A 55,278-nucleotide genomic window follows, 5' to 3' on the forward strand; every position below is an offset into this window, starting at 1 on the left:
CATTCCCGATCTCATTCCGGGCGGCGCGCCGAACAATCCGATGGGTGAGGCGGCGATGACGCTGGCCGGTGGCGAATATGCCATTCACGGCACCAATGCGCCCAATTCGGTCGGCCGCGCGGCCTCTTATGGCTGTTTCCGCATGCATAATGCGGATGTGGTCGACTTGATGAGCCGCGTCAGCGTCGGCACGCGGGTCGTGGTCACGCGCTGACCGCAGGCGCCCGCGGCCAGCGCGGGCGCTCGCTTGTGCGCGTCGTCAGCGCGCGCAGGCCTTGGCGTGTCTCGACGGCGCTCGTCGGTGTCAGCGTCACGCCGGCGATGAAGTCGCGCAGCCGGCCGTGATCGTCGCCACGCGGCGCGAAGTCCGCGACGATCGCGTCGTAGCGCTCGCTCAGCAGTGTCGAGCGCGGGTCGAGATTGGTGCAGAGCAGAAGGCCGGTCGGCGGGGCGTCCAGGAAGATCAGCTTCAGGTCGGGACGGTATCTTTGCAGGATGGCCGCCGTCTTCCATACGTCGCCCGTCCAGTAGGTCCTGAATTTCGGATTCTGCAGCGCCTCGCGACGGGTCCGCGAGGTCATTTCGGCCGTCGGCGGCAGGCAATCATGCAACGCGATGATCGATGAAGCCTCGCAATTCTTCTCGGTATTGATGAAGTCCCGTAGCAGATATTCGTAGTGGTGCATGCCGTCGAGAAAGGCCAGGTCGATCGGGCCGCCGAGAAGCGCGCGGGGATCGTGGCGCCGAAAGAAATCGTCGCTCGTGCACTGGTACATCAGGCAGACCGGCTTGTTGCCGATCACGTCGTGCTTGAGCACGAAATGGGGATCGATCGCGATCGAGGCACAGTGGATGCCTGCCAGCGAAAACCCTTCATTGGTGCCGATTTCGAGATAGCTCTTGGCCTTGCAGAGCTGCGCGATATGGCTCAGCACCTTCAGGTAGAGCACGCCGCCATGAACGATCATTTCGTCCATGACCGGGTCGAAGCGGACACTTGTCATCGATCTGCCTTGGTCATCGGGGCGCCGGACGCCCATGGGGCAACGATGCCCGATGGTACTGAGGGAAGCGAGTGGAACGCCTTGGCGCCGGTGCGCCGGAAGCGGGACGCCTAGCGTTTCGGAAAGACGTAGATGAAGGTCGCCAAGTCCACCTCCGAGGTGGTGTCGGGATCACGGACATATTCCTCGACGAAGGAATCCTCGGCCTGGATCGACCGCTCGTCGAGGAAATTGGTGATCTCGTCGTAGGTCTGTTCCATCGTGTCGTAGCCGCCGAAATGGACGAACCGGTAGGCCTGCCCGGCCGGCGTCGTGCCGGGGCGCGCCGGCAGGTAGCGTTCCGGCGCCTGGCTCAGCGCGACGACCGGCAGGATGGCCTCATAGTCGGCCTGCTCGTCGGTCGAGGACACGAAGCGGATCATCGGCGGACCCGCCGCGACGACCCCCTGGGCCCGGGCGAGGCCGTTCAGCTGCTCCAGGGTCCGGCGGAACGTGCCGTAGAGATCATCCCAGGTGGCGCGCCCCGACAGCACCAGGGCGGGACGGGCGGTGAGCGTGATCTCGTCGCCGAAACCGGCCGATTCGACCGGATCGGCCGGGCGGGTGGGCGGTGTCTGCGCGGTCGCCGGCGGGGTCTCGGGTGCGGGCGTGCCGGGGACCGGCGGCTGCGGCGCGGGGGTCGCGACCGGCGGCGGCGCCGGGACGGCGGGGATGTCCGGGGCGGGCGCCGGCGGATTGGCCGGTTGCGGCGTCGCCTGGGCCTGCGGGGCCGCGGGCGCCGTCTGGGCCAGAAGCGGCGGCGCCGGCACGGACAGGCCGGCAACGAGCATCGCGGACAGGAGCGCTGGCTTCATGGCTTGCTGCCTCTCACATGCTTTCGAATGCCGGCCAGGTGCTTTGCGGCGCGGCCATTTTGGACAGGACGACGATAACCTATATAGAGAACGGAAACGCCTCGGCGTCACTCTCAAAGGCATGCTTTTTAATGCATGACCTTCGCTATTGGATGACGTGCTGTCCCATGAGCCCGCTTGCGCACCAGCCGTTCTGGAAGATGAACGGCGCCGGAAATGAGATCGTGGTCGTCGACCTCAGACGGTCGAGCCATGTGGTGACGGCTGCCGAGGCGCGTGCCATCGCCGGCGGCGACGGCAGCCATTTCGATCAGCTGATGGTGCTGCACGCGCCGCGCATGGCCGGGACCGAGGCTTTCGTCCGGATCTACAATAACGACGGATCGGAAGCCGGTGCCTGCGGCAACGGTACGCGTTGCGTCGCCTGGGTGCTCACCGAGGGCACCGAACGCGACAGCGTCACGGTCGAGACCAAGGCCGGCCTGCTGGCCTGCCGGCGGCTCGCCCGCGAGACGTTCTCGGTCGACATGGGCGAGCCGAAGTTCGGCTGGCGCGACATTCCGCTCGCCGAGGAGTTTCGCGACACCCGCGCCATCGAGCTGCAGATCGGTCCGATCGACGCGCCGGTATTGCACTCGCCCTCGGTCGTGTCGATGGGCAACCCCCACGCGGTGTTCTGGGTCGACGACCCCTATGCCTTCGATCTCGCGAAGATCGGTCCGCTCCTGGAGAACCATCCGATCTTCCCGGATCGGGCCAATATTTCGCTGGCCGCGGTCAAGTCCCCGGATCGGATCGTGCTGCGTGTCTGGGAACGCGGAACCGGCATTACCCGGGCCTGCGGCTCGGCCGCCTGCGCCGTTCTCGTCGCGGCGGCCCGCACCCGGCGCACCGGCCGGTCGGCGACCATCGTGCTGCCGGGCGGCGAGCTGAAGGTCGAATGGCGCGACGACAATCACGTCATCATGACCGGTCCGACCGAGCTCGAACAGACCGGCGCTTTCGATCCCGCCCTGTTCCAGGCGGCCGCCTGAGCCATGGCGGTCGAGGTCGTCACCTTCGGCTGCCGGCTGAACACCTCGGAATCCGAGGTGATGCAGAAGCTCGCCGACGAGGCCGGGCTTGGCGACGCCATCATCGTCAACACCTGTGCGGTGACGGCGGAAGCGACCCGCCAGGCACGCCAGACCATTCGCCGCATGAAGCGTGAGAACCCGACCGCGCGGATCGTGGTGACCGGCTGCGCGGCGCAGACGGAGCCCGCCATGTTCGCCGAAATGGCCGAGGTCGACCGGGTCATCGGCAATGACGAGAAGATGAAGCGGGCGGCCTGGGGCGAGACCCGCCAGGCGCTGGCGCGCGGCCCGGATTTCGGCGTGGCCGCGACCGAAAAGGTGGCGGTCAACGACATCATGGCGGTGCGCGAGCAGGCGCTGCATCTGGTCGACGGCCTGACGGGGCGGTCGCGAGCCTTCGTTCAGGTCCAGAACGGCTGCGACCATCGCTGCACCTTCTGCATCATCCCTTATGGCCGCGGCAATTCGCGGTCGGTGCCGATGGGCGAGGTGGTGACCCAGGTGCGCCGCCTGACCGGGAACGGCTATCGCGAGGTGGTGCTGACGGGCGTCGACATCACCAGCTACGGGCAGGGCCTGCCGGGCGAGCCGAAGCTCGGCGCGCTGGTCAAGGCGATCCTCAGGCATGTGCCGGAGCTCGAGCGGCTGCGCATTTCCTCGATCGATTCGGTCGAGGCCGATGCCGACCTGTTCGATGTGATCGGTGGGGAGGCACGCTTCATGCCGCATCTCCACCTGTCCCTGCAGGCCGGCGACGACATGGTGCTGAAGCGCATGAAGCGCCGCCATTTGCGGGATGATGCCATCGCATTCTGCCAGCAGGTCCGGCGCCTGCGGCCCGATATGGTGTTCGGCGCCGATATCATTGCCGGCTTCCCGACCGAGACCGAGGAGATGTTCGCCCGTTCGCTCGACATCGTCGCGGAATGCGATCTGACCCACCTCCATGTCTTCCCGTTTTCGGCCCGGCCGGGCACGCCGGCCGCCCGCATGCCGCAGGTGCCTCGCGACATCGTGAAGGAGCGGGCGCGCCGCCTTCGCAGTCGCGGCGAGGCGGCGCTGACGGCGCATCTCGACAGCATGGTCGGGCGGCCGTTCCAGGTGCTGACCGAAACCCGCGATCTCGGCCGCACCCAGCATTTCACGCCGGTTCGGTTCAAATCGCCGGTCGAACCCGGCGAGATCGTCGATCTGACGGTCGCGACCCATGACGGGCGAGAGGCGATCGCCGCCTGATCGATGGCCGGCCGAGCGCCCGGAGGTGGGCGGCCCGGTCTTTTCGCGTCGCAATATTTCCTGCCGGCAACCGCGATTTCTGCCTCTTATTTCACATTTACGATCAGTGAAACTTGCCTATCCTCCCGGCCATCAAACAAAGCCAACCCTTGTCCGCGCTGCCTTTCCCGGCGGCGGGCAAGCGGATTGCCATGCGGGTAATTTGAGAATTCGACATCTTGAGCGCGGTGCGTCGCACCGAACGCAGGAGTTTCGTCATGTCGAAATTCGGATATTTCGCCGCCGGCGTCCTGGTCGCGACCCTGGCATTCTGGGGCAAGGTGCTGATCGCCCCGCAAACCTCCGACGCGGCCATGCACAACCAGCCGGCGGCCATCATCATGGCGCCGACGCGGCTGCTTCATGAGCAGGCGCCGCGCGACCTGCCGGTCGTCAAAGGCGACCTGTCCTGATCGGCGCCGGCGGCGCGTTCCCGGCGGGCCGCCGCCCGCGCGACGAAGCGGCACCGATCGCGTGATCAGCGGGTCGCCGCCTCGACCATGGCGGCTGCCCGCGCCTTCACCGCGTCGACGATCCCGGGCAATTCCGGGTCGGTCAGGCGGCCGCCGGATTTCATCACCCGGCCGTCGACGATGACCGTGTCGATATCGGCCGGCGTCGCCTGCAGGACGATGGTACCGACCGGGTCGAGGACCGGCGCCAGGCCGATCGAGCCGGCATCGAACAGCAGGATGTCGGCGCGCTTGCCGGGCGTCAGCGAACCGATGATCCGGTCCATGTTGATCGCCCGCGCCGCGCCGATGGTCAGCGCTTCCAGCATGGCGCGGGCCGACCAGGGTTTCACCTCGGGCGCCTTGCCGCTCTCGCGGAAGGCTGTGGCATTGCGCAGCGCCAGATCGGCTGAATAGGCGGCGCGCATCTGCGACAGCATGCCGCCACCGAAGGCCGAGGGAATGTCGGTGCCGAGGCTGAACCGCAGGGCCGCGTCGCGCGCCCGGCCAATGGCCGAAAAGCCGTGGCCCATATGCATTTCGGCCTCGGGCGTGGAGGCGAGCGATGCCCCCTTGTCGGCGGCGATCTTGTATTCGTCGAGGTCGAGATCATTGGCATGGACGAGCTGGGTGTTGCGGTCGAGGAAGCCCCGCTCGGCCAGTGTCGCCACGACCCGCTTCTTGCGGGCGGCATAGATCGGCGCGCCGCAGTGGAAGGCGGTGAGCACGTCGAGCTCGCGCAGCATGGCGAGATCGGCGAGCGCCGGTTCCAGCGCCATGAAGTCGGGACCGGGCAGGCAGACGCCGAGCCGGACCCGGCCGGTCTCGGCGGCGAGCCTGCCGGCCCTCAGCGTCCTGGCATGTTCGAGCATACGGGCGTGGTTGGGCGTCGAGCCGTCCTGGGGCCGCAGCGGCACCGTGTAGCAGAGCACCGCACGCGCTCCCGAGGCGAAATGGCCCTCGACCGCGGCATCGGCATGGTCGGGCGAGATCACCTCGCGGTTCCAGTCGACGATGGTGGTGGTGCCGGCCGCCATTTCATGCAGGCCGCCGGCGCGCACGCCGAGCGCCACGTCGGCGGGCGTCATGCGGTTCGAGTAACGCAGCACCACGGTGCGGAAATAGTCGCCGAAGGAATGGTCGGCGGAAAGCCCGCGCTGCAGGGTCTGCGGCAGGTGGACATGGCCGTTGACGAAACCCGGACAGGCGATCTTGCCTGAGCCGTCGATGATCAGGGCGTCGGTGGGCGCGGTGATATTCGTGCCGATGGCCCAGATGGCGCCGTTCTCGATCAGGATGTCGCCGCGAACGAGGTCGCCGACGGCCGGGTCCATCGACACGATGGCGGCGCCACGGATCAGGATCGCGTTGCGCTCGCGGATATTCGCGGCTGCCGGCGCCTGGGCTCGGGCGGGCGTGATCAGCGCGCCGGCGGCCGCGGCCGCGCCGGCGACCAGCAGGGAGCGGCGGCCGATGCCGGTCGCGGTGAAGTCTTGGTCCGATGCCATGAGCAGGTCCGATCTCGAGGTCGCAGGGGCAGAGGGCACGGCGGTCGGTCGCCGTGCGACGGCATGTCGTTCGTCCGGGTCGTCGCCGGCCGCCGCGGCTCCGGCTCAGCCGCCGGCGGCCTGACGGACCAACGGGCCGTAGCGCTCGGCGTCGCCGGCGATCTCGGCGTCGAAGGCCTCGGGCGTGGTGGTCGCGAGATTGACGCCCTGCTGTTCGAAGCGGGTCTTGATGTCGGCATCGCCGAGGCCCGCGGCAATGTCACGGGCGATCTGGGCGACCAGCGGTTTCGGCATGCCGGCCGGTCCCATGACGCCGAACCAGGCGTCGTAGGTGAAATCGGCGAGGCCGGCTTCCTTGAAGGTCGGCACGCCGGGCAGCTGCGCCATGCGTGTGTCGCCGGTGACGGCCAGGGCGCGCAACCGGCCGGCCTGGATCAGGTCGCCGCCGACATTGAAGAAGGTGAAGCAGAAGGCGCTGTCGCCACGCAGCACGCTGGTCTGGCTCTCCGGCATGCCGCGGTAAGGCACCAGCTGCATGCGCGTGCCGGTGACCTGGCGGAACACTTCGGCGGCGATGCCGGTCGAGCTGCCGAGACCGGCCGAGCCGTAATTGAGCTGGCCGGGCTTGGCCTTTGCCGCGTCGATCAGGTCCTTCAGCGTGCGGATGTCGCCTTCCGGCGGCGCCACCATGATCGAGGGCATGGAGGCGATCTTGGCGATGCCGCTGAAGTCCTTCACGGGATCGAAGGTGACGTCCTTGTTGACGCTGCGGATCACCGTATGGCCGTTGGAGGTCAGCATCAGCGTCAGGCCATCGGGTGCCGAGCGGGCGACGCCGCCGGTGCCGGCAATGCCGGGCCGGTTCTCGACGATCACCTGCTGGTTCCATTTCTCGCGCAGCTTTTCGGCGAGCGAACGGGCCAGGATATCGGTCATGCTGCCGGCGCTGAACGGAACGATCAGCCGGACCATCTGGTTGGGCACGGCCTGGGCGAACGAAGGCCGGCTGCCGAGGGCAAGGCCGGCTGCGCCGATCAGGGTCAGTCCAAGGGCTTGCCTGCGGTCGAGACGAGACATCGGGGGTTCCTCCGGATCCTGTATTTTGTCATGACATGGCTTTTCTTGGCGTAGCCTTGGCTTGGGCGAGGTCTTGTCGGTCGTCAGTTCTCAGGCACTGGGCGATGTGCTCAGGGCGCCGTCTTGGGCAAGGGCATGGCGAGCAGCACCACGACCGTGCGGTTGGTCAGGTTCTTGAGCGCGCGCTTCTCGTGCGGCGCGATGCGGCAGCTGTCCCATTGCCCGAGGGTGGCGGCGCCGCCCTCGGTCTCGACGGTCAGATCACCCTCGAGGACCACGTAGAATTTCTCTTCCGGCGAGCTCGACAGGTCGATGCTGCCTCCGGGGAGGATCTGCGACACGCCGAGCCACATCATGTCGGCGGGCCCGGCTTCGCGGCCCTGCATGCGCAGCATCCGCATGTCGTTGTGGCCGGGGGCCTGATAGGCTTTCAGATCGGCGAAGCGATTGACATGCATGGCGTTTATCCGTTCGGCAGGAAGATGACGCGATCACGCGCGGCGCTGAGCACCGCGACATAGGCCTCGCGCGCCCGGTCGAGCGGATAGATCGCGCGCTCCTCGATCGGAAACGGCTTCAGCGCGCCGGCGGCAAAACCCGGCACCAGGTCGCGCAGCACCTCGGCGGTGGCGATCGACGACAATGCCAGCGTATCGATGCCGACATAGGTATGGCGGCCGCGATAGAAGGCGAAGATGTCGAAAGGGACGGTCTGCTTCAGCGCCGCGATGAAGATCTGCCGGCCGAGCACCCTGAGCGACCGGGTGCCTGTCTCGTAATAGGGCTCGCCCACCGTGTTGTAGACGATGTCGGCGCCCTTGCCGTCGGTCAGGTCCTTGACGCGGGCGACCACGTCCTCGCTGGCCGAATTGATCACGGTCACCGGCCCGTTGGCATGGCCGGCATAACCCTCGGGCCGGCGCACCACGCCGATCACATGGGCGCCTTGCCAGGTGGCGATCTGGGCCGCGGCCTGGCCGACCTTGCCGTTCAGGCCGAGGATCAGCACGGTCTCGCCGGGCTTCGGCATGCCGGCGCGGCGGAAACCTTCCTGGGCGGTGACGAAGGGCACGCCGATGCCGGCGGCTTCAGCCAGCGTCACCCCGGCCGGCTTGTCGACCAGCGCCGCAGCCTCGACCACCAGGTGGGAGGCGTGGGTGCCGTCGCGGCGGATGCCGAGATCGCCCGACGAGCCGAACACCTGCCTGCCGATCAGATCGGCCGGGCCGTCGACCACCACGCCGGCATAGTCGCGGCCGGGCGTCCGGGGAAACACCGCATAGGGCATCATGCCGATCGCCGCCTTGGCATCGGACGGGTTGACGGCCGCGGCGCGGATCTCGACCAGGACATCCTCGTCGCGCCGGCGCGCGAGCGGCAGCGTCTCGATCGTCGGCACGATGGTCTCGACGCTGTCGGCCTTGGCGTTCAGCCTGAGGCTTCGCGTGACGAGCGCGGCCGTCTTCGTGCCTGTCACGGTCTTGGCCCCGGTCTCGGTTCTCGCATGCATGGCGTGCTCCGGATCAGGCCGCGCGCGACGGCAGGTGGAAAATCTCGCGCGCTTCGTCCGGACCGGCGATCTGGACGCCCAGCTCCTCGACGATGCGCCGGGCCTTCTCGACCATCGCCGCATTGGAGGGCGCGAGCGTTCCGCGGTCGAGATAGACCGCATCCTCGAGGCCGGTGCGGGCATGGCCGCCGGCGAGCACGGATTGCGCCACCATCGGGAAGCTCGACCGCCCCGTGCCGATCACGGTGAACTCGGTATCGGCCGGCAGCAGGTCGCGGGCATAGATCACGGTCTCGGGGCTGGGCTGGAAGCCGTATTTCACGCCCAGCACGAAGGAGGCGATGCAGGGCCCGGAAATCGAGCCGTCCTTGAGGAGGTCGTGCATCAGCGCGATGTCGCCGGAATCGAAGAGCTCGATCTCCGGCTTGACGCCGGCCGCGCGAATGACCTTGGCCATGCGCCGGACATTGCCGGGTGTGTTGATGACGACCTGGCCGCCGGAATTCATGGTGTTGAGGTCGAGCGTGCAGATGTCCGGCTTCAGCGCCGCGATATGCTCGACACGCTTTTCCGGCGCCAGCAGCGTGGTGCCGGGGGCAGCGATCTTCGGATCGTCCTCGGAGGGCACGAACCGGCCGCCCGGCCCGGTGGTGATGTTGAGTATGAGCTTTTGATTGCGGGCGCGGATGCGCGCCACCACGTCCTGGTAATATTCGAGCGCCATGGACGGCCGGCCGGTGCCGGGCTCGCGCACGTGGATATGGGTGACGGCGGCGCCGGCTTCGGCCGCGCCGAGACAGGCATCGGCGATCTCTTCCGGAGTGATCGGAAGATGCGGGGTCTGGTCTGGCGTGGTGAGGTTGCCGGTCACCGCGCAGGTGATGACGACCTTGTTCCGCATCGGGCGCATGAGTGTGTCCTTGAACGATTTCTTGAAGGCTTGGACCGTGGTCTTGAATGTGGAAGCGTCAGGTCACAGGGCCCGGCCGCCGTCGACGATGATCAACGAGCCGGTCGAATAGGTGAGATGGGTGGCGCAGGCGACGATGGCGCGGCCGACGTCATCGGGGGTCGCGACCCGCTTCAAGGGAATGGTCGGGGCGATCTTGGCCAGTTGTTCGGCGCCGCGTCCCGGCACGAAATCGGTATCGACCACGCCCGGCGACACGCTCATCACCCGGATCTCCGGGGCAAGCGCCCGGGCGAGCGACTTGGTCAGGGTGTCCATGCCGGCCTTGACCGCGGCATAGGCGAGGTTGGAGCCGACGCCGTTCAAGGCGGCGATCGACGAAACGTTGACGATGAGGCCGTTGCCGCTCGCCTCGAGCATCCGGCGGAAAGCCCGGATCGCGGCGAACTGGCCGCGCCAGTTGACCTGGAACATCCGGTCTATGAAGGCGTCGTCCAGGGCGTCGAGATCGCCCGACGGCACCGGCTTGGTGAAGCCGGCGGAATTGACCAGGATATCGGCACGGCCGAACTGCTGCTCGACCTGCGCCGCAAGCGCCGTCAACGTCGGCGTATCCTCCACCGTCGCGGTCGCCGCGAGGTGACCGGAGCCCGGCAGACTGGCGACGATGACATCCGCGGCGGCCTTGTCGGAGCGGTAGACGACGACGACCGTCGCGCCCTCGGCCGCCAGCAGATAGGCAGCGGCGGCGCCGATGCCGCCGGATCCGCCGAGCACCACCGCGACCTTGCCCTTCAACGCAGCACCCAGTGTCATCACATCCTCACTTGATCGGCGGAACCGGCAGAACCGCTTCGCCCGGCTCCATCGCGAAAGTATAGCGCAGCGTATAACCTTTGCCGGTCTTTTCGATGCCGCCGACCAGGGCCTTGGTGACGCCGAACACCACGTCGGTTTCCAGATATTGATCGCCCTCGACGAAGATCTGGGTGATCAGGGTCTTGAAGCCGGGCTTGTAGACGAGAAAATGGATATGCGCCGGTCGGAACGGGTGCCGGTTCTGGGCAGCCAGGAGCTTGCCGACCACGCCGTGGGTGGGCACCGGATAGCCGGCAGGCTTCACCGAGTGGAACGAAAAGACGCCGTCGGCGTCGGTCAGGAACTTGCCCCGCAGGTTCATGTCGGCCTGGGTCTCGTCCTGGTTTTCGTACATGCCGACCGGGGATGCCTGCCAGACGTCGACCTCGGCGCCGGCGATCGGCCGGCCTTCGGCATCGACCACGCGGCAGGAGGCGGCGAGTTCTTCGCCGGGCGTTTCCGAGCGGATGATCGAGCCGCCATTCTCCATTCGCGGCGAGTTCATGCGCCAGAACGGCCCGAGCAGCGCGGCCGCGGCCTCGGTATTGCCGGCATTGCCGTTGTTGAGCAGGCAGACCAGGGTGGAAAAGCCGACGGCATCCGAGGCCAGCACGGCCTCGTTATGGGTGTCGTTGGTCAATTGCCCGAGGCCGACGACGAATTCGATGGCCTTTTCCCATTCCGGCTCGGTCAGCCTGACGTCGCGCGCGAAGGCGTGCAGGTGCTTGACCAAGGAGGTCATGATCTCGGCGAGCCGGGGATCGCTCGTGTTGGCCATTGCCGCGAGAACGGCATCGGTCACCTGTTCCTGGCGTTCAATGATCATTTGTCTCTCTCCCCTGGGACAGATTTATTGCAATCGTTTGCAATCGTCAAGATCCGCCATTCCCAGGCGCTTCCGAACCGTTCTCGCCGGCGCTGGCCGGTGAAGCGGCGAAAACCGGCCGGCATTCGCGCTAGGCCGGCGCGTGCCGGTAGCCGGCTTCCGCCATCAGGCGCGTCGCGGATTCAGCCAGGCGCTCGCCGAGCAGCCGGCGCCGGTCGCGGTCGAACAGCAATTGGCCGCCCTGCTTGCGAATGATGCCGTCGACGATGACGGTGTCGACATTGCCGGCATGAGCCTGCTCGACCACGGAGAAGACGGGGTCGTGGACCGGGAAGAGATTGAGGTCGCCGGCGCGCAGCATGATCAGATCGGCCTTGTTGCCGGGCCGGAGCGAGCCGATCCGGTCGGCCATGCCGAGCGCCTTGGCACCGCCGACGGTTGCCCAGCGCAAGGCTTCGCGCGAGCGGATCATCGTCGGGCCCTGGCCGGCGGCCGCCCGGGCGCGGATCCGCGCATTGCGGGCAAACAGCAGCGCCATCTGCATCTCGCGCCACATGTCGCCCGAGACCATCGGCTCGACATCGATGCCGATCGAGGGCAGGCCGCCATGCTCGACCACCTTGGTCAGGGCCGAACCGTGCGGGTAGTCGTGCAGCTCGTTCATATTGGTCGAGGTGATCGAGCAGCCGGCGTCCAGGAGCTTGCCGACCTCGTCGCGGCTCAGGAGATTGCAGTGGACGAGATTGTGGTCCGGCCCGAGCAGGCCCATGGCGGCGAGCCGGTCGTAGCCGTCGGGCACGGCGGCGTCCCGATGGGCCTTGGTGACATGCGACGACGCCATCAGGCCGAGGTCGCGGGCGAGCCTCACATTGTGCAAGGTGGCTTCCCAGTCGGCCCAATGCGGGCCGGCAATGCCGAGCGCCAGGCTGACCGGGCCGTCATGGGCGAAGCGGCTGTGCTGCAACGCCAGCACCCGGTCGCGCGGATGCAGCCGGCGCTGCGGCAGCTTGCCGGGAGCGGCCGGCTCGCGCAGGCCGTCGCCGTGGACGAAGACGGCGCGGATGCCGGAGTCCACGAGGCCGTCGACCGAGCGTTCGGCCTGGTCGAGCGAACGGATGTTATGGCAATAGTCGAACAGCGTGGTGACGCCGCAATCGAGCTGGTTCAGCGCGCCGAACAGCGTGCCGAGATAATTGTCCTCGGCTGAATAGCGCGTGGCGATATCGCCGTAGAAATTGCGGAAATAGTCCGGTGCCAGCCATTCCGAGCCGATCGCCCGGAGGCCGGCCTGGAAGGTGTGCAGGTGCATGTTGATCAGCCCCGGCAGGACGATCATGTCCGAGGCGTCGATGGTGGCGTCCGCTGCGGCGCCGAGATCATGGCCGATCGCTTCGATGCGGTCGCCGTTCAGCAGCATGTCGGCCCGGCTGAGGTCGCCGAGACCGTCATCCATGGTGATCAGCCAGCCGCAGCGGATGAGCGTGCGCGCCATGGCGGTCAGCGTCCGAACGGAACGTAGCCGGCTTCGCCCATGATCCGCTCGACCGAGCTCGCCAGCTCGGTCATGCGCCGGCGCCGGACCGTTTCGGAGAAAGCGAGCTTGCCGTGGCGCTTCTGGACGACGCCGTCGATGAAGACGGTGTCGACATTGCCGGCATTGGCCTGTTCGACGATCGACAGGACCGGGTCGTGCACCGGGAACAGGTTCAGGTCGGTGCCGCGCAGCAGCACGATATCGGCCTTCTTTTTCGGGGTCAGCGTGCCGATCTGGCTGTCCAGGCCAAGCGCCTGGGCGCCGCCGATGGTCGCCCAGGCGAGCGCCTCGCGCGAGCGGATCGGCACCACCTGGAACGGCGGCTTCTTGTCGCGGGCATTCTCGCGCTGGCAGACCGAGAGCGCATAAAGCAAGGCGATCTGCATCTCGCGGAACATCTCGCCCGAGACCCGCGGTTCGACATCGACGCCGAGCGAGGGCATGGCGCCGAGCGCCCGGATGCGGCCGACCAGGGGATCGCCGGCATAACCGCGCAATTCGGTCTGCACGGTGGCGCAGGCGGTGACGCCGGCATCGACCAGGCGCTTCAGCTCCTCGTCGCCGAGGTAATTGCCGTGGACGACGGTATGGTCGGCGCCGATCAGGCCTTCGTCGAGCAGCGGGAAATAGCCGCGCGGATCGACCGCCAGTTCGGGCCGCTTGGTCGCATGGGTCGACGAGCGCAGGCCCATTTCGCGGGCGAGGCGGAGATTGATCCGGGTCGGCTCCATCTCGGCCCAATGGGGGCCGGCGACGCCGAGCGCCATGGTCACCAGCCGGTCGTCGCTGGCGAGCCGGCCCTTGCGGAATTTCTCGACCCGCTCACGCGGATTGATGCGTTTTTCGAAAGGCTCGGCCACCTCGCGTTCGGGCGGCAGCTTGCCGGCGCCCATGGTGAACACCGCGCGGATGCCGGAATCCTCCAGCGCATCGATCGAGCGCTCGGCCTGCTCGGTCGAGGTGATGTTGTGGCAATAGTCGTTCAGCGTGGTGACGCCACCGTCGATCTGGTTCAGCGCGCCGATCAGATTGCCGAGATAGTTGTCCTCGGGACCGTAGCGGGTGGCCATGCCGCCATGCAGATATTTGAAATATTCGCCATGAGCCCATTCGCAGCCAATGGCGCGCAGGCCGGTCTGCCAGGTGTGCAGATGGGCGTTCACCATGCCCGGCATGGCGATCATGTCCGTGGCGTCGACCACCTCGTCGGCCTCGGCGCGCAGGTCGGCGCCGATCGCGGCGATGCGGTTGCCGTCGATGAGAATTTCGCCGCCGCGCAGATCGCCGATGGCCGGATCCATCGAGACGATCCAGCCGCATTTGATCAATGTCTTGGCCATGATGGAGATCCTCAAGCGGCCTTCACGGAGAAGGAGCCGTCGCGCATGACGCGTTCGACGGAGGCGACCAGTTCGCGCTTGCGTTGCCCGAGGACATCGTCCGGGAAGACGCGGCGGCCGGCCTGCTTGCGAATGACGCCGTCGATGACGACGGTATCGACATTGCCGGCGCTGGCCTGCTCGACGATCGACAAGAGCGGGTCGTGGACCGGGAACAGGTTCAGGTCATTGGCGCGCAACATGACAATGTCGGCTTTCTTGCCGGGCGTCAGCGAGCCGATCTGGTCTTCCAGGCCGATCGCCCGGGCATTGCCGATGGTGGCCCAGGCCAGCGCCTCGCGCGACCGGATCGGAATGGTCTTGAGCGGCGGCTTGCCGGCGGCGGCATTGTCGCGGAGCGAAGCCCAGCGGGCATGCAGCAGGGCCGCCTGCATCTCGCGGAACATCTCGCCGGTGACGATCGGCTCGACGTCGATGCCGATCGAGGGCATGCCGCCGAAATTGCGCACGCGCAGCGTCACCGGCTCGGCGGCATGGCCGTGCAGCTCGACCAGCACGGTGCCGGTCACCGAGGCGCCGGCCTCGACCAGCGCCTTCAATTCGTCGTCCTCGATATAGTTGCCGTGGACGAGGTTATGGTCGGGGCCGATCAGGCCGGCCTCGACCAGTTTCTTGTAGCCGCCCGGCGCGACCTGATCGGGGATCTTGCGGGTGGCGTGCGAGCTCGACAGCAGATTCAGCTCGCGGGCGAGCCTGAGATCCTGCTCGGCGACCTCGTAGGTGCCCCAATGCGGTCCGAGGATCGCCATGGCGAGCGTCACCAGTCGGTCGTCAGAGGCAAAGCGCCCGTTGCGCAGCGCCTCGATCCGGTCGCGCGGATGCGGCACGTGGGTATAGGGCAGCTCGCCGGCCCTCGTCGGCGGCTTGGCCGTGCCATGGGCGAAGACCGCGCGAATGCCGGATTCCTCGAGGCCGTCGACCGAGCGCTCGGCATGGTGCAGCGAGGTCAGGTTGTGGCACCAGTCGAGAATGGTGGTGGTGCCGCTGTCGATCTTGCTGAGCGCACCGATCAGGTTGCCGATATAGTTGTCGTCGGGGCCGTAGCGGGTCGCCAAATTGGCGTGGATATTGGCGTGGTAATCGGGCCCGAGCCATTCCGAGCCGATGGCGCGCAGGCCGGTCTGCCAGGTGTGGACATGGGCGTCGATCAGCCCGGGCATGACGATCATGTCGCTGGCGTCGATCACCGCGTCGGCGTCGGCCTCGATGCCCTTGCCGGCGGCGACGATGCGGCTGCCTTCGACCAGCAGGCGGGCGTTGCGGTGGTCGCCGATGGTATCATCCATCGTGACCAGCCAGCCGCACTCGATCAGCGTCCGTTTCATGACGTTTCTCCAGAGGCCGTCGTCCGGCCGAAGTTCAGGTCGGGTTTGGTATCAGCGGGTGCGCCAGCGATTGACCTTGCCGTCGAGATGCTGCTGACCCTTGGTGAGCAGGATGCCGAGGAAGGCCAGCAGCAGCAGGATGGCGAAGACCTGGCCGGTCTCCAGGATCTGGCCGGCGAGCTGCAGCTTGGCGCCGAGGCCGTAGCGGGCCGTCTGCATCTCGGCCGCGACGACCAGGATGATGGAGATGCCGAGGGCCAGACGCAGGCCGCCGAAGATCGCCGGCACGGCGGCCGGCAAGACCACCTTGCGCTGGATCTGCACGGCGCTGGCGCCGAGGTCGCGGGCGGCCAGGATCAGGCCCTCGTCGCATTGGCGCACGCCGATAATGGTGTTGACCAGGATCGGGAAGATGCAGCCCAATGCCGAAAGCGCGATCTGGAAGGCATTGCCGCTGCCGAGCCAGATGACCAGCAGCGGCACGAGGGCGATCTTCGGCACGGGATAGAGAGCGGCGACGAAGATGTCGCAGATCGCATAGATCCGCTTCGACATGCCCATGAGCAGGCCGAGGCCGACACCGACCACCGCGGCGAGGAAGAAACCGGCGAAGATGCGGTAGAGCGTCAGGACGAGGTCGTAGGCGAGGCCCTTGGTGGCGAACAGGTCGTAGAGCGTGACGATGACCAGCGAGGGCCTGGGCAGGAAGATCTCCGGCACGTCGAACAGCGGGATCGAGACCTCCCAGAACACCAGGAACAGCGCCATCGCCACCGGGCCGTAGAACCAGGTGTCGTCGCGCAGCCGTTCGTCCTTGAAATCGGGCGTGGGCTTGGCCTCCGCGATGGCATTCGTCTCGGCGATAATCTTGGGGTCGGCCAGGGCCGAGCGGTTGATATCCGACATCGTGGCAGCCCTCAGTTCATCATCGCCTTGCGCACTTCGTCGCGCAGCAGGCCATAGATCTCGGAGAAATATTCACCGAAGCGCTTGTCGTTCTGGACATCGATGCCGCGTGGGCGCGGCAGGTCGATGTCGAGGCTCCTGGCGACGCGGCCGGGACGCGCGGTCATGACGATGACGTGGTCGGCGAGGAAGATCGCCTCCTCGATCGAATGGGTGATCAGGATCACCGTCTTGGCGCTGGCTTCGACCAGGGTGGACAGCTGTTCCTGAAGGTAGAGCCTGGTCTGGGCGTCGAGGGCGCCGAAGGGTTCGTCGAGGAACAGGATGTCGGGCGACTGGACGAGGCCGCGGGCAAGGCCCACGCGCTGTTTCATGCCGCCGGAGAGCTGGCCGGGATAGTGCTTTTCGAAGCCGGCGAGCTCGACCGCCTTGATCGCCTCGGCCGCCTTGGCCTGGCGCTCGGAGAGCGGCACGCCGGCGAGTTCCAGGCCGAAGGCGACATTGTCGATGACCGAGCGCCAGGGCAGGAGATTGAAGGACTGCCAGACGGTGGCCATGCGCGGCGCCTCGCCCGGGCTTTGCTTGCCGGAACCGTCGCCGTAAAGGAAGCTCACCTTGCCGGCGCTGGCTTCCACCAGGCCGCGCAGGATCAAGAGCAAGGTCGACTTGCCGCAGCCGCTCGGACCGACAATGGCGGTCACCTTGCCGGCCGGAAAGACGCAGGACACATCGGTCAGAGCGGTGGTCGGCGGCCGCGTCCGGCTGAGAAACCGGTGCGACAGCCCTTCAATCGAAATCGCCTCGAACTGCATGACGGGACAAGCGCCTCCCTGCGCTTTCGTGATGATCGCCGTGGGGGCCGGATCAGATGAACGGGTTCTTCTCGGTCATCCGCTGCTTGGCCTCCTTGATGGCGCGATCGTCGAACAACTGATTGTCGGGCACGCTGCGGGCCAGGAGATCGGTGCGCTCGCGCCAGAACTTCTGCTGGGCGATGATCGAGGCCATGTTCGGCGTGCCGTCGATGGTCATGAAGGTCCAGCGCGGCCGGGTCTCGTCGATCACCGCCGGTGTCAGGCCGGTGCCGTCGGCCAGGATCTTGAGCACCTCCGGATTGCCGCTCTTGGCGGCTTCCATGTAGTCGGCATTGCCCTGCATGATCGCCATAGAGAAGCGCACCGCGGCCGAGTGCCGTTCGCGCAGGAATTTTTCGCTGGCGACCGAACAGGCCAGCACGAAATCCGGCGCCAGTTCGTCGCTCCAGGTGGCGACCTTGCCGATGCCCTGTTTCTGCGCGGCATAGGCGCCGGGCAGCGGCATGTTGATGATGCCGATGCGGTTCTGCTTCATCAGCGGCAGGCTGACATTGGGGCTCATACCCCAGGACCATTCGACGTCGTCGGCCTTCAGGCCGGCGCGCTCCAGGCCCATGGTGTGGAGATAGTGGGCGACGCTGCCGCGCGAGGAGATGCCGATAATGGCACCCTTGGCCTGCTTGTAGCCGTCGGGACCGCGGAAGCCCTTCTCCCACAATTCGTTGGAGACCATGATGGAGTTGGAACCCCAGCCGGCTGCCTCGCGGCCGCGCTCGAAGAACATCCGAAGGCCGGCGCCCTTGGCCATCAGGTTGAACAGGCCGGCGCTCAGGGTGGCGCCGGTGACGTCGAGTTCGCCGGCGGCCAGCGCCGGCATCGACAGGCTGCCGTCGACATGGCTCGACGGCACGATCTCGATGTTGAGCTTCTTGAAATAGCCCTTGGCCTCGGCAATCAGGTAGGGCCCGGCGGAAATGTAGGGCGCGAAGCCCATGCGGATGCGGGCCGGCTCCAGGAAGTTCGACTGGGCGAAGACCTCGGGGCTCTGCACCAGCCCTGCCGCGGCCACCGATCCGGCCACAAATCCACGTCGCGTTATCTTGGTCATGGCGCCCCTCCATTCATGTTTGGTTCGATGCGGATCGCCTTCCAATACGCCAGAGCGCCGGAATACGTCACCGCAATCGATTGCAAGCTAGGTCGGACGAGATCGCCGAGTCAACTGAAGTTTGACCGCGCCCGGTGGATTGCAGGAATGCGTGGTCTTGCCGCTCAGTGGCGCGGGGCTGCGGTCGAAGCCCGGAAAACCAGATCGGGGGCCAGGACGATGCGGCGAATCGGTGCCGTCGCGCCGGTCATCCGCTCCAGCAGGAGACGTGCGGCATCGCGTCCCATCTCGCGCGGACCGATGCGAATCGTGGTCAGCGGCGGCTCGACCATGTCGACCAGCGGCATGTCGTTGTGACCGACCACCGAGACATTGCCGGGACAGGCGAGGCCGCGCGCGGCAAGCGCCTTGTAGGCGCCGAGCGCCAGCAGGTCGTTGGCCGCGGCGATGGCGGTCAGGCCGGGATAGCCGTTCAGCAAGGCGGCGGCGGCGCGCTCGCCCTCGTCGCGATCATAACTTGCCGCCTCGACGATGGCTTGGGGCGGCACGGCCAGGCCATGGGCGGCCATGCTCTGCTCGAAGCCGATCCGCCGCAAATGGCCGGTCGACAATGTCGACGGGCCGGCGAGGTGACCAATGGCGCGATGGCCGAGGCCATGGAGATGGTCGACCGCCGCGCGCATGCCGGCGATATCGTCGGAAACCACCGACGAGGCGCGGTCGGAATCGTCGGCGCGGTTGACCAGCACAACATGAACACCTTCGGCCAGGCAGTGCTCCAGGACGGGATCGTCGCGGCTGACGGTGGCGAGCACCAGGCCGTCGACCCGGCGGGCGATCAGCTCGTCGATCAAGGCCATGCGCGGGCCGAGCTCGGTGCCGGCATCGGCGACAATGGTCGAATAGCCTTCGGCCCCGAGAATCTCGGCAATGCCTGAGATGATCGGCGAGAACACCGGATTGGTGATGTCGGGCACCAGCACGCCGACCAGGGTGGAGCGGCGGGTGCGCAGGCTGGCGGCGACCGGATTGGGCCGGTAGCCCAGTTGCTGCGCGGCGGCGGTGATGCGGTCGGCGACGTCGTCGGCCACCAGATGGCGCTTGGTCGGGTCGAGCGCCCGCGACACCGTCGAGGGATGAACGCCGACCTCGTCGGCGAGGCGGCGCAGGTTCACCCGGGGCCGTGGTTCGATGGGGGAGCTCGCCATGCGCTGCCTCTGCATTCATTCTGCAAGATCGCGCGTTTGCCGGGTGTCCGTCGACCGCCTGACCGAGGTTGCACAGGTCGACAACCGATTGCAAACAACTTCCCCGATTTGCCGCAGCAATCGGCGCGGCGTGGGAAATCAGTCACATGGGCGGCGACATGCCGGCCTGGACGCAACCGGGGCTTGTGCCCGATTGCATCTGCGTCCGTCTTCGCCTGCGCGATCTGTCATCGATCGTCGATCGGGTTATCATGGCCAGGCGGCGCAACCATTCGGGACCGTCTCAGTCGCTCCCGCCGGTTCAGGCGACGCTGTCGAATTGCGGAGCTTGGCCATGCGACGACGCTCATGCCTTATCGGACTGGCCGGCTGCCTGGCGGTTTCCGGACTGGTCGCGACCAACCGGAGCGCTGCCCAGCCGGCGCCACCCGAGGCGCTCAGGGCCTGGAACCAGATCGAGCAGGTGCTGACGTCGCCCCGCTGCATCAATTGCCATCCGGTCTCGGACCGGCCGGCGCAGACCGACGCCCGGCACGTCCACCGCATGAATGTCGTTCGCGGTCCGGCCGATCACGGCGCGCCTGGCCTGCATTGCGCGGCCTGCCATCAGGAACGCAACAACGACGCGAGCGGCGTGCCCGGCGCGCCGCACTGGAAACTGGCGCCGCGATCGATGGGCTGGGTCGGGCTGAGTTCGGCGGCGCTGTGCCGCACCTTGAAGGACCCTCAGGCCAATGGCGGCCGGACACTGGCCGCCCTTGCCGATCACATGCGGTCCGACGCGCTGGTGCTCTGGGCCTGGCAGCCCGGCCGCAACGGGCGCGGCGAGGAACGCCGTCCGCCCCCGGTTTCGATCGAGGCGCTCAGCCAGGCCCTCACCGTCTGGGTGGCGGCGAATGGGGCCTGTCCCGACTGACCACGGTGTGCCCGATGGGAGAGGCGCTTCAGTTGCTCCCCGGCGCGGCTCTGCGCGTCCCGGGCGGCGTCGTAACGCCGGCCGGCGTGCCCGGGCAGGGCAGGGGCGCCAGCGGACCATGGGTCCGCCGGCCTCCACGCCCCAGCCGTCAAGGTCGCTCAGGGATTCGGGATCAGGTGCGTCCGAGCGCGTAGAACTCGTCGTTCGGGCGCATGCTCGTCACGTTGGCGAGGCGGTTCGACATGCCGAAGAAGGCAGCGATGGCGCTGATGTCCCAGGCGTCCTCGTCGGAGAAGCCATGGGATTTCAGCTCGGCGATGTCGGCATCGCCCACCGCATAGGCCTCGAACGACACCTTCATGGCGAAGTCGAGCATGGCCTTCTGCCTGGTGGTGATATCGGCCTTGCGGTAGTTGATCGCGACCTGGTCGGCGATCAGCGGGTTCTTGGCGCGAATGCGCAGGATCGCGCCATGGGCGACCACGCAATACTGGCATTGGTTGGCATTGCTGGTGGCCACGACGATCATTTCGCGCTCGGCCTTGGTCAGGTTGCCGGGCTTGTCCATGAGCGCGTCGTGATAGGCGAAAAAGGCGCGGAACTCGTCGGGCCGGTGCGCCAGCACGAGGAACACGTTGGGTACGAAACCCGACTTCTCCTGCACCGCCAGGATACGGGTGCGGATGTCGTCCGGCATGTCGGCGAGTTCCGGCACCGGAAATCGGCTGATGGGGGGCTTGCTCATGACGGCCTCGACTGGTCGTGGGTGAAGGAGGAAACAGCGGCGGTCAGGTGTTGGGGTCGACGACGACGCGACCCCGGACCTGGCCGGCGAGCAGTTCGGGCGCGATCTCGAGGGCCTGCGCCAGGCTGATCCGGCGCGTCATCGTGGCCAGTTTGGCCCGGTCGATCTCGGCGTCCAGCAAAGCCCAGGCCTGGCGGCGCAGGGCGAGCGGCGCCATGACGCTGTCGATGCCGGCGAGCGTCACGCCGCGCAGGATGAAGGGGGCGACGGTCGCCGGAAAATCGAGCCCCTGCGCCAGGCCGCAGGCGGCGACCGCGCCGCCGTAGCGCGTGCCGGCGCAGACATTGGCGAGGGTGTGGCTGCCGACGCTGTCGACGGCGCCGGCCCAGCGCTCCTTGGCGAGCGGCTTTCCGGCGGCGGAGAGTTCGGCGCGGTCGATCAGGTCATGGGCGCCGAGCTGTTTCAGATAGGCCTCTTCCGACCGGCGGCCGGTGGCGGCGATCACCCGGTAGCCGCGCCTGGCCAGCAACGCCACCGCGATCGATCCGACCCCGCCGCAGGCGCCGGTCACCAGCACGTCGCCCTTGTCGGGCGAGATTCCCTGGCGCTCCAGCGCCATGACGCAGAGCATGGCGGTATAGCCGGCGGTGCCGATCGCCATGGCGTCATCGGAGGAGAGGCCCTCGGGGCGCGCGACCAGCCAGTCGCCCTTGACCCGGGCCACCTGGGCGAGGCCGCCCCAATGGCTCTCGCCGACACCCCAGCCGTTCAGGATGACCGCCTGTCCCGGCTGCCAGGCCGGATGGCTGCTGTCTTCGACGATGCCGGCGAAATCGATGCCCGGCACCATCGGGAAGCTGCGCACGACCGGCGCCTTGCCGGTGATGGCGAGAGCATCCTTGTAGTTGAGCGTCGAGCGCTCGACCCGCACGGTCACATCGCCCGCAGGAAGCGCGGCGCGATCGACTTCGGTGACGCGCGCGCCGTAGCCGGCTTCGGTCTTGTCGACGAGGAGGGTTCGGAAGGCGGACATGTCGATGGCGCTCATTGGGTGCGGGAAAACCAGGGGTTCAGAAGGTCGTCGGCCGGGACCACCGCGCTCGCCATTGACGCCTCGACGGCGCGTGCGAGCTCTTCCACCGGGCGGCTTTCGGCGAAGGCGGGTTCGCACGGGAAGACGCGGCGATCGAGGATGCGCAGGCGATCGGCTTCGGGCCGCGGGTTCTCGCGCATCAATGCCGGCATGGTGGCGGCGATCTCGGACATCAGACACCCGACGGGATGGCGGCGAAGACGGCCCGGATCCGAACGGCCGTTACGGGGGGATCGAGGCTTTCGGTTTATTACAATATCAGAATTAGAAATATCAATATCAATTTAGGCGGACGCTCCCCCGTCACCCCGCCGGGTCGGCACGGCCGGTCCGGTCGCGCCGGCTGCGCCAGTCCTGCGCCTCGGCATATTTCGCGCGCAGATAATCCATCAGTTCGGTGAAGGCTTCTTCGCCGGCCCGTGGATTGCGGGCATGGACGGCCATGAGAATGCGCCGGTGGTAGGCCGCGATCTTTTCGCGGTCGCGAAACTTGAAGACCACCATATTGGCCGGCGGCATGAGCGCCTCGAGCACGACCTGCATGACGAAACTCATGACGCTGTTGCCGCTCGCGGTGGCGATCGCCCGGTGAAAGCCGACATCCGCCGCGCAGAAATCCGTGTCGGCCAGCGTGGTGTCTTCCTGCAGGAGAAGCTGGGTTTCCATGGCGGCGAGATCGTCATTGCTGCGCCGCTGCGTGGCATAGCGCAGGCAGATCAAACCCAGGTCGTGGCGGACTTCGGCAATGTCGACGAGGGAAAACGAGCCCATGCTGCTCAACAGCGCCATCATGCCGATGACGCTCTCACGCGCCTGTTCCACGCTCGGCCGGTTGACGAAGACGCCGCCGCCCGGGCCGCGCTTGGAGCGAATGAGATGTTGCGCCGCGAGCCGTTTCAGCGCCTCCCGAATGGTCGGGCGGGAGACGCCGAAGGTTTCCGCGAGATCGTCTTCGGTCGGCAGCCGCTCGTCGGTCTTGAGCCCGCCGGCGAGGATGCTGGCCCGGATGCTGTCGGCGATGTGGCGGGTCACGCCGCCGGCCGCCGGCGGTGACGATTGTTCGGCCAGGTTCAGTCCGGTGGCTCGGTCGCTCATGACGCTTCTTCCAAACTCCGCCGGCATTGGCCCCACGGGTCACACCATGGCCGCCGCATCGCTCGGCCGCAGCATAGATCGCGAGCAGGCTATTGATGCAAGGTGATCCTATTGTGATATCGCTTTTTTGTGGTTTCGGCGAATTCCAATTTTGGACGGGTTCTGGACCGGCGCGGGCTGAACGCCGTCCCAGGCGCGCGGTGTTCGCCGCAGGCGTCACCCTTCTTCTCGCGGATGCTCCTGTGCCGTCCGGGATCTCGCTTCGTCACGATCGCCGGTCGTCCAGGCGCCCGGTCGAGGGCAGGGAACGACCGCGGGCCATTGGCCCGCAGTCGAACGTCGTGCGTCGCGGGCTGCCCGCGGCGGCCGCCGGTCCGGGCGTCAGGCCAGCCGGTTGACCGCCTCCAGGCCCTTGCGTTCCGGCTCGATGCCGAGGATCGCCACCACGGCGATCATGATGGCCAGCGCGATGCCCATCATGATCAATACGCCGGTCACGCCATAGGCCAGGAACAACGGCCCGACGATCAGCGGCACGACGATGCTGGCGCTGCGGCCGGCGGTGTTGCAGATGCCGACGGCGCGCAGCCGGAGCTCGGTTGGAAACAGCTCGGGGATATAGATGCCGAACAGCAGGGCGACGAGAATGTAGATCGGCACGGTGAGCAGGAAGCCGAGCGCCGCGATCAGGACCGGGTCGGTGGCCAGGGGAAACAGGGCGGCAAGGACCATGGCCGAGGCGGCCGCGCCGATGATCGTCGGCTTGCGGCCGATAGGGTCGGCGGCGAAGGCCCCGATGGTCGAACCGATGGGGCCACCCAGTGCCATCAGCAATGAAAAGCCGAAGCTGCGGGCGACATCCTGCCCCTGACTGATGAAGAAGGTCGGCAGCCAGGAAATGAAGCCGTAGATCAATGTGTTGACGACGATCAGCGAGACGCAGCCGACGACCATGCGCGCCAGGAATGGCGGCTGCGCCAGGGCCTTCAGGCCGAGTGCCTGGGGCGGCTTGGCGGGGGCGGGCAAAGGCGCGGGCAAGGGCTGGCCGTCGGCGGCTTGCCGCTCGATATCGGCGATGATCGCCTCGGCCTCGGCATTGCGCCCGACCGACTCGAGCCAGCGCGGCGATTCCGGCAGGCCCTTGCGCAATACCCAGGCGATCAGCGCGCCGCAGCCGCCGATGAGGAACATCACGCGCCAGCCATAGGCCGGGATCAGCAGCCAGGCGAGCAGGGCCGAGGCCGGCAGGCCGGCGGTGACAATGGTCGCGATCATGCCGGACCAGCGACCGCGTACGCTCGGCGGCACGAATTCGGTGATCACCGAGTAGCCGACGACGACTTCGGCGCCGAGGCCGAGACCCATGACGAATCTCAGGCCGATCAGCGTCTCCATGTTGGGAGCGAAGGCCGAGAGAATGGCGGCTCCGCCGAACAGGATGAGATTCCACTGATAGGTGCGCTTGCGGCCGTAGCGATCACCCAGGAAGCCGGCGAGAAAGGCGCCGAGCATCATGCCGACGAAGGTCGAGGAGATGAACAGGCCGTTCTGCGCGATCGTCGAGAAATTGCTCTTCAGGGTCGAGCCGAGGACGCTCGCGGCCAGATAGATGTCGAAGCCCTCGAAGAACATGCCGACGGCGACGAGACCAAAGATCTTGCGGTGAATGTGCGATACCGGCAGCCGGTCGAGCCGGGCTCCGACGTTGATGATGGACATGCTGTTCCCCGTGGTTGGATGCATCACTGTCTGCGTCGCGTTTCGCGATCATCGGATGCCGGCGCTCGTTGCCGCGAGCCGTCGGTTTCTGCGCGTCGCATGAGCCGGAGATCCGGTTGGAGCGTGGCTCGTTGACGTATGCAATCGATTGCATAAATTCATGGCTTGTCAAGTGCGTGGTTGTTGCCCTGTCGTCGGACGTGCATCCGGGACGCGCGAAAATGCAGTACTGCAAAGGCTTTCCGGTCGCGCCGCGAGGACGCGCAGACAGTGGCCGGGCCGGCCTTTCACCGCCGATCGTGAATCGAAATGTGCAATCGATTGCCAGCGGGAGGGAAGGCGCCCGGCGCCGGATGCTCAGCCGCCGGTTGCGGGCCGGTCGCGTTGTTCCAGCGCATGGAGCAGCTTGGCGAGCAAGCCGATCAATTGGGTCCGCTCGTCGTCGTCGAGGGCCGACAGGGTCTCGGCCAGGCCCCGGAAATGCCGGGCAATCGCCTCGTCGGCCAGCAGCCGGCCCTTGGGGGTCAGGCGGACGACCAGGCTGCGCCGGTCGGCCGGGTCGGGAACGCGCTCGACCAGGCCGAGTTGCGCGACCTTGTCGATGCGATTGGTCACCGCGCCTGAACTCAGCAGTGAATCGCGCAGGATATCGGTCGGCCGCAGCGCGAAGGGCGGGCCCGAGCGCCGAAGCGTGACGATCAGGCTGAAGGCTTCCCAGGTCAGGCCGAGCGGGCCGAGCAGGTCTTCGGAACCGCGCAGCAAATGCGCCGAGATGCGCTGCAGGCGGCCGAAGATCTCCAGCGGCCAGGCGATCAGGTCAGGCCGCTCGCGGCCCCAGCCTTCAACAAGGGCCTGCACGGAATCCGCGGGCTCGGGGCGCTTCGCCATGTTTTCGCACCAGGTTCAAAATTTATCTTGACGTCAAGATAATCAACATTAGCATACCTAGCATGAAGAGAAGCCGGGCCTGGCGCAAGGCCCGGCTTCGCAAGCCGCCGTGGGACAATGGCGGGTTCGCCGCGATGTCGCCGGGAACCACCTCGGGCAGGCCATGCCGCCGGCACAGGCGGTTCGTTCGATCAGGCCCGGCCCGGCGGCATGTCGGAGGCGGCGGCTCGGGTCATGGTCCGGGCGTGCGCTTTCGCTCCGTCCAGGCTGGATTCGATGTTCTCACCGGCAATGACCATGGGCGGCCTGGTTTCGGCACGCCGAGGCAAGACGAGGCTTTGCGATGGCACGCATTCTGATCAAGAACGGCTATGTGGTGACGGTTGGCCCACGCCGCGACGTTCATCCAGGCGGCAGCCTGATCATCGAGGATGGCAGGATCGTCGCGGTCGGCGCCGAGGCGATCGATGAACGATCGGGCGGCTTTGCCGAGGTGATCGATGCCGGCGGCAACCTCGTCCTGCCGGGCCTCATCAACATGCATCAGCACCATTGGTACACGCTGTTCAAGGGCCTGGCCGACGGCATGCTGCTGGAAGACTGGATCACCGATCTCGTCTTCAGGCTGGTGCCGCATCTGACGCCGGAGGCCATGCGGCTCGCGAGCTATCTCTGCGGCATGGAAATGCTGGCGACCGGCACCACCACCTCGCTCAACCATTCGGTCACGGTGACCACGCCGGAACTGGTGCGTGCCACCATCGAGCCGCAAGCCGAGCTCGGCCTGCGCCAGGTCTTCGCCAAGGAGCTGCGTTGCCGGACGCCGCGTTTTGCCGCCCATCCGCTCAGCCTGGATGAATCGATCGCGGCCTTCGATGAAGAATGCGCGCGTTGGCAGGGCGCCGCCGATGGTCTCGTGCGCATGGGCATGGTGATCGAGGCCAATGCCCATTGGACCGCATCCGGCATGAGCACGGAGGAGCTGATCACCAGCGGCTACCAATTGGCCCGCCGGCACGGATTGAAGATCAGTTCACATATCGCCGGCGGTACCTTCTCGATCGAAAAGGGTTTCCTGAAACATCTGCGCGAGACCGGCCGGACCGATGTCCGCTACCTCATGAGCCTTGGCGTTCTCGACCAATCCTGGCTGTTGATCCACGGCATCCATTGCACCGATCTCGACCTCGACCAGATCGCCCATGTCGGGGCTCATCTGGTCTACACGCCGACCAGCGAAGCCATGCGCGGCGGCGGCATCGGGCCGTTCGTCACGGCTCAGGCCAAGGGCGTCAATACCGCGCTCGGCACCGACGGGCCGATGGTCGACTATTCCAACGACATGGTCGAGCAGATGAAGGCCTGCACGCTGATGCAGCATCTTCGCCATCTCGATCCGACGCGCATGCCGGTCGAACGGACCCTGGAAATGGCGACGATCAATGCGGCGCAGGCGCTGGGCATGGCCGATGAGATCGGCTCGCTCGAAGTCGGCAAGCGTGCCGACCTGGCCATCTTCGACCTTCACCGCCCTCACATCGGCATGCTGCACCGGCCGCTCTCCACCTTCATTGCGGCGGGCAAGGGAACCGACGCCAAGCTCGTCATGGTCGACGGCCGGGTGACCTATCGGGACAGCCGCTTCATTCACGGCCCTGGCCATGAGGCGGTCGCCCGCGAGGCCGGCATGGTGTCACGCGAAATCATTGAAAAAGCCGGCCTGTCCGGCCGGCTCGCACCAGCCTGGCGAAGCTGACGGCCCAACCTGCCGCCGGGGCGCGCAACCCTTGGTTCGCGCGGTCTGTGGCCGTCGCGCCACACGGCCCGAACAATCCTCGCTGTCCCCGGCATGCTCGCATTGTCCGCCGGCCGTTCAAAAGCAAGGCAAATCCGCGCCCGGCCCGCAGCTCTTTTGAATCGCTATAAATCATTGAGTTTGCGTTGTTTTCGAATTCGGGGCTGATGCATTCGAAGGGGCGGCCGGAGCGATCCGGACGGTTCCTCTGCGACCTTGCCGCGCCGTCCGGCGCGTGCCCACCGACATGTCTGATGCGCCGGCCATGACCTCAGCCTCGACCGATATCATCCGCGGCCCCACCGATCTCGATGTCCTGTTCCGGACCTATCACCAGGACCTGACGCGGTTTGCCCGGGGCAAGCTGCGCGACCGCGAGGCCGCCGCCGATCTCGTCCAGGACACGTTCCTGCGCTATCTCGCCCATGAGGCGCATGGCGAGACCCGCCTGGCGCCGGCCAGCCCGCGCTTCTTTCTCTGGCGCATCGCCAGCAACCTGATCATCGACATGGTCAGGCGCGATCGGCGGCGTGGCCAGTTCGCCTCGCTCGACCAGTTCGAACACGAACTGGTCTGCCCGGCGCCGGCGGCCGACCGCCGGCTGATGGCGCGCCAGGAATTCGAGATCATCAAGCAGGCGCTCGACGACCTGCCGCCGAAGGCCCGCGCCGCCCTGCTGCTGAGCCGGGTGGAAGGCCTCGGCCATGCCGAGATCGCCGGCCGGCTCGGCGTTTCCGCCAGCATGGTGACGAAATATATCATGACCGCGCTGCGCCATTGCGTGAAACGGCTGGCGGCCTTCGACCTCTGATCCACGCCGAAGTCTTTTTCAGCGGCCTGCGCCGCCGGTGTGGTTGCACACGCCCCGCGCGTCTTCATTGACAAGGACCCGATGCTGCCTGCTACGGCGACGCAATGATGTTCCGGCGCGAGCCCCGCATGACCAACGAACCGCCCGACGCGCCGCTCGATCCGATGACCGATGCGGCGCTCGCCTGGCTGGTCCGTCTGCATTCCGGCGAGGCCGGCGAACAGGACTGGTCGGACTATCGGGCATGGAAGGCGGCGAACAGCGAGCAACGGCATGCCGCTGATTTCGCCGAACGCCTGTGGGAGCGGCTCGGCCCGGCGCTCAAGCCGAAACGCCGGCCCAGGGGACGCGGCGCCGCCATAGCCGTGGTGACGCTCGCGGTCCTTGCCGGAGCCGGCTTCGCCGGTGGCCTGTTCGGGCCACCCGCGGCCTATTTCGCCGATCACCGGACCTCGCTCGGCGAACGGCGCACGGTGGCGCTGGCCGACGGATCGACCATGGAGCTCGACGCGAACACCAGCGTCGACATCGACTTCGGTGCCGACCGCCGGCGGCTGGTGCTCCATGCCGGCCAGATCTTCGTGACCGTGGCGCCCGATCCGGCCCGTCCCTTCGCGGTGCAGGCGGGCGCCGGCACGACCCAGGCGCTGGGCACCGCCTTCGATGTGCGCAGCCAGGGCCAGGGCGCGCGCATCGTGGTGACCGAACATGCCGTGCGTGTCGCTTATGCGGGAGCCGGCGAGACGGCGACGGTCGATGTCCGGGCCGGCCAGCAGGTCGCCTATGCGCCGGCGAGCGGGCTCGGGCAGCCCGAGCCGGTCGATACCGGCATGCTGACCGCCTGGCGGCGCGGCCAGGTGATCTTCGACGGCCGTCCGCTCGGCGATGTGGTCGCCGAACTGGCGCGTTATCGGCGCGGCCGGATCCTGATCACCGACAGCACGGTCGGCGATCTGCCGGTGACCGGCATTTTCAGCACCGCCGATGCCGATGCTTTCGTCGATGCGCTGCCGGCGATCCTGCCGGTGCGGGTGTGGCGTCTGCCCGGGCTGGTGCTGATCCGGCGCGATCCGGATCGGCCGTTCCAGCACCAAAACTAGAACGGCTCCAATGTTTCGTCCGCGACTGTCGTTTCGTCGCGCGCCGTCGTCTTCCCCATCAGGACCTTCGCGGCCGGCCGCCTCCGCTGCGGTGCCGAGAGATTTTTATGGGGACGCAGATGCAGGGCAGGGACGGCGCCACGGGCGGCAGGACATTGGCATTGCTGATGTGTTCGACGGCATGGCTGGCGATCCATCCGGTCGGGCCGGCACAGGCGCAGCAGCGGCAGGCGGTACCGGTGGCAGCATCCGCCGGCCGTGCGACCGTGATGTTCGATGTCCCGGCCGGGCCGGTCGGCGTCGCGCTGACCCGATGGGCCGAGACCGCTCGCCTCAGGCTGCTGGCCTCGACCGAGATGCTGCGCGGCCTGCGCACAGCCGGGGTCTCGGGCGCCCATCCGCCCGAGCAGGCGCTCCGGCAATTGCTCGCCGGCACCGGCCTCAGCTATCGCTTCACCAATGCCTCGACGGTTGCGATCAGCCGGCCGGGGGCCGCCGCCACAGGCGCCGCCGGCGAGGGCGCCATCGCACTCGACACGATCGACGTGCAGGGGGCCGGCGGCGGTGACGGCACGATCGGTTATGTCGCGACCCGCACCAATGCGGTGACCAAGACCAATACCCCGCTGATCGAGACGCCGCAGTCGATCTCGGTGGTCTCACGCCAGGAGCTCGAGGACCGCAACGTCCAGACGCTGACCGAGGCGGTGAACTACACGCCGGGGGTCAGGACCGGCAGCGCCGGCTTCGATTCGCGCTTCGACTCCTTCACCATTCGCGGCTTCGACGTGACCTATAACGGCATCTATCGCGACGGGCTGCGCCAGCCGGCCGCCAACATGGCGATCTACAAGGAAGAGCCCTACGGCATCCAGGAGGCCGTCGTGCTGCGGGGGCCGAGTTCGTCGCTGTTCGGATCCGGCTCGCCCGGCGGCCTGGTCAACCTCATTTCCAAGCGTCCGACCAGCCAGCCGCTGCGCGAGGTCGAGCTGCAGGTCGGCAATTGGGACCGCTATCAGGGCAGTTTCGATTTCAGCGGGCCGGTCGACCAGGACGGCCATTTCCTTTACCGGCTGACCGGCCTCGTCAGGGATTCGAAGAACTGGACGCTGGGCGGCCGGGACGACCGGGTCAATCTCGCGCCGTCCTTCACCTGGCGGAACGACCAGACTTCGCTGACCGTGCTCGCCGAATATCAGAGTTCCAAGACTCCGGCGGCGTTCCCCTATTATGCGACGACGAATGGCGCACGGTCGCCGGCCTATTCCAGCGATCCGGCGTTCAACGCCATGGATCAGACCCAGTTCCGCATTGGCTACCTGTTCGAGCACCGGTTCGACGAGGTGCTGACCTTCCGCCAGAACTTCCGCTACGCCCATGTCGATGCCGATGTGAAATATGTCGGCATCAGCGCCATCGACACCGGCACCATGACGGCGTCACGCTACACCGGCCGCGTCCGCGACGTCGTCGACGGCATCACCATCGACAACCAGGTGCAGGCCAATTTCGTGACCGGCGCGGCCCAGCACAGCTTGCTGGTCGGTGTCGACTATATGCGCAGCCAGCTGAACGACCGGATGGGTTTTGGCGCCGCTCCGGATCTCGACCTGACCACGCTCAATTACGGCGCTCAGCCGATCTCGGCGCCGGCGCTGACCAGCGCCATGACGCAGAACCAGAGCCAGGTCGGCCTCTATGCCCAGGACCAGGTGAAATGGGGGCGCTGGGTTCTGACCGTCGGCGGCCGGCAGGATTGGGTGGAAACCGCGACGCGCGATATCACCGGCAATACGAGCGACGCGAAGTCGGACCATGCCTTCACCGGCCGCGCCGGGCTGACCTATGTCTTCGATTCCGGCTTTGCGCCCTATGTCAGCTATTCCACCTCTTTCGTGCCCAATCTCGGTCGCAACCTGTCGACGAACGTGGCGTTCAGCCCCACGACCGGTTCGCAGGCCGAGATCGGCATCAAATATCAGCCGGCCGGTTTCAACGGCTTCGTCACCGCGGCCCTGTTCGAGCTGACCCAGAATGGTGGCCTGGTGACCGAAGGCGGCATTCAGGTTCAGCGTGGCACCATCCGGGCGCGCGGGCTGGAGCTGCAGGGCGTCGCCAGCCTCGGCAACGGCATCAGCGTCAACGCCTCCTATACCCATCTCGATCTCGTGACGGTGAAGGGTTCGCCCGATACGGTCGGCAAGGCGCCGTCGGGCATTCCCGGCGATTCCTTCTCGCTCTGGGCCAATTACGCCGTGCCCCCGGGTGATGCCTGGTCCGGCTTCAGTATCGGCGCGGGCGTGCGTTATACCGGTTTCACCTATGGCAATGACCAGAACACCTTCCGCTCGGATGCCGTCGCCCTGGTCGATGCCGCGATCCGCTACAATTTCGGTGCGGTCGACAAACGCCTCTCCGGCCTGACCCTCAAGATCAACGCGCAGAACCTGTTCGACCGGGACTTCACCACCTGCCAGGCCGGCTATTGCTACATGGGTGCGCGCCGCACGGTCGTCGCCAGCCTGAACTACCGGTGGTGACCATGGCCGAAAGTTCAGCTCCGATCCCCGGCACGCTTCAGTTCGACCTCGCGCCACGCGACGGCGGCGCGGCCTACCGCGTCTTCCTGCGGGTCCCCGCCGGCGCGCCGCCGCCCCATGGCTGGCCGGTGCTCTATCTGCTCGACGCCAATGCGGTGATCGGCACGGCGGTCGACGCGCTCCGGGTGCAGTCGGGCTATCCGCTCGGCACCGGCATCTCCCAGGCGGCGATCGTCGGCATCGGCTATCCCACCGATGAGGCCTATGACAGCGTCCGCCGGTCCTGGGACATGGGACCGCCGCCGGGCAAGGCCTATCCGCCGCATACGCCCGACGGGCCGGAGGTCCGGACCGGCGGCGCCGACCATTTCCTGCGCTTCATCGAGGACGAGCTGAAGCCGGAGATCGCCAGGCGCCTGCCGGTCGATCCGGCGCAGCAGGCGATTTTCGGTCATTCCTTCGGTGGACTGTTCGTGCTGCATGCGCTGTTCACGCGGCCCACGGCCTTCACCGACTGGATCGCGGCGAGCCCGGCGATCTGGTGGGAAGACGCAGGGGTGCTGGCGACCGGGCGGCACTTCGCGGCCGCGTGGCAAGGCCGGCTCAGCCCGCGCGTACTGGTGCTCGCCGGCGAATTCGAGCAGCGCCTGGCGCCGTTTCAGGTGGGTGCCGCCGATGCCGAGGAGCGCAGCCGGAACCATGCCGAGAGCCGCATCGTCGACAATGCCCGCGACATGGCGGCTTGGCTGGCCAGTCTTCCAGGCCTTCACGCGGCCTTCGAGTTGTTCCCCGACGAGACGCATATGTCGGTGCTGCCGGCGGCGATCAACCGGGCCATCCGTTTCGCACTCGGCCCGGAGGCCCAGCGTGCCGCCGAACAACGTCGGTCGTGACGGCGGATCCCGGCGGGCCCTGCTCGCCGGGGCGCTCGCCGCGATGGCCTTTGCCGGCCGTGCGGGCGCGCAGGTCGCGCCGGCGCGGCGCATCGTGTCGCTCGACTTCGGCCTCGCCGAGACGCTGCTCGCCATGGGCATCGCGCCGGTCGGGCTGCCGGCGATCGCCGACTGGGCCGACTGGGTGGTCGAGCCGCCGCTGCCGGCCGGCATCGCCGATCTTGGCACGGCGCAGGAGGTCAATCTCGAACTGCTGTCGGAGCTCGCGCCCGACATCATCCTGGCGACGCCCTACCTGGCGCGCCTGGCGACGGCGCTCGGGCGGATCGCACCGGTGCTGACATTGCCCATCTATGACGCACGGGGCGAGCCGCTGGCGCGGGCGGCGGAGGCTGCGCGGCGGCTCGCCGTGCTGACCGGCGAGGCCGGCCGCGGCGAGGCCCTGATCGACCGGGTCGAGGCAACCTTCACGGCCGTGCGCGCCAGGCTCGCCGCCGCCGACCGGACGCCGGCCTATTTCGTCAATTTCATGGATGCCCGGCACGTCCGCGTCTATGGCGCGAAGAGCCTGTTCCAGGGCGTGCTCGATCGCATCGGTCTCGCCAATGCCTGGACCGGGCCGACCAATGACTGGGGTTTCGCGACCGTCGGCATCGAGGCACTTGCGACGCGCACCGAGACCCGGCTGTTCTATCTTCAGCCGGCCCATGAATTCGACCGGGTGTCGCGCGGGCCGCTCTGGCGGAGCCTGTCCTTCGCCCGGCGCGGCCGGGTCGGGATGCTGCCGCCGATCCTGATGTTCGGCGCCCTGCCGTCGGCGGCGCGGTTTGCCCGGATCATCGGCGAAAGGCTGGCGCCGGGCCCCGATCATGGCTGAGGCGGCGCGCCCGTCCGGGCTGATCATCCTGTCGGCCGCAACCGGCGCCCTCGCCCTGGCGCTGAGCCTGGTGACGCTCGCCCGGTTGCTGCCGCCGGAGCTCTGGCTCGGCACGCTCGCCGCGGCCGATGTCGACGACATCGGGTCATTGCTGGTCCGGCTGAGCTGGGCGCCGCGGGTGGCGACCAGCCTCGTCGCGGGCGCGGCACTGGCCTTGGCGGGAACCTTGTTCCAGCAGATCCTGCGCAACCCGCTCGCCTCGCCGACGACGCTCGGGGTTGCCGCCGGCGCCAATCTGGCCCTGGCGGTGGCGACGCTGGCGGCGCCGCAACTGCTCAACCAGGGGCGCGAGGCGATCGCTTTCGCCGGCGGCCTCGCGGCAGTCGCCATCGTGCTGGCGCTGTCGCGGCGCAGCGGCCTGGCACCGGTCACCACCATCCTCAACGGCCTGCTGGTCAGCCTCTATGCCGGCGCCGTCGGCGCCATGCTGTTCCTGCTCAGGGAGCGCTATCTGGTCAGCCTGTTCATCTGGGGCAATGGCGCGCTCGAGCAGCAGGACTGGAGCGCGGTGAGCGCGCTCGCGCCGCGGCTGGCGCTGGCCGGTGCGATCACCGTCCTGCTGGTCCGGCCGCTGACCGTGCTCGGCCTCGACGATGCCAGCGCCAGGGGGCTCGGCCTGTCGCTGGGCGTGGCGCGGCTCGCTGGGCTTGCCGTTGCCGTCGGGCTGACCGCGAGCCTCGTCAGCCTTGTCGGGGTCATCGGCTTCGTCGGTCTGGCGGCGCCGGCCATCGTCGGCCTTGCCGGCGCGCGGCGGCTGCGCGACCGCCTGGTCTGGGCTCCGGTCTTCGGCGCGCTATTGCTCTGGGCCACCGACCAGGTGGTGCTGCTGATGAGCGATGGGTTCGGCGAGATGATTCCGACCGGAGCGGTCACCGCCCTGCTCGGCGCGCCGCTGCTGATCTGGCTTCTGCCGCGCGTGCGGCTGGCGCCCGCCATGCCGGGGGCCGAGGCGCCGGCCGGCCGGCCGATGGCGCGGCCCTGGCGCCTGGTGCTCGGCCTCGTGCTGCTCATGGTCGCCGGCCTGGTCCTTTCGGTGGGTCTCAGCCGGGGGATCGACGGCTGGACCCTGGGGCTCGGCCAGAACCCCGAAGTGATGCTGGCCTGGCGGCTGCCGCGCGCCGGCGCGGCGCTGGCCGCGGGCATGATGCTGGCGGCGGCGGGCGTGCTGATCCAGCGCCTGACCGGCAATGCGATGGCAAGCCCGGAAATGCTCGGCATCAGCGCCGGAGCGGCCCTCGGTTTCGTCGTGGCGCTGTTCGGCCTGGGCCTGACCGGAAGCGGCGTCCAGTTCGCGGCGACCGCGACGGGGGCCGCGACGGCGCTGCTGGTCATTCTGGTGCTCGGGCGGCGCAACCATTTTTCACCGGAGCGAACCTTGCTCGTCGGCGTCGCGCTCGGCGGGCTGTTCGACGCGGTGGTCGCGATGGTGAGTGCGACCGGCGATCCGCGCGCGGCGCTGCTGACCACATGGCTGAGCGGATCGACCTATGGCATCGACGCGGCGGCGGCCGCGTTGGCGCTCGGCGCCGCCGTCGTGCTGCTGGCCGGCGCGCTGCTGCTCGGCCGCTGGCTCGATATCCTGCCGGTCGGACCGGTCTTCGCCCGGTCGATCGGCGTGGGCTTGCGCGACAGCCGTCTTGTCCTGCTCGCCGCCGCCGCGCTGTTGACCGCGGCCGGTTCGATGATCGCGGGCACGCTGAGCTTTGTCGGATTGATGGCGCCGCATCTGGCGCGCCGCCTCGGGCTGCAGCGGGCGATCCCGCATCTCATCGGGTCCGCGGCGCTGGGCGGGTTGATCATGCTCGGCGCCGACTGGCTCGGCCGTGTCGCCCTGTTCCCGCGCCAGATTCCCGCCGGCCTCGTCGCAACCCTGATCGGCGTGCCCCTGCTGTTCTGGTTCCTGGGCCGGCGCCGCGCTGCGTGAGGGCCCGGGCTGCTAGCGCCGCCCGACCAGCACCCGGGTGCCGTGATCATAGAGGCCGGTCAGCAGGCCGAGCGCCGTGGTGATGGCCTGCAACTGGCTGTCGAGGCCGGCGATCTCACGGGTCGGGCGCATCAGGAGCTCATGGCGCGCGGCCACCAGCCGCGAGGTCACCTGGATGCCCTCGTCGGTGACGGCATAGGCGGTGTCGCGATTGGTGCTGCCTTTGACCTGGCGGACGAAGCCGGCCTTGATCAGTTTCCTGAGGCTGTACTGCACATTGGAAACGTCCTCCCGGTTGGCGAAACGCAGGAGGTCGGCGATCCGGCTCGGCTCTCCCGCCGTGACCAGCTGCTGCAGAATGACGCAGTCCTGGCCCGACAGGTTGTGGGCGCGCGCCTCCGGGCCGAGCAGGGCGCCGGCGAAGCGGAAAAAGGCTTCGCCCGCGCAGATCAGCGCCTGTTCGAATTCGGTGACGGCGGCTTCGTGATCGGTGCGCGCCAGATGCGGCGGGGCCGGCGGCACGGTCCGGCGCGTCGCACGGGTCGGGCTCTGAACGGCTGCGGCGGGGCCGGGTCGGCGAGGGGCCATGCTGATTGACTCGCTGAAAGTGCGACGTAGAATAAGTCTTGAATTAAGCACTAGCGCGGCTGATTTGCCATGGCCTTGGTCCTCTACGAACTGGCGGGATTGGACGGGCGGCGCTACAGCCAGTTTTCCTGGCGCACGCGTCTGGCCCTGGCGCATAAGGGTCTCGATGCCGAGATCCGCGCGGTGGCGGTCAGCGACAAGCCGGCGATCGCCTTCAGCGGCCAGGTCAAGGTTCCGATCCTGGTCGATGGCGACGAGGTCGTCGCCGATTCCTGGACGATCGCCGAATATCTGGAGCGCCGTTACGGCGATCGGCCGAGCCTGTTCGGCGGCCCGGTCGGCCATGGCCTCGGCCGGTTCGTCAATTCCTTCGCCGACCGGGTGCTGATCCCGAAACTGGTGCCGCTCCTGATGATCGACGTCATCGGCATCGTCGACGGCGGCGACGGACGTCATCTTCGCGGTCAGATCGAGCGGGCCTTCGGCCGGCCGCTGGAAGACCTTGCCGGCCAGCGCGAGACCGATATCCAGGGCTTTCGCAAGCTGCTCGACCCGGTCAGGGCGACCTTGCGCGACCAGCCCTTCCTGTGCGGCGCCCAGCCCGCCTATGCCGACTACATCCTGTTCAGCCTGTTTCAGTGGGCCCGCATCGTCAGCGCCTTCCCGGTGCTGGAGCCGGCGGACCGGCTCAACAGCTGGCGGGAGGCCATGCTCGACCTGTTTGGCGGGCTGGCGCGGGGCGAAGCGCCACGCGCCGGCGGCGCGGCCGGCGCCTGAGGAGAACCAGCGTGACCGACGCGACGAACATTCCGGCTGGTATCGCAAGCGGGATCGTCGCGCCGGGACCGGTCCCGGATACCTTGCGGGACTGGATGGACCGCCATGCCGGCGCCGGGGGCGGCGCGCCGGCTTGTGCCGGACCGCATGGCCTGATGTCTTACGCCGCACTGCATGAGCGCGCGCTCGCCTTGGCGGCCGCCTTGCGCGCCCATGGGCTCGGCAAGGGCGATGTCATCGCCGCGCAATTGCCGAACGGTCTCGCATTCCTTCTGTCCTATCTCGCCGCCGGCTATATCGGTGCCGTCTTCCAGACCATCCACATGCCCTATCGGGCGGCCGAGATCGAACCGCTGCTCCGGCATGCGCAGGCCAAGGCGGTGGTCTGCCTGGCGCGGGCCAAGGATTTCAGCCCGGCGGAAACGGTGCAGGCCTTGCGGCAAGGGCTGCCCGCGCTTCGGCTGGTCATCGCGGTCGGGCCCGGCGGGCCGCCCGGGACCATCCCCTTCGAGGGCCTCGGCGATGGCCCGGGCGGATCGATCGCGGAACGACCGGCACCCGGCGACCGCTTCGCCTTGCTCTACACATCCGGCACGACCGCCGCGCCGAAGGGCGTGCCGATCCCCTATGCCAAGTTCCTCGCCAATGCCCGGCTGAGCGCCGCCGAGCTCGGTATCGACAGCACGGCGACATTGCTGTCGGCGGCCCCGTTCACCCATCTCTATGGCCTGTTCTCGATCAATCTGGCGCTTTCGGCCGGCGCCGCCACGGCGGTCCTGCCGGCCTTCACGCCGGGCGGGCTCGCGGCCGCGCTCGACGGCTTCAAGCCTACGGGCCTGTTCGTTGCGCCGGCCCATGTCGCGGCCTGCCGCAACGAAGGATTGCTGACACCGGCCAGGCTCGCGTCGCTGCGTTTCGTGCTGATCTCGGGCAGCGCCTGTCCGCCGGAGCTGGCGCAGGCCCTGCAGGAGCTGATGCCCGCGGGCAAGGTCTGCCAGCTCTGGGGCATGAGTGAGCTGCAGGCCGGTGCCTTCACCCGGCCCGGCGACAGCGAGGCGGTGCGCCTGACGACGGCCGGGCGCGCGAGCCCGGGCACCGAACTGCGGGTGACCGATGACGGCGGCTGCCTGCCGGCCGACACGGAGGGCGAATTGCAGGTGCGCGGCGTCTCGGTCTTCGCAGGCTATCTCGACAATCCACAGGCGAGCGCCGACGCCTTTGCCGGCGACGGCTGGTTTCGCACCGGCGATCTCGCGCGGCTGGATGCGGAGGGCAATCTGCGGATCACCGGACGTTCGAAAGAGGTGATCAATCGCGGCGGTGTCAAGTTCAACCCGGCCGATGTCGAAGCCGTCATCGCCGAGCATCCGGCCGTCGAGCTCTGCGCCATCGTGCCGATGCCGGATCCGGTGCTGGGCGAGCGCGCCTGCTGTTTCGTCGTCGTGAGGGCCGGAGCGACGATCGACCTCGACACGATCAAGGCCTGGCTCGCCGGTCACGATATCGCCAAGACCAAATGGCCGGAACGGCTGGAGGTGATCGACGAGATGCCGATGACCCCGACGCGCAAGATCAGGAAGGCCGAGCTCGCAAGGCGCTTAGCCGACTGATTGATGCCACTTCAGAAGCTGCGGTCGCGCACCGCGCGGATCGCGAGAGCGACCGCCAGCTCACGCTCCTCGTCCGGTTTGTTGGCGTCCTCGGCATGCCAGGAGGCCGACAGGCAGCCATAGGCCAGGCCATGGTCGAGCAGGCGGCGCGGGCTCTGGCCGAGCACGCTGGAGAAGCTCTCGGCCATGGCGGCTATGCGTGCCGGATCGCCGCAGAGATCGTCGCGGTCGAGCGGGTTATAGAACATGTTGGCGGCATCGAAGCCGGGATCGCCGACGACCCCGATCGGATCGATCACCAGCCAGCCGCGCGGCCCCTGCATGATGTTGTCGTGATGCAGGTCGCCATGCAGCGGCCGCACGTCGTGCGGGTTGGCGAGCAACTCGTCGGCGAGCCGGGCCGCCTCGACGTAAAGGCTTTTCGCCCCGGCAGCGTCGTCGGCCCTGGCCTTGGCGAACAGGCCGGCGAAACGCTGCCTGAGCGGCGGCAGATGGGCGGGCCAGCCGTCCACCGGCGGCGCCAGGAGCCGCGCCATCACCTCGGCGGCGATAGCGGTGGCGACGCCGTCGCCCTGCGCGGCGATTTCCTGCGACAGCGGCCGATCGCCGGCATGTTCGAGCAGCATGCGGTGCCCGTCGAGGCCGAGCAGCCGGATCGCGCCGATACCGTCGCGCCAGGCCAGGTAATGCGCCCCGTTCAAGCCGTCCTGCACGTCCTTGATCGGCTTGAGGTCCTTGACCACCGCCATGCGCCCGTCGCCGAGCCGGACCGTCCAGATCCGGCTGGAAAAAGTCTCGGTGAAGAGTTCCGCCTGGGCGATGTCCCAATCGTCGGGGAAGATGGGGGCGGCGGTTGCCGGGCCCGTGCCGCCGGCAGTGGTCTTCGGTTGCATGCTCGGTCTCGTGCTGTGGGGCGGCCGTGTCGGCCGCCTCGATTGCTGTCGAAGAGGCCATGCCTCCGATGTTGTCAGCAGTTGGGCGCGCGTGGCCCGATCGCAAGACGCACTGCCTCATTTGCCGCGGGTCGGCGGGGAGCCGCCAATCCCGGTGGCCGGCGGACAAGCCTCGAACGGCACGAGCGGATATCCGCTTTCACCTTACGTCGGGCGCAGAGGCGACCGATCGGTTTCGGCACACCGCCTCCCGGTCCGTCGAGCATTCAACGCAGGTTACCTGCCCAGGCGCATCCACCGGTGGGCTCTGGAGCGATGAGCGACCTTTGGTGGGGCAGGGCCACACCAGACCGCCCGGGCTTTCCGGCCGTCGCGATCTCGCCGATCAAGCCCGGCAGCAATTCACGCTATTGGTTTGGTGGTGCCCCTAGCCGGAATCGAACCAGCACTCCTTGCGGAACTCGATTTTGAGTCGAGCGCGTCTACCAATTCCGCCATAGGGGCAACGCGGGGCGGACTATAGCCAGCCGCGCCCGCCGGTCAACGGCAGCGGCTTGACTTTGTTGGGCGCCGGGCGTTTCTCCCACGGGATGAACGACAAGCCGACCTTTTCGACCGCGGTCGCGGTCGCGCAACCCTCGACCTTGACGCGTGACGCGCCGACCAAGGTGCTGAGCGAGGCGGCCAAGCGCGCGCTCGCGGAAGCCGCGGAACGGCGCGCGGCGCTGGAGGCCAAGGCGGCCGAACTCGCCAAGAACCCCGAATTGCACGGCCGTGGCGGCGCCGATCCGGTGCGTTACGACGATTGGGAGGTCGGCGGCATCGCGGTCGATTTCTGACCGGACGCCGCGGACCGCCATTCCGCTTCAGGCTTTGTTCTTGCGCTCGCGCAGCTCGGTGAAGACCACGAGCGGCGTCGCGCCGGCAAGGCCCAGATGCGCCGCGATCGCGGGATCGGCGGCGCGCAGGAACGGATTGGTTTCCAGTTCCCGCCCGATCGTCGTCGGCAAGGTCGGCTGGTTGGCCGCGCGCAGGCGTGTCACCTCGTCGGCGCGGGCTTTCAGCGCGGCATTGCCGGGGTCGACGGCGAGTGAAAAGCGGGCATTGGAAGCGGTATATTCGTGGCCGCAATAGACCCGGGTGTCGGCCGGCAGCAGGCTGAGTGCCTGGAGCGAGGCCCACATCTGCGCCGGCGTGCCCTCGAACAGCCGGCCGCAGCCGAGCGAGAACAGGGTGTCGCCGGAAAACAGCACCTTTTCCGAACCGAAGTGATAGGCGACATGGCCAACCGTATGGCCGGGCGTGTCGATGACATCGGCGGCGAACGAGCCGAAGCGGGCGGTGCCGCCGGGCAGCACGGTCTCGTCGACCAGGGGAATGCGATGGGCATCGGCGGCATTGGCGATGACCCGGGCGCGGGTCGCGTCCTTGACCATGGGAATGCCCTGGACGTGATCGCCATGGTGATGGGTCACCAGGATGTGGGTGATGGTCCAGCCCTTGGCGGCGGCCGCGGCCAGCACCGGCTCGGCGTCGGGCACGTCGATGGCGGCGGTGGCGCCGGTGGCGGGGTCGTGCATCAGCACGCCGAAATTGTCGTCGAGGCAGGTGAAGAGGTGGATCTCGGCGGCCATGATATTCTCCCGGCGTTCATCCTCGCGGCGTTATGTCATTGCCCGCCGGCTTCTGCCAATCCATTCTCGGCAGGGCTGAACCGAAAGTCCTGAGCAAAAGTGTCCGACGTCGTCGATCTGCGTGCCTTTTATTCCTCGTCGCTCGGCATGGTCGCCCGGCGCATGGTCAACCACGCCATCCAGACCCATTGGCCGAGCGCCCGCGGCATGACCATGGTGGGCCTGGGTTATTGCACGCCTTATCTCGGCCTGTTCCGCGAGGATGCCGAGCGCTCGCTCGCCTTCATGCCGGCGCGCCAGGGGGTGATCCACTGGCCGACCGCGCGGCCGAGCAAGGCGGCCCTTGTCGAGGACGACCGCCTGCCGCTCGCCGACGCGGCGGTCGACCGGGTGATGATCGTGCACGGCCTGGAAGTCTCGAACGACGTGCAGGCGCTGCTCGGCGAGGTCTGGCGCGTGCTCGCCGCCGGCGGCCGGGTGCTCGCGGTGGTGCCGAACCGGCGCGGGCTCTGGGCCCAGCGCGACACCACCCCGTTCGGCCAGGGCCGGCCCTATTCATCGAGCCAGCTGACCGAGCTGATGCGCGAAAGTTCGTTCACGCCGGTGGCCTGGAGCCAAGCGCTGTGGGTGCCGCCGATCCGCAAATCGCTGGTCCTCGGCTCGGCCGGGGCCTGGGAGCGGCTGGGTTCGGCCCTGTCGCTGCCATTCGCCGGGGTCCATCTGGTGGAGGCGACCAAGCAGGTCTACAAGCCGGCGCCGATCCGGCGCGAACGGTCGATCCAGATCTTCAAGCCGGCACTGCGGCCGAGCCCGGCGGTGCGCCAGGCGCACCGGGACCAGGACATTTAGCGCCCGGGCAGCTTCGACTTCAGCACGAAGAGCAATTCGGCGATCTCCTCGTCGGCGAGCAGGCCGATGCGGCGGGCGAGCAGATTGGCGAGCTCGGTCGCCTGCGGCGACAGGCCCGACGTGTCGATGACGATGCGCGGATGCGAGATCTCGGCGAGCTTGGCGAGCTCCTCCGCCTCGTCCCAGATGATGCCGAAATAGGCGATGATGCGCTGGACCAGATACCAGCTCGGCCGGCCGCGCTTGCCATGCTCGAGCGCCGAGAGATAGGCGGCGGAGACGCCGATGGTCTCCGCCATGGCGGTGAGGGTTGCGCCCTTGGCCTCGCGCAACTGGCGAACCCGGGCGCCGAACGGGGTCATCGGCGGCGCGCCTCGACCGCGGCGAGGGCCGCGGCGAAGGCGTCCTCAATGCCGAGCGCCGTGGTGTCGATGGTGACGGCGTCGGCGGCAACCAGGAGCGGTGCCGCCGCCCGGCCGGAATCGCGGGCGTCGCGCTTGCGGATATCGGCGAGCACCTCGTCATAGCCGGCCGGCGTCTCGGCGATCTCGCCGCGCCCGACCAGTTCCTTGAAGCGGCGGCGGGCGCGCTCCTCGGCGCTCGCGGTGATGAACAGCTTGGCCTCGGCCTCCGGCGCGATCACCGTGCCGATGTCGCGGCCGTCGAGCACGGCGCCGCCGGCCTGCGTCGCGAAGGCGCGCTGCAGGTCGACCAGCGCCTTGCGCACCGGTGCATGGGCGGCGACGACGGAGGCCGCCTCGCCGGCATCCTTGGTGCGCAACCGTTCGGGATCGAGGTCGGCGAGGTCGAGATTTTCGGCAATGGCCGTGGCGATCTCGACATTGTCGAGCGGAAAGCCGCGATCGACCATGATGCGGCCGACGCCGCGATAGATCAGGCCGGTATCGAGATGCGGCAGGCCGTAATGGGCGGCCAGCCGCCGCGCCAATGTGCCCTTGCCGGAGGCGGCCGGTCCGTCGATCGCGACGATCATGCGAAATCGGCCCCGAGCTGGCGCATCAGCGGTACGAAATCGGGGAAGCTGGTGACGATGAAGCCGGTGTCGTCGACGCTCATCGGCTGGTCGGTCGCCAGGCCCATGACCAGGAAGCTCATGGCGATGCGATGGTCCATATGGGTCGCGACCATGCCGCCGCCCGGCGCCCGGCCGGTGCCGCGCACGATCAGGTCGTCGCCTTCGATGGAATGGTCGACGCCGGCCGCAGCGAGGCCGTCGGCGACCGCCGCCAGGCGATCGGATTCCTTGACCCGCAATTCATGCAGCCCACGCATGCGCGTGGTGCCCTGGGCGAAGGCTGCCGCCACCGCCAGCACCGGATATTCGTCGATCATCGCCGGCGCGCGATGGGCCGGCACGTCGACGCCGGTCAGGCTGGAGCCGCGCACGCGCAAATCGGCGATATCCTCGCCCGATTCGATCCGCGGGTTGAGCTTTTCGATCGAGGCGCCCATTTCGATCAGGGTGGTGATCAGGCCGGTGCGCAGGGTGTTCATCATCACGCCGGTAATGGTCACGTCGGAGCCGGGAACGATGGCCGCGGCGACCAGCGGGAAGGCGGCGGAGGACGGGTCGGCCGGCACCACCACCGGCGCCGGCTTCAGCTCGGGCTGGCCGACGAGGTCGATGCGGCGGCCGTGCGCGCCGTGCGGCGTCACTGTCACGCTGGCGCCGAAATGGCTCAGCATGCGCTCGGTATGGTCGCGGGTGGCTTCCTTCTCGATGACGCTGGTGACGCCCGGTGCGTTGAGCCCGGCCAGCAGCACGGCCGATTTGACCTGGGCGGAGGCGACCGGCGATTCGTAGACCACCGGCACGGCGTCTTTCGGTCCCTCGATGGTGATCGGCAGGCGGCCGCCTTCGCCCTGGGCGACGACCCGGACGCCGAACAGTTCCAGCGGATCGAGGGCGCGCCGCATCGGCCGCTTGCGCAGCGAGGCATCGCCGTCGAAGGTCGCCTGGATCGGATGGCAACCGACGACACCCATCATCAGGCGGCAGCCGGTTCCGGAATTGCCGAAATCGAGCGCTTCGGCCGGCTGGACCAGCCCGCCGACGCCGACGCCGTGAACGGTCCAGGCGCCCGGGCCGGTGCGCTCGACCTTCGCGCCCAGCGCCCGGCAGGCCTTGGCCGTGTTGATCACGTCCTCGCCCTCGAGCAGGCCGGTGATGCGGGTCTCGCCGACGGTCAGGAGGCCGAACATCAGGGCACGGTGCGAGATCGACTTGTCGCCGGGAACCGTCAAGGTGCCGGCAAGGGCCTTGCCTCGGCTTGATGTCATCGGCATCTTGGTTTCGGTGGCGCTCACGACGGGCTTCCTACGCTGACAAAACGGACGAATGCGCTCTATCCCGCGCTTCATCCCTCTTGACAAGCGGAGTTCGTGGGCCCAACTGACCGCCCTTCAAGAGAAGCCCTGGATTGTGTAAGGAGCCCGCTTTGGCGAGACCGGAACTCGGCGTGAAGCGCATCTGCCCGACCACGGGCAAGAAGTTCTATGATCTGAACCGCGACCCCATCGTTTCGCCCTATACCGGCGAAGTGCTGCAGCGCGTCATCTTCGAGCCGACCACCCGGCGTGGCGCCGCGGCCGCGGCGGCCGCCGCCGCCAAGCCGGCCGTGGCCGAGGACGAGGACGGCGAACTCGAAAACACCGACGTCGAACTCGTCAGCCTGGAAGAGGCCGACGACGAGGCGGCGGCGCCCGGCAAGGTCGCGGCGGTCGAAGACGACGAACTCGACGTCGAGGTCGAGGACGACGGTGCCGACGACGATACCTTCCTCGAGGAAGACGAGGACGAGGGCGACGATGTCACCGATCTGATCGGGGACGGCATCGAGACCGACGACGAGCAGTGACGCAACCCCGGGGCGCCATCCGGCGCCTCTTGCGAAAGTTGCTGATCGGGCGTATGTGAAAGGCCGACTTAGGTCATCTCATAACGTCCGCTGGACGCGATCGTGAGAGTGGGTTCCCCCGGGGGCCCGCTCTTTTTGTTTCTGAAGTCTGCTGTTGGTTGGAGTTGCTATTGTCGGCGGAAGATCCGCGCCTGATCGTCGAAACCGGAATGGCCGCACGGGTTGCAGCCATCGTGGAGCCCGTCCTGGAAGGCCTGGGCTTCCGGCTGGTGCGCGTGCGCGTGTCGGGTGCCAGCGGCGGCGGCTCGACCTTGCAGATCATGGCCGAACGTCCGGACGGCAGCTTCACCATCGACGATTGCGAGGCGGCCAGCCGCGCGCTGTCGCCGGTGCTCGATGTGGAAGATCCGATCGTCGAGGCCTATAATCTGGAAATGTCGTCGCCGGGCATTGATCGGCCGCTGGTTCGCGCCGGCGATTTCGACCGGTGGGCCGGTTACGAAGCGCGCATCGAAATGGCCGTGGCCCAGGATGGCCGCAAGCGTTTCCGCGGCATCGTCGAAGGCTCGGCCGGAACCGGCGCACGCCTGAAGCGCACCGACGTGAAGGGGGATGAAGCCCCGGACGTGGTTCTGCCCATCGAAGAGATCGGCGAAGCCCGGCTGATCCTGACCGACGATCTCATTCGCGAAGCCCTGCGCCGGGCCAAGGCCGCCGGCCGGTCGATGGAAGACGACGAGGACTTCGACGAAGACGACGACGGGGAGGACGGCGAGGACGGTTTCGAACTGCCCGAGCCGGACAATGAAAACGATCCGTCGGACGCGTTCGTCGTGGTTCGCCCGGTGACCCCGCGTCCGGTCAAGACGACGCCGGTTCCGAAGAAATTGAAGCCCGGCCGGACCACCGGCGGGCCCCGAGGTCCGAAGCCGAAAGGCCCGGGCCGTCACGCCAAACCAAAGCCGACCCGCTAAAGGGGAGACAGACATGGCCGTCTCAGCCAACCGCCTCGAATTGCTTCAGATCGCCGATGCCGTCGCTCGTGAGAAACAGATCGACCGGCAAATCGTGCTCGAAGCCATGGAGGACGCGATCCAGAAGGCGGCGCGCTCGCGCTATGGCCAAGAGACCGAAGTGCGCGCCGAGATCAACGGCAAGACTGGCGAGATCCGCCTGTCACGCCTGCTTCTGGTCGTCGATCTCGTCGAGAACCTCGCCACCCAGATCGCCACCGAGGACGCCCGCCGGCGCAATCCGGCCGCCCAGCCGGGCGACTGGATCGCCGAGACCCTGCCGCCCTTCGATTTCGGCCGCATCGCCGCCCAGTCGGCCAAGCAGGTCATCGTGCAGAAGGTGCGCGAGGCCGAGCGCGACCGGCAGTTCGACGAATACAAGGATCGGGTCGGCGAGATCGTCAACGGCCTGGTTCGCCGGGTCGAATACGGCAATGTGGTCGTCGATCTCGGCCGCGGCGAAGGCATCATCCGCCGCGACGAGCTGATCCCGCGCGAAATGTTCCGCAACGGCGATCGCGTGCGGGCCTATCTGTTCGACGTGCGCCGCGAGCAGCGCGGCCCGCAGATTTTCCTGTCGCGCACCCATCCGCAGTTCATGGCCAAGCTGTTCGGCCAGGAAGTGCCCGAGATCTATGACGGCATCGTCGAGATCAAGGCGGTCGCCCGCGACCCCGGCTCGCGCGCCAAGATCGCGGTGGTGTCGCGCGATTCGTCGATCGATCCGGTCGGCGCCTGCGTCGGCATGCGCGGTTCGCGTGTCCAGGCGGTGGTTGCCGAACTGCAGGGCGAGAAGGTCGACATCATTCCCTGGAATCCCGACATTGCCACCTTCGTGGTCAATGCGCTGGCGCCGGCGGAAGTCGCCAAGGTCGTGCTCGACGAGGACCGCGAGCGCATCGAGGTGGTCGTGCCGGATCCGCAGCTGTCGCTGGCCATCGGCCGGCGCGGCCAGAACGTCCGGCTCGCCTCGCAGCTGACCGGCTGGGATATCGACATCCTGACCGAGCAGGAAGAGAGCGAACGCCGCCAGGCCGAGTTCGAAGCCCGCACCAAGCTGTTCATGGCCTCGCTCGATGTCGACGAGGTCGTCGGCCAGCTGCTCACCTCGGAAGGCTTCCGCACCGTCGAGGAGGTCGCCTATGTCGACCTCAACGATCTCGCCGGCATCGAAGGTTTCGACGAAGAGACCGCCCAGGAGCTGCAGCGCCGCGCGCTCGACTATATTGCCAAGATCGAGGCCGAGCATGATGCCAAGCGCAAGGCGCTGGGCGTCGCCGACGACCTGCGCCAGGTCGACGGCATGACCTCGGCCATGATGGTCAAGCTCGGCGAGAACGACGTGAAGTCGCTCGAGGACTTCGCCGGCTGCGTGCCGGACGACCTCGTCGGCTGGTCGGAGCGCAAGGACGGCCAGACCACCAAGCATGCCGGTTTCCTCGATGGTTTCGAACTGTCGAAGGACGAGGCCGAGGCCATGATCATGTCGGCTCGCGTCAAGGCGGGCTGGATCGAGGCGCCTGCCGAAGAGCCGGTTCACGAGGAGGCCGAGGCCTGAGCCTCGGATCAGCACGAGCCATGATGACGGCGAGCGACGATATGGATGAGCTGTTCCTCGACGGCGGACCTTTGGTTCGCCGCCGCGAGGCGGAGCGCACCTGCATCGTCAATCGGCAGGCGGCGTCGCCGGACCGGCTGATGCGCTTCGTCGTCGGCCCCGACGGGGCCGTGGTGGCGGACCTGAAGGCGCGCCTGCCCGGCCGCGGCGCCTGGCTGACGCCGACCCGCGCGGCGCTGGCCGAGGCGATCAGGCGCAAGCTGTTCGCCCGCGCCTTCAAGCGCGAGGTGACGGTTTCGCCCGCGTTGCCCGATCTGATCGATCGCCTGCTGGAAAGCCAGGCGCTCGAAGCCCTGTCGCTGGCCAACAAGGCGGGCGCAGTGGTGACCGGCTTCGCCAAGGTAGACGCGGCGATCTTCAAGACCCATATTGCCGGCCTCGTCCATGCCACCGATGCCGGCGACGACGGGGTCAGGAAAATGGCCCAGGCCGTCCATCGCAGCCGCGATGAGGAAGACGAAGCGCTGCCGCGCGTCGCCTTGTTCACCTCGACGCAATTGGATTTGGCATTGGGGCGCATGAATGTGGTACATGCAGCGCTGCTCGCCGGCGGGCCGAGCTCAAATTTTCTCGCGCGCTGCACGGCCCTCGAGGTTTTCCGCACCGGTGACCTGACCGGCGGAGCATCTCCGGCTTCCGTCAACGAGCCGAAACACTGAATTCCCAGGACCAGCCGCTAGGCGCAGGACCAGAACCGAATGACCGATGAGAAGACCCCGGGCGAGAAGACGATCAGCCTGACCGGTAAAACGCTCAGCCTGAAGAAACCCGCCGGACCCGAACACAGCATGGTGCGTCAGAGCTTCAGCCATGGCCGCAGCAAGGCTGTGGTGGTGGAGAAAGTCTCGGCGAAGCCGCGCAGCTTTGCGCCGCCGCCGCGGCCAGCCGCACCCGCGGCCCCCGTCGCGCCGCCGGTCGTCGAGGCGCCGCCGCGTCCGGCCGCGCCGCCGGCGGCTCCCGCCGCCGCCAAGCCGCCGGCCGCCGGCATGATCCTCAGGACCCTCTCGGACGAGGAACGCGACGCGCGTGACCGTGCGCTGGCCGACGCGCGCTCGCGCGAGGCCGACGAGCGCAAGGGCGCCGAAGAGGAAGCCCGTCGCCGCGCCGAAGAGGAAGCCCGCCGCAACGCCGAGCGCTCCGAGCAGGACCGCCGCCAGCGCGAGGAAGACGAGCGTCATCGCCGCGAGGAAGACGCGCGTCGCCGTGCCGAATTCGAAGCGCGCCGCCGGTTCGGTGGCGACGGCCGGCCGCAGCGGCTCGACGATCTCGGCCGCACGCCGCGTGCCGAGGCCCCGCCCGCCGAACAGCAGCCCGAGCAGGTGGAGGCGCGTGCGCCCGCCACCGATCGGCCGCAGCGCATCGACCGCCCCCAGGGCGATCGCCCGCAAACCGACCGTCCCGCCGGCGACCGTCCGCCGCCGCGCAGCGACCGCCCGTTCGGCGATCGCCCGCCGCGCGACGGCTTCTCCGGTCCGCGCCCGGACCGTCCGGCCGGTGACCGCCCCTATGGTGATCGCCCGCCGCGGACCGACCGTCCGTTCGGCGACCGTCCGCCGCGTGAAGGCGGCTTCGGTGGCCCCCGCCCGGATCGCCCGCCGGGAGATCGTCCGTTCGGCGACCGCCCGCCGCGCACCGACCGCCCGTTCGGCGACCGTCCGCCGCGCGAAGGCGGTTTCGGTGGCCCGCGTCCGGATCGCCCGCCGGGAGATCGCCCGTTCGGCGACCGTCCGCCGATGCGCGACGGCCGTCCGCCGCGCCTCGACGGCCCGCGTCCGCCGCGTCCGTTCGGCGCAGGCGCCGGAGCGCCGGCGAGCGCTATCCCGACCCGTCCCGAAGGCGCCGGCCCGATGCGGTCCGGCCCGCCCTCGGCCGGACGTCCGCGTCCCGGTGCCGGTGACGATGACGACGCACCGCGCGGCGCCCCGCGCCGCAGCGGCATGCCGGGCAAGGCGGCGACCCCGCCGGCCCGCCCGACGCCGACGCCGGATGCCCCGAGCCGCACGCGCCTGACGCTGACCAATGCGCTCGAGGACGCGTCCGACCGGATGCGCTCGGAGGCCTCGTTCCGTCGCCGCGTCCAGCGCATGACCGGTCGCAGGGTGACCGAGCAAAAAGAAAAGATCATGCGCGAAGTCACGATCCCCGAGACGATCACGATCGCCGATCTTGCCAACCGCATGTCGGAGCGCGCGGTCGACATCATCCGCATGCTGATGAAGCAGGGCCAGATGCATAAGATCACCGATGTGATCGATGCGGACACGGCGCAGCTCATCGCCGAGGAGCTCGGCCACACGGTGACCCGCGTCGCCGAGTCGGACGTCGAAGAGGGTCTCTTCGATATTCCGGATGCGGACGAGCTGCTGCAGCCGCGTGCGCCGGTCGTGACCATCATGGGCCACGTCGACCACGGCAAGACCTCGCTGCTGGACGCGCTGCGCAAGACCAATGTGGTCTCCGGCGAAGCCGGCGGCATTACCCAGCATATCGGTGCCTACCAGGTCGTCTCGCCGCTCGGCGGCAAGATCACCTTCATCGATACGCCTGGTCACGCCGCCTTCACGGCGATGCGTGCCCGCGGCGCCAAGGTCACCGACCTTGTCGTGCTGGTGGTGGCCGCCAATGATTCGGTGATGCCGCAGACGGTCGAGGCGATCAATCACGCCAAGGCCGCCAAGGTTCCGATGATCGTGGCGATCAACAAGATCGATCTGCCGGACGCCCGTCCGGAAAAGGTCAAGACCGACCTCCTGCAATATGAAGTCCAGGTCGAAAGCCTGGGCGGCGACGTGCTGGAGATCGAGCTGTCGGCCAAGACCGGTCAGAATCTCGACAAGCTGCTGGAGCTGATCCAGCTGCAGTCGGAACTGCTCGACCTGAAGGCCAATCCGGACCGCCTGGCGGAAGGCACCGTCATCGAAGCCAAGCTCGATCGCGGTCGCGGCCCGGTCGCCACCGTGCTGATCCAGCGCGGCACGCTGCGCGCCGGCGACATCGTCGTGGCCGGTTCGGAATGGGGCCGCGTGCGCGCGCTCATTTCCGACAAGGGCACGCAGCTCGCCGATGCCGGCCCGTCGACGCCGGTCGAAGTGCTCGGCTTCAACGGCACGCCGGAAGCCGGCGATCGCGTCGCGGTGGTCGAGAGCGAAGCTCGCGCTCGTGAAATCACCGACTACCGGTCGCATCAGAAGCGCGAGAAGCAGGCGGCGCGCGTCGGCGCGGGCCGCGGCTCGCTCGCCGACATGATGACGCAGCTCAAGGCGGGGGCGGGGAAGAAGGAATTCCCGCTGATCGTCAAGGGCGACGTGCAGGGTTCGGTCGAAGCGATCATCGGTGCGCTCGCCAAGCTCGGCAATGACGAGGTTTCGGCGCGCGTCATCCTGTCGGGTGTCGGCGGCATCACCGAGAGCGACGTCACGCTGGCGGAAACCTCGGGTGCGGCGGTGCTCGGCTTCAACACCCGCGCGCATAAGGAAGCACGCGAGGCGGCGGCCCGGTCCGGCATCGAAATCCGCTACTACAACATCATCTACGATCTGGTGGACGACATCAAAGCCGCCATGTCGGGCATGCTCGCGCCGGAACTGCGCGAAACCATGCTGGGCAACGCCCAGATCCTCGAGGTGTTCAACATCACCAAGGTCGGCAAGGTCGCCGGCTGCCGCGTCACCGAGGGCCGCGTCGAACGCGGCGCTCATGTCCGTCTGATCCGCGACAATATCGTCGTCCACGAAGGCAAGCTGTCGACGCTCAAGCGCTTCAAGGACGAGGTCAAGGAGGTTCAGGTCGGCCAGGAATGCGGCATGGCCTTCGAAGGCTACCAGGACATGCGTGCGGGCGACGTGATCGAGTGCTATCGCGTCGAGGAGATCAAGCGCTCGCTGTAAGGCGCCATCGACCGGTTCCGACCGTCGCAACCCATAGCGGCCCGCTGGCGATCAGCGGGCCGTTCTTTTAGGATCCGCGCGTCGCGCCCGCGACGGCCGTGCTTTTCCACGTCTCTGGCAGGGTCAGCCGGCCGCGACATGAAGGCGGAGATGGCATGCCCGCATGCGATCTCCGGTCACCGGAGACCCGCATGGACGAGCCGCCGTTCCGCTTCTCCTATACCGGCACCTTCACCGACTATCGGGCCCTGATGCGCGCCAAGCGCTCGCTCGGCCCGTTCGGTCGCCATGGCTGGATCGTCCGCTACCTCACGGTGGCGGTCATTTTCGTTGTGTTCGTCGCCTGGCTCGGCAATTTCTCGGTGCCGGTGGGCGCCTATCTGCGCTGGGACGTGCTCAAATGGGTGCTGCTTCTGGCGCTGTTCGTGCCGGCGGTCGATCTGTTCTTCGACCACGTGGTCGGCCGCTGGGCTTTTTCGCGCTTTGCCGCGGCCAACCGGCTGATCGACATCGCCGCCGACGAGGCCGCGATCGCCTGGTCGGTCGGCGCCTGGAGCGGCCGGTTCGACTGGCCCGGCGTCGCCAACACGGTGCTGACGCCGGACTATGTCTTCCTGTTCCTCGGCAAGATCGAGGCGATCACGATCCCGCGGCGCGGGATCGTGTCGGGTGATTGGCCGGCCTTCGAGGCGCTGGTCCTGCGAAAGGTGGCCAAGCCGCCGGTCAGACGACCTTGAGGCTGATCTCGCCGAGGCCGTCGACGGTCGCCGTCATGGTCTGGCCGCGGGTCACCGCGCCGACGCCGTCCGGCGTGCCGGAGAAGATGACATCGCCGGGGAAGACCTCGAAATAGGCCGAGAGATAGGAAATCTGCTCGGCGACCGACCAGATCATGTCGGAGAGGTCGGCCTTCTGCTTCACCACGCCGTCGACGGAGAGCGAAATCGGACCCTTCAGCTTGTGACCGATGGTCGCGGCCGGGTAGAGCGGGCCGACTGGACCGGAGAAATCCGAGGCCTTGCCCGGCTCCCACGGACGGCGCAGTTGCTTGGCCTCGTCCTGCAGGTCGCGCCGGGTCATGTCGAGGCCGACGGCGTAGCCGAAGACGCAGTCGAGCGCCTTGTCGAGCGGGATGTCGCGGCCGCCCTTGGCCAGCGCGACGACCATTTCGAGCTCGAAATGGTAGTTTGCGGTCTTGGTCGGGTAGGGATGCTCGACGGTTTGGCCATGGGGCACGGGCTGCAGGGCGTCGGCCGGCTTCTGGAAGAAGAACGGCGGCTCGCGGGTCGGGTCGCCACCCATCTCGCGGGCATGGGCGGCGTAGTTGCGGCCGACACAATAGACGCGCCTGACCGGGAACAGCTTGTCGGTGCCCACGATCGGCAGGGCAGGGCGGGCGACGGGCTCGAAGACGAAGGACAATTGAAACTCCGGGATGATGGTCAGGCGGGTGCGCACAAGCTAATCTCAGCCCACCATTTGTCCATGACGAAGCCGATGATGACACATACTGAAAAACGTGAGCTGGCGCCCCTTTTGAAACTCGCGCTCGAAATGGGTCCGCTGGTGATCTTTTTCCTGATGAACGCCTATGGCGACAAGTGGTTTGCGGTCGACCCGACCCAAAGGCTGTTCCTGGCGACCGGCGTGTTCATCGCGGCCGTGCTCGCCTCGCTCGCGATCACCTATTCGCTGATCGGCAAGCTGCCGATCATGCCGCTGGTCTCGGCGGTCGTGGTGACCGTCTTCGGCGGCCTGACCCTCATCCTGCACGACGAGGTCTTCATCAAGCTGAAGCCGACCGTGGTGAACGTGCTGTTCGGCTCGATCCTGCTCTGGGCGGCGATCACCGGGCGCAATCTGCTGAAGATCGTGCTCGATTCGGTTTTCGACCTGACCGATGAGGGCTGGCGCCTGCTGACCTGGCGCTGGGCCGGGTTCTTCTTTCTGCTGGCGCTCATCAACGAAGTGGTCTGGCGCACCCAGACGACCGATTTCTGGGTCGCCTTCAAGGTCTGGGGCATCATGCCGCTGACCATGGTCTTCGCGCTCGCGCAGATGCCGCTGATCCTCAGGCACGACGCCAATGCCGGCTCGGGCGAGACGCGCTGAGGCTTCCTGAGCGAGGGCCGCTGCTGTAGAAGGCGGGTCATCCGTCCGCCAGCCGCACCGGAACATCGCTTGTATCGCAAGATCCTCTTCGGCGTCGTCGCCGCGCTCTCGGTCGCGGCGCTCGTGCTCGCGCTGTTTCCTCAGCTCGATCTGGCGGTCACCCGGCTGTTCTGGACCGAGGAGGCCGGCTTCTGGCTGTCGGCCTATCCCGCGCTGAACGGGATCAGGCGGGTCAGCATGATCCCGACGATCGCGCTCGGCGTGGTGTCACTGGCCGCGCTTGTCATCAAGATCGCCCTGCCGGGCACGAAGCCGATCCTGCCGGCGCGCATGGCGGTGTTCTTCGTCGCCTCGCTGCTCGCGTCCACCCTCGTCCTGGTCAATGTCGTCCTGAAAGAGCATTGGGACCGTGCCCGCCCGGTCCATGTCACCGCGTTCGGCGGTCAATGGGCCTTCACGCCCTGGTGGCGGCCCGGCGACGGCACCGGTTGCCGCACCAATTGCTCGTTCATTTCGGGAGAGGCCTCGGGCGCGGCCTGGCTGGTGGCGCCGGCGCTGGTCGCGCCGCCGGCGCTCCGGCCCGCGGCGCTGCTGGGCGTCGGCATCTACACCGCGGCGATCAGCGCGCTGCGCATCGCCTATGGCGGCCACTTCCTGTCGGATGTGCTCATCGGCATCCTGGCGACGCTTCTCATCGTCATCGGTTTCCACTACTGGATCTATCAGCGATGGGGCGCTCCGAACGACGACGTGGTCGCCGACCGGCTCGCCGCGATCGGCTGGTGGATCAGAGGTTTGTTCGCGCGCAGGGGCTAGCCAGCTTGCGCCCGCGAGCCGGCTTCTTTAAGCCGGCGCAGACATTTCCTTGTGTGGATTGAAGCCATGGCCCCGAAGAAAGCCGTCAAGAAGGTCGTCCTCGCCTATTCGGGCGGCCTCGATACCTCGATCATCCTGAAGTGGCTGCAGACCACCTATGGCTGCGAGGTCGTCACCTTCACCGCCGATCTCGGCCAGGGCGAGGAACTCGGGCCGGCGCGCGACAAGGCGCTGCTGCTCGGCATCAAGCCCGAGAACATCTTCATGGAAGACCTGCGCGAGACCTTCGTGAAGGACTACGTGTTCCCGATGTTCCGCGCCAATGCCATGTATGAGGGGCTCTATCTCCTCGGCACCTCGATCGCCCGGCCGCTGATCGCCAAGCGCCAGATCGAGATCGCCGAACAGATTGGCGCCGATGCCGTCTCCCACGGCGCCACCGGCAAGGGCAACGACCAGGTCCGCTTCGAGCTGACCTATTACGCGCTGAAGCCCGACGT

General features: G+C 67.8%; 55 protein-coding genes and 1 tRNA gene (2 of these 56 running past the window's edge). 25 read left to right on the forward strand and 31 right to left on the reverse strand.

Annotated elements, in window-relative coordinates:
- Window positions 1-214, forward strand: the end of a protein-coding gene (locus AC07WJ_RS03185) for a L,D-transpeptidase (RefSeq protein ID WP_494933075.1). 290 nt of this gene lie to the left of the window's left edge; only the last 214 of its 504 coding nucleotides appear in the window; its start codon lies off the left edge, out of view; its stop codon occupies window positions 212-214.
- Here the strand turns inward: AC07WJ_RS03185 and AC07WJ_RS03190 are convergent.
- Together AC07WJ_RS03190 and AC07WJ_RS03195 are read right to left on the reverse strand one after the other, a co-directional pair.
- Window positions 204-1,004, reverse strand: coding sequence for a class I SAM-dependent methyltransferase (locus AC07WJ_RS03190; protein ID WP_494933076.1), 801 nt, complete (start codon window positions 1,002-1,004; stop codon window positions 204-206). The genes AC07WJ_RS03185 and AC07WJ_RS03190 overlap by 11 nt on opposite strands.
- Window positions 1,005-1,114: 110 nt before the next feature.
- Window positions 1,115-1,858 carry a GyrI-like domain-containing protein gene (locus AC07WJ_RS03195; RefSeq protein WP_494933077.1) on the reverse strand — a complete coding sequence of 248 codons (744 nt, stop codon included), beginning with the start codon at window positions 1,856-1,858 and terminating at the stop codon, window positions 1,115-1,117.
- Between the two features lie 167 nt (window positions 1,859-2,025).
- Here AC07WJ_RS03195 and dapF point away from each other — a divergent pair, with 167 nt between their 5' ends.
- Both dapF and mtaB read left to right on the forward strand, forming a co-directional pair.
- Window positions 2,026-2,892, forward strand: coding sequence for a diaminopimelate epimerase (gene dapF / locus AC07WJ_RS03200; protein WP_494933078.1), 867 nt, complete (start codon window positions 2,026-2,028; stop codon window positions 2,890-2,892).
- A 3-nt stretch (window positions 2,893-2,895) separates the two neighbouring features.
- Window positions 2,896-4,170, forward strand: coding sequence for a tRNA (N(6)-L-threonylcarbamoyladenosine(37)-C(2))-methylthiotransferase MtaB (mtaB, locus tag AC07WJ_RS03205; protein ID WP_494933079.1), 1,275 nt, complete (start codon window positions 2,896-2,898; stop codon window positions 4,168-4,170).
- A gap of 103 nt (window positions 4,171-4,273) precedes the next feature.
- Here the strand turns inward: mtaB and AC07WJ_RS03210 are convergent, their stop codons facing one another.
- On the reverse strand, window positions 4,274-4,429 hold the full coding sequence (locus tag AC07WJ_RS03210; protein ID WP_494933080.1) for a hypothetical protein: 156 nt from the start codon (window positions 4,427-4,429) through the stop codon (window positions 4,274-4,276).
- Here AC07WJ_RS03210 and AC07WJ_RS03215 point away from each other — a divergent pair.
- Complete coding sequence (locus AC07WJ_RS03215; RefSeq protein WP_494933081.1) at window positions 4,428-4,622, forward strand: hypothetical protein; 195 nt, start codon at window positions 4,428-4,430, stop codon at window positions 4,620-4,622. The two genes, AC07WJ_RS03210 and AC07WJ_RS03215, sit on opposite strands and share 2 nt — an antisense overlap.
- Window positions 4,623-4,687: 65 nt before the next feature.
- On the opposite strand, the gene AC07WJ_RS03220 is transcribed toward AC07WJ_RS03215, so the two are convergent.
- The 14 genes from AC07WJ_RS03220 to AC07WJ_RS03285 all read right to left on the reverse strand — a co-directional run bounded on the left by AC07WJ_RS03220 (window position 4,688) and on the right by AC07WJ_RS03285 (window position 19,646).
- Complete coding sequence (locus AC07WJ_RS03220) at window positions 4,688-6,169, reverse strand: amidohydrolase family protein (protein ID WP_494933082.1); 1,482 nt, start codon at window positions 6,167-6,169, stop codon at window positions 4,688-4,690.
- A gap of 105 nt (window positions 6,170-6,274) precedes the next feature.
- Entirely contained in the window at window positions 6,275-7,246 is a 972-nt protein-coding gene (locus AC07WJ_RS03225; RefSeq protein WP_494933083.1) for a Bug family tripartite tricarboxylate transporter substrate binding protein, read from the reverse strand.
- Window positions 7,247-7,356: 110 nt separating this feature from the next.
- Window positions 7,357-7,704, reverse strand: a complete 348-nt coding sequence (locus tag AC07WJ_RS03230) for a cupin domain-containing protein (protein ID WP_494933084.1) — start codon at window positions 7,702-7,704, stop codon at window positions 7,357-7,359.
- Between the two features lie 5 nt (window positions 7,705-7,709).
- Complete coding sequence (locus AC07WJ_RS03235) at window positions 7,710-8,723, reverse strand: quinone oxidoreductase family protein (protein WP_494933822.1); 1,014 nt, start codon at window positions 8,721-8,723, stop codon at window positions 7,710-7,712.
- Between the two features lie 46 nt (window positions 8,724-8,769).
- On the reverse strand, window positions 8,770-9,657 hold the full coding sequence (locus AC07WJ_RS03240) for a beta-keto acid cleavage family enzyme (protein WP_494933823.1): 888 nt from the start codon (window positions 9,655-9,657) through the stop codon (window positions 8,770-8,772).
- Window positions 9,658-9,729: 72 nt separating this feature from the next.
- Window positions 9,730-10,482 (reverse strand): SDR family NAD(P)-dependent oxidoreductase, encoded by a 753-nt coding sequence (locus tag AC07WJ_RS03245; RefSeq protein ID WP_494933085.1) that lies wholly within the window; start codon window positions 10,480-10,482, stop codon window positions 9,730-9,732.
- Window positions 10,483-10,489: 7 nt separating this feature from the next.
- Window positions 10,490-11,350: a dioxygenase family protein gene (locus AC07WJ_RS03250; protein WP_494933086.1), complete on the reverse strand. Its 861-nt coding sequence runs from the start codon at window positions 11,348-11,350 to the stop codon at window positions 10,490-10,492.
- Window positions 11,351-11,480: 130 nt separating this feature from the next.
- Window positions 11,481-12,842: an amidohydrolase family protein gene (locus AC07WJ_RS03255; protein WP_494933087.1), complete on the reverse strand. Its 1,362-nt coding sequence runs from the start codon at window positions 12,840-12,842 to the stop codon at window positions 11,481-11,483.
- A gap of 5 nt (window positions 12,843-12,847) precedes the next feature.
- Complete coding sequence (locus AC07WJ_RS03260; RefSeq protein WP_494933088.1) at window positions 12,848-14,224, reverse strand: amidohydrolase family protein; 1,377 nt, start codon at window positions 14,222-14,224, stop codon at window positions 12,848-12,850.
- Between the two features lie 11 nt (window positions 14,225-14,235).
- Entirely contained in the window at window positions 14,236-15,609 is a 1,374-nt protein-coding gene (locus AC07WJ_RS03265) for an amidohydrolase family protein (RefSeq protein WP_494933089.1), read from the reverse strand.
- Window positions 15,610-15,660: 51 nt separating this feature from the next.
- Window positions 15,661-16,515 carry an ABC transporter permease gene (locus AC07WJ_RS03270; protein ID WP_494933090.1) on the reverse strand — a complete coding sequence of 285 codons (855 nt, stop codon included), beginning with the start codon at window positions 16,513-16,515 and terminating at the stop codon, window positions 15,661-15,663.
- An 11-nt stretch (window positions 16,516-16,526) separates the two neighbouring features.
- Entirely contained in the window at window positions 16,527-17,327 is an 801-nt protein-coding gene (locus tag AC07WJ_RS03275; protein ID WP_494933091.1) for an ABC transporter ATP-binding protein, read from the reverse strand.
- A 52-nt stretch (window positions 17,328-17,379) separates the two neighbouring features.
- Window positions 17,380-18,438: an ABC transporter substrate-binding protein gene (locus tag AC07WJ_RS03280; RefSeq protein ID WP_494933092.1), complete on the reverse strand. Its 1,059-nt coding sequence runs from the start codon at window positions 18,436-18,438 to the stop codon at window positions 17,380-17,382.
- A 164-nt stretch (window positions 18,439-18,602) separates the two neighbouring features.
- Window positions 18,603-19,646 carry a LacI family DNA-binding transcriptional regulator gene (locus tag AC07WJ_RS03285; protein ID WP_494933093.1) on the reverse strand — a complete coding sequence of 348 codons (1,044 nt, stop codon included), beginning with the start codon at window positions 19,644-19,646 and terminating at the stop codon, window positions 18,603-18,605.
- A 334-nt stretch (window positions 19,647-19,980) separates the two neighbouring features.
- On the opposite strand from AC07WJ_RS03285, the gene AC07WJ_RS03290 reads away from it, so the two are divergent.
- Complete coding sequence (locus tag AC07WJ_RS03290; RefSeq protein ID WP_494933094.1) at window positions 19,981-20,562, forward strand: hypothetical protein; 582 nt, start codon at window positions 19,981-19,983, stop codon at window positions 20,560-20,562.
- A gap of 172 nt (window positions 20,563-20,734) precedes the next feature.
- Here AC07WJ_RS03290 and AC07WJ_RS03295 read toward each other — a convergent pair whose 3' ends face one another.
- The 6 genes from AC07WJ_RS03295 to AC07WJ_RS03320 form a co-directional block, all read right to left on the reverse strand.
- A complete protein-coding gene (locus AC07WJ_RS03295; protein ID WP_494933095.1) occupies window positions 20,735-21,307 on the reverse strand; it encodes a peroxidase-related enzyme in 573 nt (190 codons plus the stop codon).
- 43 nt (window positions 21,308-21,350) lie between these two features.
- Window positions 21,351-22,340 carry an acrylyl-CoA reductase (NADPH) gene (acuI, locus tag AC07WJ_RS03300; RefSeq protein ID WP_494933096.1) on the reverse strand — a complete coding sequence of 330 codons (990 nt, stop codon included), beginning with the start codon at window positions 22,338-22,340 and terminating at the stop codon, window positions 21,351-21,353.
- A gap of 11 nt (window positions 22,341-22,351) precedes the next feature.
- Window positions 22,352-22,573 carry a hypothetical protein gene (locus AC07WJ_RS03305; RefSeq protein ID WP_494933097.1) on the reverse strand — a complete coding sequence of 74 codons (222 nt, stop codon included), beginning with the start codon at window positions 22,571-22,573 and terminating at the stop codon, window positions 22,352-22,354.
- A 130-nt stretch (window positions 22,574-22,703) separates the two neighbouring features.
- A complete protein-coding gene (locus AC07WJ_RS03310) occupies window positions 22,704-23,495 on the reverse strand; it encodes a FadR/GntR family transcriptional regulator (RefSeq protein ID WP_494933098.1) in 792 nt (263 codons plus the stop codon).
- Window positions 23,496-23,876: 381 nt separating this feature from the next.
- The gene (locus AC07WJ_RS03315) at window positions 23,877-25,214 is read right to left on the reverse strand and encodes an MFS transporter (RefSeq protein ID WP_494933099.1); all 1,338 of its coding nucleotides are present in this window, start codon (window positions 25,212-25,214) and stop codon (window positions 23,877-23,879) included.
- A gap of 357 nt (window positions 25,215-25,571) precedes the next feature.
- Window positions 25,572-26,102, reverse strand: a complete 531-nt coding sequence (locus AC07WJ_RS03320) for a MarR family winged helix-turn-helix transcriptional regulator (RefSeq protein WP_494933100.1) — start codon at window positions 26,100-26,102, stop codon at window positions 25,572-25,574.
- 343 nt (window positions 26,103-26,445) lie between these two features.
- On the opposite strand from AC07WJ_RS03320, the gene AC07WJ_RS03325 reads away from it, so the two are divergent.
- From AC07WJ_RS03325 to fhuB, 7 genes are all read left to right on the forward strand, one after another.
- Window positions 26,446-27,858, forward strand: a complete 1,413-nt coding sequence (locus AC07WJ_RS03325; protein ID WP_494933101.1) for an amidohydrolase family protein — start codon at window positions 26,446-26,448, stop codon at window positions 27,856-27,858.
- 304 nt (window positions 27,859-28,162) lie between these two features.
- The gene (locus AC07WJ_RS03330; protein ID WP_494933102.1) at window positions 28,163-28,708 is read left to right on the forward strand and encodes an RNA polymerase sigma factor; all 546 of its coding nucleotides are present in this window, start codon (window positions 28,163-28,165) and stop codon (window positions 28,706-28,708) included.
- Between the two features lie 128 nt (window positions 28,709-28,836).
- Complete coding sequence (locus AC07WJ_RS03335) at window positions 28,837-29,808, forward strand: FecR family protein (RefSeq protein ID WP_494933103.1); 972 nt, start codon at window positions 28,837-28,839, stop codon at window positions 29,806-29,808.
- A gap of 119 nt (window positions 29,809-29,927) precedes the next feature.
- Entirely contained in the window at window positions 29,928-32,348 is a 2,421-nt protein-coding gene (locus AC07WJ_RS03340) for a TonB-dependent siderophore receptor (protein ID WP_494933104.1), read from the forward strand.
- A gap of 2 nt (window positions 32,349-32,350) precedes the next feature.
- Entirely contained in the window at window positions 32,351-33,241 is an 891-nt protein-coding gene (locus AC07WJ_RS03345; RefSeq protein ID WP_494933105.1) for an alpha/beta hydrolase, read from the forward strand.
- Window positions 33,216-34,118 carry an iron-siderophore ABC transporter substrate-binding protein gene (locus AC07WJ_RS03350; protein WP_494933106.1) on the forward strand — a complete coding sequence of 301 codons (903 nt, stop codon included), beginning with the start codon at window positions 33,216-33,218 and terminating at the stop codon, window positions 34,116-34,118. The genes AC07WJ_RS03345 and AC07WJ_RS03350 overlap by 26 nt, the downstream gene beginning before the upstream one ends.
- Window positions 34,111-36,102, forward strand: a complete 1,992-nt coding sequence (gene fhuB, locus AC07WJ_RS03355) for a Fe(3+)-hydroxamate ABC transporter permease FhuB (RefSeq protein WP_494933107.1) — start codon at window positions 34,111-34,113, stop codon at window positions 36,100-36,102. The genes AC07WJ_RS03350 and fhuB overlap by 8 nt, the downstream gene beginning before the upstream one ends.
- A gap of 12 nt (window positions 36,103-36,114) precedes the next feature.
- On the opposite strand, the gene AC07WJ_RS03360 is transcribed toward fhuB, so the two are convergent.
- The gene (locus tag AC07WJ_RS03360) at window positions 36,115-36,690 is read right to left on the reverse strand and encodes a winged helix DNA-binding protein (protein ID WP_494933108.1); all 576 of its coding nucleotides are present in this window, start codon (window positions 36,688-36,690) and stop codon (window positions 36,115-36,117) included.
- 69 nt (window positions 36,691-36,759) lie between these two features.
- On the opposite strand from AC07WJ_RS03360, the gene AC07WJ_RS03365 reads away from it, so the two are divergent.
- Both AC07WJ_RS03365 and AC07WJ_RS03370 read left to right on the forward strand, forming a co-directional pair.
- Complete coding sequence (locus AC07WJ_RS03365) at window positions 36,760-37,467, forward strand: glutathione S-transferase N-terminal domain-containing protein (protein WP_494933109.1); 708 nt, start codon at window positions 36,760-36,762, stop codon at window positions 37,465-37,467.
- Window positions 37,468-37,478: 11 nt separating this feature from the next.
- Complete coding sequence (locus AC07WJ_RS03370) at window positions 37,479-39,077, forward strand: class I adenylate-forming enzyme family protein (RefSeq protein ID WP_494933110.1); 1,599 nt, start codon at window positions 37,479-37,481, stop codon at window positions 39,075-39,077.
- An 11-nt stretch (window positions 39,078-39,088) separates the two neighbouring features.
- Here AC07WJ_RS03370 and AC07WJ_RS03375 read toward each other — a convergent pair whose 3' ends face one another.
- Window positions 39,089-39,970 (reverse strand): aminoglycoside phosphotransferase family protein, encoded by an 882-nt coding sequence (locus tag AC07WJ_RS03375; RefSeq protein WP_494933111.1) that lies wholly within the window; start codon window positions 39,968-39,970, stop codon window positions 39,089-39,091.
- A gap of 419 nt (window positions 39,971-40,389) precedes the next feature.
- Window positions 40,390-40,474, reverse strand: a tRNA-Leu gene (locus AC07WJ_RS03380).
- A gap of 86 nt (window positions 40,475-40,560) precedes the next feature.
- Here AC07WJ_RS03380 and AC07WJ_RS03385 point away from each other — a divergent pair.
- Complete coding sequence (locus tag AC07WJ_RS03385; RefSeq protein ID WP_494933824.1) at window positions 40,561-40,809, forward strand: DUF1674 domain-containing protein; 249 nt, start codon at window positions 40,561-40,563, stop codon at window positions 40,807-40,809.
- Window positions 40,810-40,836: 27 nt separating this feature from the next.
- Here the strand turns inward: AC07WJ_RS03385 and gloB are convergent, their stop codons facing one another.
- Complete coding sequence (gene gloB, locus AC07WJ_RS03390; protein ID WP_494933112.1) at window positions 40,837-41,604, reverse strand: hydroxyacylglutathione hydrolase; 768 nt, start codon at window positions 41,602-41,604, stop codon at window positions 40,837-40,839.
- Window positions 41,605-41,751: 147 nt separating this feature from the next.
- Between gloB and AC07WJ_RS03395 the strand changes: the two genes are divergently transcribed.
- Window positions 41,752-42,453 (forward strand): class I SAM-dependent methyltransferase, encoded by a 702-nt coding sequence (locus AC07WJ_RS03395; RefSeq protein ID WP_494933825.1) that lies wholly within the window; start codon window positions 41,752-41,754, stop codon window positions 42,451-42,453.
- Here AC07WJ_RS03395 and AC07WJ_RS03400 read toward each other — a convergent pair.
- Genes AC07WJ_RS03400 through aroA form a run of 3 tightly spaced genes read right to left on the reverse strand, consistent with a single transcriptional unit; the run spans window position 42,450 to window position 44,760 of the window.
- Complete coding sequence (locus AC07WJ_RS03400) at window positions 42,450-42,815, reverse strand: helix-turn-helix domain-containing protein (RefSeq protein ID WP_136959981.1); 366 nt, start codon at window positions 42,813-42,815, stop codon at window positions 42,450-42,452. The two genes, AC07WJ_RS03395 and AC07WJ_RS03400, sit on opposite strands and share 4 nt — an antisense overlap.
- Entirely contained in the window at window positions 42,812-43,447 is a 636-nt protein-coding gene (cmk, locus tag AC07WJ_RS03405) for a (d)CMP kinase (RefSeq protein ID WP_494933113.1), read from the reverse strand. The genes AC07WJ_RS03400 and cmk overlap by 4 nt, the downstream gene beginning before the upstream one ends.
- Entirely contained in the window at window positions 43,444-44,760 is a 1,317-nt protein-coding gene (gene aroA / locus AC07WJ_RS03410; protein WP_494933826.1) for a 3-phosphoshikimate 1-carboxyvinyltransferase, read from the reverse strand. The genes cmk and aroA overlap by 4 nt, the downstream gene beginning before the upstream one ends.
- 152 nt (window positions 44,761-44,912) lie before the next feature.
- Between aroA and AC07WJ_RS03415 the strand changes: the two genes are divergently transcribed.
- The 6 genes from AC07WJ_RS03415 (at window position 44,913) to AC07WJ_RS03440 (ending at window position 52,587) form a co-directional block, all read left to right on the forward strand.
- Complete coding sequence (locus AC07WJ_RS03415) at window positions 44,913-45,332, forward strand: TIGR02300 family protein (RefSeq protein ID WP_494933114.1); 420 nt, start codon at window positions 44,913-44,915, stop codon at window positions 45,330-45,332.
- 209 nt (window positions 45,333-45,541) lie between these two features.
- A complete protein-coding gene (gene rimP, locus AC07WJ_RS03420) occupies window positions 45,542-46,306 on the forward strand; it encodes a ribosome maturation factor RimP (RefSeq protein ID WP_494933115.1) in 765 nt (254 codons plus the stop codon).
- A gap of 13 nt (window positions 46,307-46,319) precedes the next feature.
- Window positions 46,320-47,903, forward strand: coding sequence for a transcription termination factor NusA (nusA, locus tag AC07WJ_RS03425; protein ID WP_494933116.1), 1,584 nt, complete (start codon window positions 46,320-46,322; stop codon window positions 47,901-47,903).
- Window positions 47,904-47,923: 20 nt separating this feature from the next.
- The gene (locus AC07WJ_RS03430) at window positions 47,924-48,622 is read left to right on the forward strand and encodes an RNA-binding protein (protein ID WP_494933117.1); all 699 of its coding nucleotides are present in this window, start codon (window positions 47,924-47,926) and stop codon (window positions 48,620-48,622) included.
- A gap of 39 nt (window positions 48,623-48,661) precedes the next feature.
- Window positions 48,662-51,850 (forward strand): translation initiation factor IF-2, encoded by a 3,189-nt coding sequence (gene infB, locus AC07WJ_RS03435; RefSeq protein ID WP_494933118.1) that lies wholly within the window; start codon window positions 48,662-48,664, stop codon window positions 51,848-51,850.
- A 191-nt stretch (window positions 51,851-52,041) separates the two neighbouring features.
- The gene (locus AC07WJ_RS03440) at window positions 52,042-52,587 is read left to right on the forward strand and encodes a YcxB family protein (protein ID WP_494933119.1); all 546 of its coding nucleotides are present in this window, start codon (window positions 52,042-52,044) and stop codon (window positions 52,585-52,587) included.
- Here AC07WJ_RS03440 and AC07WJ_RS03445 read toward each other — a convergent pair.
- A complete protein-coding gene (locus AC07WJ_RS03445; RefSeq protein WP_494933827.1) occupies window positions 52,574-53,272 on the reverse strand; it encodes a fumarylacetoacetate hydrolase family protein in 699 nt (232 codons plus the stop codon). The genes AC07WJ_RS03440 and AC07WJ_RS03445 overlap by 14 nt on opposite strands.
- 78 nt (window positions 53,273-53,350) lie before the next feature.
- On the opposite strand from AC07WJ_RS03445, the gene AC07WJ_RS03450 reads away from it, so the two are divergent.
- From AC07WJ_RS03450 to AC07WJ_RS03460, 3 genes are all read left to right on the forward strand, one after another.
- Window positions 53,351-53,962: a septation protein A gene (locus tag AC07WJ_RS03450; RefSeq protein ID WP_494933120.1), complete on the forward strand. Its 612-nt coding sequence runs from the start codon at window positions 53,351-53,353 to the stop codon at window positions 53,960-53,962.
- Window positions 53,963-54,031: 69 nt separating this feature from the next.
- A complete protein-coding gene (locus tag AC07WJ_RS03455) occupies window positions 54,032-54,778 on the forward strand; it encodes a phosphatase PAP2 family protein (RefSeq protein WP_494933121.1) in 747 nt (248 codons plus the stop codon).
- 66 nt (window positions 54,779-54,844) lie between these two features.
- On the forward strand, window positions 54,845-55,278 hold the start of the coding sequence (locus tag AC07WJ_RS03460; protein ID WP_494933122.1) for an argininosuccinate synthase. It continues 802 nt past the right edge of the window; 434 of the gene's 1,236 nt are visible here — the first part of the coding sequence; its start codon is at window positions 54,845-54,847; its stop codon lies off the right edge, out of view.

This window comes from Phreatobacter sp. GW821-FHT04C01, from assembly GCF_059420385.1.

Coding starts and splice junctions, on each gene's coding strand:
- AC07WJ_RS03280 (WP_494933092.1), bottom strand. CDS start 18,438: ATGACCAAGATAACGCGACGTGGATTTGTGGCCGGATCGGTGGCCGCG.
- AC07WJ_RS03320 (WP_494933100.1), bottom strand. CDS start 26,102: ATGGCGAAGCGCCCCGAGCCCGCGGATTCCGTGCAGGCCCTTGTTGAA.
- AC07WJ_RS03345 (WP_494933105.1), top strand. CDS start 32,351: ATGGCCGAAAGTTCAGCTCCGATCCCCGGCACGCTTCAGTTCGACCTC.
- AC07WJ_RS03285 (WP_494933093.1), bottom strand. CDS start 19,646: ATGGCGAGCTCCCCCATCGAACCACGGCCCCGGGTGAACCTGCGCCGC.
- nusA (WP_494933116.1), top strand. CDS start 46,320: ATGGCCGTCTCAGCCAACCGCCTCGAATTGCTTCAGATCGCCGATGCC.
- AC07WJ_RS03260 (WP_494933088.1), bottom strand. CDS start 14,224: ATGGCCAAGACATTGATCAAATGCGGCTGGATCGTCTCGATGGATCCG.
- acuI (WP_494933096.1), bottom strand. CDS start 22,340: ATGTCCGCCTTCCGAACCCTCCTCGTCGACAAGACCGAAGCCGGCTAC.
- AC07WJ_RS03245 (WP_494933085.1), bottom strand. CDS start 10,482: ATGACACTGGGTGCTGCGTTGAAGGGCAAGGTCGCGGTGGTGCTCGGC.
- AC07WJ_RS03430 (WP_494933117.1), top strand. CDS start 47,924: ATGATGACGGCGAGCGACGATATGGATGAGCTGTTCCTCGACGGCGGA.
- AC07WJ_RS03265 (WP_494933089.1), bottom strand. CDS start 15,609: ATGAAACGGACGCTGATCGAGTGCGGCTGGCTGGTCACGATGGATGAT.
- cmk (WP_494933113.1), bottom strand. CDS start 43,447: ATGATCGTCGCGATCGACGGACCGGCCGCCTCCGGCAAGGGCACATTG.
- dapF (WP_494933078.1), top strand. CDS start 2,026: ATGAGCCCGCTTGCGCACCAGCCGTTCTGGAAGATGAACGGCGCCGGA.
- AC07WJ_RS03440 (WP_494933119.1), top strand. CDS start 52,042: ATGGACGAGCCGCCGTTCCGCTTCTCCTATACCGGCACCTTCACCGAC.
- AC07WJ_RS03290 (WP_494933094.1), top strand. CDS start 19,981: ATGCGACGACGCTCATGCCTTATCGGACTGGCCGGCTGCCTGGCGGTT.
- mtaB (WP_494933079.1), top strand. CDS start 2,896: ATGGCGGTCGAGGTCGTCACCTTCGGCTGCCGGCTGAACACCTCGGAA.
- AC07WJ_RS03395 (WP_494933825.1), top strand. CDS start 41,752: ATGGTCGCCCGGCGCATGGTCAACCACGCCATCCAGACCCATTGGCCG.
- AC07WJ_RS03400 (WP_136959981.1), bottom strand. CDS start 42,815: ATGACCCCGTTCGGCGCCCGGGTTCGCCAGTTGCGCGAGGCCAAGGGC.
- AC07WJ_RS03325 (WP_494933101.1), top strand. CDS start 26,446: ATGGCACGCATTCTGATCAAGAACGGCTATGTGGTGACGGTTGGCCCA.
- rimP (WP_494933115.1), top strand. CDS start 45,542: ATGGCCGCACGGGTTGCAGCCATCGTGGAGCCCGTCCTGGAAGGCCTG.
- AC07WJ_RS03240 (WP_494933823.1), bottom strand. CDS start 9,657: ATGCGGAACAAGGTCGTCATCACCTGCGCGGTGACCGGCAACCTCACC.
- AC07WJ_RS03230 (WP_494933084.1), bottom strand. CDS start 7,704: ATGCATGTCAATCGCTTCGCCGATCTGAAAGCCTATCAGGCCCCCGGC.
- AC07WJ_RS03375 (WP_494933111.1), bottom strand. CDS start 39,970: ATGCAACCGAAGACCACTGCCGGCGGCACGGGCCCGGCAACCGCCGCC.
- gloB (WP_494933112.1), bottom strand. CDS start 41,604: ATGGCCGCCGAGATCCACCTCTTCACCTGCCTCGACGACAATTTCGGC.
- AC07WJ_RS03275 (WP_494933091.1), bottom strand. CDS start 17,327: ATGCAGTTCGAGGCGATTTCGATTGAAGGGCTGTCGCACCGGTTTCTC.
- AC07WJ_RS03295 (WP_494933095.1), bottom strand. CDS start 21,307: ATGAGCAAGCCCCCCATCAGCCGATTTCCGGTGCCGGAACTCGCCGAC.
- AC07WJ_RS03360 (WP_494933108.1), bottom strand. CDS start 36,690: ATGGCCCCTCGCCGACCCGGCCCCGCCGCAGCCGTTCAGAGCCCGACC.
- AC07WJ_RS03340 (WP_494933104.1), top strand. CDS start 29,928: ATGCAGGGCAGGGACGGCGCCACGGGCGGCAGGACATTGGCATTGCTG.
- AC07WJ_RS03255 (WP_494933087.1), bottom strand. CDS start 12,842: ATGGCGCGCACGCTCATCCGCTGCGGCTGGCTGATCACCATGGATGAC.
- AC07WJ_RS03220 (WP_494933082.1), bottom strand. CDS start 6,169: ATGGCATCGGACCAAGACTTCACCGCGACCGGCATCGGCCGCCGCTCC.
- AC07WJ_RS03270 (WP_494933090.1), bottom strand. CDS start 16,515: ATGTCGGATATCAACCGCTCGGCCCTGGCCGACCCCAAGATTATCGCC.
- AC07WJ_RS03330 (WP_494933102.1), top strand. CDS start 28,163: ATGACCTCAGCCTCGACCGATATCATCCGCGGCCCCACCGATCTCGAT.
- AC07WJ_RS03210 (WP_494933080.1), bottom strand. CDS start 4,429: ATGACGAAACTCCTGCGTTCGGTGCGACGCACCGCGCTCAAGATGTCG.
- AC07WJ_RS03335 (WP_494933103.1), top strand. CDS start 28,837: ATGACCAACGAACCGCCCGACGCGCCGCTCGATCCGATGACCGATGCG.
- AC07WJ_RS03305 (WP_494933097.1), bottom strand. CDS start 22,573: ATGTCCGAGATCGCCGCCACCATGCCGGCATTGATGCGCGAGAACCCG.
- AC07WJ_RS03195 (WP_494933077.1), bottom strand. CDS start 1,858: ATGAAGCCAGCGCTCCTGTCCGCGATGCTCGTTGCCGGCCTGTCCGTG.
- aroA (WP_494933826.1), bottom strand. CDS start 44,760: ATGCCGATGACATCAAGCCGAGGCAAGGCCCTTGCCGGCACCTTGACG.
- fhuB (WP_494933107.1), top strand. CDS start 34,111: ATGGCTGAGGCGGCGCGCCCGTCCGGGCTGATCATCCTGTCGGCCGCA.
- AC07WJ_RS03250 (WP_494933086.1), bottom strand. CDS start 11,350: ATGATCATTGAACGCCAGGAACAGGTGACCGATGCCGTTCTCGCGGCA.
- AC07WJ_RS03385 (WP_494933824.1), top strand. CDS start 40,561: ATGAACGACAAGCCGACCTTTTCGACCGCGGTCGCGGTCGCGCAACCC.
- infB (WP_494933118.1), top strand. CDS start 48,662: ATGACCGATGAGAAGACCCCGGGCGAGAAGACGATCAGCCTGACCGGT.
- AC07WJ_RS03310 (WP_494933098.1), bottom strand. CDS start 23,495: ATGAGCGACCGAGCCACCGGACTGAACCTGGCCGAACAATCGTCACCG.
- AC07WJ_RS03315 (WP_494933099.1), bottom strand. CDS start 25,214: ATGTCCATCATCAACGTCGGAGCCCGGCTCGACCGGCTGCCGGTATCG.
- AC07WJ_RS03190 (WP_494933076.1), bottom strand. CDS start 1,004: ATGACAAGTGTCCGCTTCGACCCGGTCATGGACGAAATGATCGTTCAT.
- AC07WJ_RS03450 (WP_494933120.1), top strand. CDS start 53,351: ATGACACATACTGAAAAACGTGAGCTGGCGCCCCTTTTGAAACTCGCG.
- AC07WJ_RS03215 (WP_494933081.1), top strand. CDS start 4,428: ATGTCGAAATTCGGATATTTCGCCGCCGGCGTCCTGGTCGCGACCCTG.
- AC07WJ_RS03365 (WP_494933109.1), top strand. CDS start 36,760: ATGGCCTTGGTCCTCTACGAACTGGCGGGATTGGACGGGCGGCGCTAC.
- AC07WJ_RS03225 (WP_494933083.1), bottom strand. CDS start 7,246: ATGTCTCGTCTCGACCGCAGGCAAGCCCTTGGACTGACCCTGATCGGC.